Annotated in this window: 46 protein-coding genes and 4 pseudogenes (2 of these 50 only partly in view); 15 read left to right on the forward strand and 35 right to left on the reverse strand. The window is 62.3% G+C overall.

The window, feature by feature from the left end:
* The 4 genes from LDZ24_RS24275 to LDZ24_RS24290 all read right to left on the reverse strand — a co-directional run.
* Positions 1–742, reverse strand: the start of a protein-coding gene (locus LDZ24_RS24275) for a CpsD/CapB family tyrosine-protein kinase (protein ID WP_248323737.1). It extends 1,049 nt beyond the left edge of the window; only the first 742 of its 1,791 coding nucleotides appear in the window; the start codon lies at positions 740–742; its stop codon lies off the left edge, out of view.
* 435 nt (positions 743–1,177) lie between these two features.
* A complete protein-coding gene (locus LDZ24_RS24280) occupies positions 1,178–1,633 on the reverse strand; it encodes a carboxymuconolactone decarboxylase family protein (RefSeq protein WP_248323738.1) in 456 nt (151 codons plus the stop codon).
* A 24-nt stretch (positions 1,634–1,657) separates the two neighbouring features.
* Positions 1,658–2,074 carry a cupin domain-containing protein gene (locus tag LDZ24_RS24285; protein WP_248323739.1) on the reverse strand — a complete coding sequence of 139 codons (417 nt, stop codon included), beginning with the start codon at positions 2,072–2,074 and terminating at the stop codon, positions 1,658–1,660.
* A 118-nt stretch (positions 2,075–2,192) separates the two neighbouring features.
* Entirely contained in the window at positions 2,193–3,605 is a 1,413-nt protein-coding gene (locus LDZ24_RS24290; protein ID WP_248323740.1) for a PLP-dependent aminotransferase family protein, read from the reverse strand.
* Positions 3,606–3,769: 164 nt separating this feature from the next.
* On the opposite strand from LDZ24_RS24290, the gene LDZ24_RS24295 reads away from it, so the two are divergent.
* Positions 3,770–4,429: an HD domain-containing protein gene (locus tag LDZ24_RS24295; protein WP_248323741.1), complete on the forward strand. Its 660-nt coding sequence runs from the start codon at positions 3,770–3,772 to the stop codon at positions 4,427–4,429.
* A gap of 33 nt (positions 4,430–4,462) precedes the next feature.
* On the opposite strand, the gene LDZ24_RS24300 is transcribed toward LDZ24_RS24295, so the two are convergent.
* Entirely contained in the window at positions 4,463–4,918 is a 456-nt protein-coding gene (locus tag LDZ24_RS24300) for a histidine kinase (RefSeq protein WP_248323742.1), read from the reverse strand.
* Positions 4,919–5,350: 432 nt separating this feature from the next.
* Here LDZ24_RS24300 and LDZ24_RS24305 point away from each other — a divergent pair, with 432 nt between their 5' ends.
* Together LDZ24_RS24305 and LDZ24_RS24310 are read left to right on the forward strand one after the other, a co-directional pair.
* On the forward strand, positions 5,351–9,517 hold the full coding sequence (locus LDZ24_RS24305; protein ID WP_248323743.1) for a CheR family methyltransferase: 4,167 nt from the start codon (positions 5,351–5,353) through the stop codon (positions 9,515–9,517).
* 342 nt (positions 9,518–9,859) lie between these two features.
* Complete coding sequence (locus LDZ24_RS24310) at positions 9,860–10,852, forward strand: chemotaxis protein CheB (protein ID WP_248324223.1); 993 nt, start codon at positions 9,860–9,862, stop codon at positions 10,850–10,852.
* Between the two features lie 365 nt (positions 10,853–11,217).
* Here the strand turns inward: LDZ24_RS24310 and LDZ24_RS24315 are convergent.
* Both LDZ24_RS24315 and LDZ24_RS24320 read right to left on the reverse strand, forming a co-directional pair.
* A pseudogene (locus LDZ24_RS24315) lies at positions 11,218–12,153 on the reverse strand (IS110 family transposase); the annotation flags it as partial.
* Between the two features lie 6 nt (positions 12,154–12,159).
* A pseudogene (locus LDZ24_RS24320) lies at positions 12,160–13,035 on the reverse strand (IS110 family transposase); the annotation flags it as partial.
* Between the two features lie 242 nt (positions 13,036–13,277).
* Between LDZ24_RS24320 and LDZ24_RS24325 the strand changes: the two are divergent.
* Positions 13,278–14,834, forward strand: a complete 1,557-nt coding sequence (locus LDZ24_RS24325) for a phospholipase D family protein (RefSeq protein ID WP_248323744.1) — start codon at positions 13,278–13,280, stop codon at positions 14,832–14,834.
* A 208-nt stretch (positions 14,835–15,042) separates the two neighbouring features.
* A complete protein-coding gene (locus tag LDZ24_RS24330; RefSeq protein ID WP_248323745.1) occupies positions 15,043–16,065 on the forward strand; it encodes a hypothetical protein in 1,023 nt (340 codons plus the stop codon).
* Positions 16,066–16,100: 35 nt separating this feature from the next.
* Here the strand turns inward: LDZ24_RS24330 and LDZ24_RS24335 are convergent, their stop codons facing one another.
* Both LDZ24_RS24335 and LDZ24_RS24340 read right to left on the reverse strand, forming a co-directional pair.
* On the reverse strand, positions 16,101–18,497 hold the full coding sequence (locus LDZ24_RS24335; protein ID WP_248323746.1) for a phosphoketolase: 2,397 nt from the start codon (positions 18,495–18,497) through the stop codon (positions 16,101–16,103).
* Between the two features lie 210 nt (positions 18,498–18,707).
* Complete coding sequence (locus tag LDZ24_RS24340) at positions 18,708–18,923, reverse strand: hypothetical protein (RefSeq protein WP_248324224.1); 216 nt, start codon at positions 18,921–18,923, stop codon at positions 18,708–18,710.
* A 227-nt stretch (positions 18,924–19,150) separates the two neighbouring features.
* Here LDZ24_RS24340 and LDZ24_RS24345 point away from each other — a divergent pair, with 227 nt between their 5' ends.
* Positions 19,151–19,954, forward strand: a complete 804-nt coding sequence (locus tag LDZ24_RS24345) for a MipA/OmpV family protein (RefSeq protein WP_248323747.1) — start codon at positions 19,151–19,153, stop codon at positions 19,952–19,954.
* Positions 19,955–20,037: 83 nt separating this feature from the next.
* Here the strand turns inward: LDZ24_RS24345 and ptsG are convergent, their stop codons facing one another.
* The 4 genes from ptsG to LDZ24_RS24365 form a co-directional block, all read right to left on the reverse strand.
* Positions 20,038–21,822 (reverse strand): PTS glucose transporter subunit IIBC, encoded by a 1,785-nt coding sequence (gene ptsG / locus LDZ24_RS24350; RefSeq protein ID WP_248323748.1) that lies wholly within the window; start codon positions 21,820–21,822, stop codon positions 20,038–20,040.
* A 36-nt stretch (positions 21,823–21,858) separates the two neighbouring features.
* Positions 21,859–24,396, reverse strand: coding sequence for a phosphoenolpyruvate--protein phosphotransferase (ptsP, locus tag LDZ24_RS24355; protein WP_248323749.1), 2,538 nt, complete (start codon positions 24,394–24,396; stop codon positions 21,859–21,861).
* Between the two features lie 316 nt (positions 24,397–24,712).
* The gene (locus LDZ24_RS24360; protein WP_248323750.1) at positions 24,713–24,976 is read right to left on the reverse strand and encodes a hypothetical protein; all 264 of its coding nucleotides are present in this window, start codon (positions 24,974–24,976) and stop codon (positions 24,713–24,715) included.
* A 214-nt stretch (positions 24,977–25,190) separates the two neighbouring features.
* A complete protein-coding gene (locus LDZ24_RS24365; protein ID WP_248323751.1) occupies positions 25,191–25,958 on the reverse strand; it encodes an SDR family oxidoreductase in 768 nt (255 codons plus the stop codon).
* 104 nt (positions 25,959–26,062) lie between these two features.
* Here LDZ24_RS24365 and LDZ24_RS24370 point away from each other — a divergent pair, with 104 nt between their 5' ends.
* Positions 26,063–27,007, forward strand: a complete 945-nt coding sequence (locus LDZ24_RS24370) for a LysR family transcriptional regulator (RefSeq protein ID WP_248323752.1) — start codon at positions 26,063–26,065, stop codon at positions 27,005–27,007.
* A 142-nt stretch (positions 27,008–27,149) separates the two neighbouring features.
* On the opposite strand, the gene LDZ24_RS24375 is transcribed toward LDZ24_RS24370, so the two are convergent.
* Positions 27,150–27,728 carry a TetR/AcrR family transcriptional regulator gene (locus tag LDZ24_RS24375; RefSeq protein ID WP_248323753.1) on the reverse strand — a complete coding sequence of 193 codons (579 nt, stop codon included), beginning with the start codon at positions 27,726–27,728 and terminating at the stop codon, positions 27,150–27,152.
* 151 nt (positions 27,729–27,879) lie between these two features.
* Between LDZ24_RS24375 and LDZ24_RS24380 the strand changes: the two genes are divergently transcribed.
* Positions 27,880–28,779 (forward strand): NmrA family NAD(P)-binding protein, encoded by a 900-nt coding sequence (locus LDZ24_RS24380; protein WP_248323754.1) that lies wholly within the window; start codon positions 27,880–27,882, stop codon positions 28,777–28,779.
* An 85-nt stretch (positions 28,780–28,864) separates the two neighbouring features.
* Positions 28,865–29,777, forward strand: a pseudogene (locus tag LDZ24_RS24385) (GNAT family N-acetyltransferase); the annotation flags it as partial.
* Between the two features lie 65 nt (positions 29,778–29,842).
* Here the strand turns inward: LDZ24_RS24385 and LDZ24_RS24390 are convergent.
* The 9 genes from LDZ24_RS24390 to LDZ24_RS24430 all read right to left on the reverse strand — a co-directional run bounded on the left by LDZ24_RS24390 (position 29,843) and on the right by LDZ24_RS24430 (position 36,866).
* Positions 29,843–30,982: a hypothetical protein gene (locus LDZ24_RS24390; RefSeq protein ID WP_248323755.1), complete on the reverse strand. Its 1,140-nt coding sequence runs from the start codon at positions 30,980–30,982 to the stop codon at positions 29,843–29,845.
* A gap of 201 nt (positions 30,983–31,183) precedes the next feature.
* Entirely contained in the window at positions 31,184–31,735 is a 552-nt protein-coding gene (gene hpaC, locus LDZ24_RS24395) for a 4-hydroxyphenylacetate 3-monooxygenase, reductase component (protein WP_248323756.1), read from the reverse strand.
* 112 nt (positions 31,736–31,847) lie between these two features.
* On the reverse strand, positions 31,848–32,591 hold the full coding sequence (locus LDZ24_RS24400; protein ID WP_248323757.1) for an SDR family NAD(P)-dependent oxidoreductase: 744 nt from the start codon (positions 32,589–32,591) through the stop codon (positions 31,848–31,850).
* 12 nt (positions 32,592–32,603) lie between these two features.
* Positions 32,604–33,746, reverse strand: coding sequence for an amidase (locus LDZ24_RS24405; RefSeq protein ID WP_248323758.1), 1,143 nt, complete (start codon positions 33,744–33,746; stop codon positions 32,604–32,606).
* Positions 33,743–34,246, reverse strand: coding sequence for a nuclear transport factor 2 family protein (locus LDZ24_RS24410; protein ID WP_248323759.1), 504 nt, complete (start codon positions 34,244–34,246; stop codon positions 33,743–33,745). Before LDZ24_RS24410 ends, LDZ24_RS24405 begins: the two co-directional genes overlap by 4 nt.
* Positions 34,247–34,250: 4 nt before the next feature.
* Positions 34,251–34,628: a hypothetical protein gene (locus LDZ24_RS24415; protein ID WP_248323760.1), complete on the reverse strand. Its 378-nt coding sequence runs from the start codon at positions 34,626–34,628 to the stop codon at positions 34,251–34,253.
* A 63-nt stretch (positions 34,629–34,691) separates the two neighbouring features.
* Complete coding sequence (locus LDZ24_RS24420; RefSeq protein ID WP_248323761.1) at positions 34,692–35,066, reverse strand: tautomerase family protein; 375 nt, start codon at positions 35,064–35,066, stop codon at positions 34,692–34,694.
* Positions 35,067–35,085: 19 nt separating this feature from the next.
* Positions 35,086–35,586 (reverse strand): aromatic-ring-hydroxylating dioxygenase subunit beta, encoded by a 501-nt coding sequence (locus LDZ24_RS24425; RefSeq protein WP_248323762.1) that lies wholly within the window; start codon positions 35,584–35,586, stop codon positions 35,086–35,088.
* A complete protein-coding gene (locus LDZ24_RS24430) occupies positions 35,583–36,866 on the reverse strand; it encodes a Rieske 2Fe-2S domain-containing protein (RefSeq protein ID WP_248323763.1) in 1,284 nt (427 codons plus the stop codon). Before LDZ24_RS24430 ends, LDZ24_RS24425 begins: the two co-directional genes overlap by 4 nt.
* Positions 36,867–37,022: 156 nt before the next feature.
* On the opposite strand from LDZ24_RS24430, the gene LDZ24_RS24435 reads away from it, so the two are divergent.
* Positions 37,023–37,943 carry a LysR family transcriptional regulator gene (locus tag LDZ24_RS24435; protein ID WP_248323764.1) on the forward strand — a complete coding sequence of 307 codons (921 nt, stop codon included), beginning with the start codon at positions 37,023–37,025 and terminating at the stop codon, positions 37,941–37,943.
* On the opposite strand, the gene LDZ24_RS24440 is transcribed toward LDZ24_RS24435, so the two are convergent.
* The 6 genes from LDZ24_RS24440 to LDZ24_RS24465 form a co-directional block, all read right to left on the reverse strand.
* Entirely contained in the window at positions 37,940–38,902 is a 963-nt protein-coding gene (locus tag LDZ24_RS24440; protein WP_248323765.1) for a PDR/VanB family oxidoreductase, read from the reverse strand. The two genes, LDZ24_RS24435 and LDZ24_RS24440, sit on opposite strands and share 4 nt — an antisense overlap.
* 177 nt (positions 38,903–39,079) lie before the next feature.
* A complete protein-coding gene (locus LDZ24_RS24445) occupies positions 39,080–40,387 on the reverse strand; it encodes an MFS transporter (protein ID WP_248323766.1) in 1,308 nt (435 codons plus the stop codon).
* A 143-nt stretch (positions 40,388–40,530) separates the two neighbouring features.
* A complete protein-coding gene (locus tag LDZ24_RS24450) occupies positions 40,531–41,451 on the reverse strand; it encodes a LysR family transcriptional regulator (RefSeq protein WP_248323767.1) in 921 nt (306 codons plus the stop codon).
* A gap of 55 nt (positions 41,452–41,506) precedes the next feature.
* Complete coding sequence (locus tag LDZ24_RS24455; RefSeq protein WP_248323768.1) at positions 41,507–42,163, reverse strand: EthD family reductase; 657 nt, start codon at positions 42,161–42,163, stop codon at positions 41,507–41,509.
* Between the two features lie 7 nt (positions 42,164–42,170).
* Positions 42,171–43,361 carry an acyl-CoA dehydrogenase family protein gene (locus LDZ24_RS24460; protein ID WP_248323769.1) on the reverse strand — a complete coding sequence of 397 codons (1,191 nt, stop codon included), beginning with the start codon at positions 43,359–43,361 and terminating at the stop codon, positions 42,171–42,173.
* A 32-nt stretch (positions 43,362–43,393) separates the two neighbouring features.
* Positions 43,394–44,752, reverse strand: coding sequence for an MFS transporter (locus tag LDZ24_RS24465; protein WP_371747479.1), 1,359 nt, complete (start codon positions 44,750–44,752; stop codon positions 43,394–43,396).
* Positions 44,753–45,054: 302 nt separating this feature from the next.
* On the opposite strand from LDZ24_RS24465, the gene LDZ24_RS24470 reads away from it, so the two are divergent.
* The 5 genes and pseudogenes from LDZ24_RS24470 to LDZ24_RS24490 all read left to right on the forward strand — a co-directional run bounded on the left by LDZ24_RS24470 (position 45,055) and on the right by LDZ24_RS24490 (position 49,076).
* Positions 45,055–46,260 (forward strand): porin, encoded by a 1,206-nt coding sequence (locus tag LDZ24_RS24470; protein WP_248323770.1) that lies wholly within the window; start codon positions 45,055–45,057, stop codon positions 46,258–46,260.
* Between the two features lie 117 nt (positions 46,261–46,377).
* Positions 46,378–47,143 (forward strand): annotated as a pseudogene (locus tag LDZ24_RS24475) (enolase C-terminal domain-like protein).
* Positions 47,144–47,158: 15 nt separating this feature from the next.
* The gene (catC, locus tag LDZ24_RS24480; protein WP_248323771.1) at positions 47,159–47,449 is read left to right on the forward strand and encodes a muconolactone Delta-isomerase; all 291 of its coding nucleotides are present in this window, start codon (positions 47,159–47,161) and stop codon (positions 47,447–47,449) included.
* Between the two features lie 44 nt (positions 47,450–47,493).
* On the forward strand, positions 47,494–48,429 hold the full coding sequence (gene catA, locus LDZ24_RS24485) for a catechol 1,2-dioxygenase (protein ID WP_248323772.1): 936 nt from the start codon (positions 47,494–47,496) through the stop codon (positions 48,427–48,429).
* Between the two features lie 224 nt (positions 48,430–48,653).
* Positions 48,654–49,076 carry an MAPEG family protein gene (locus LDZ24_RS24490; protein WP_248323773.1) on the forward strand — a complete coding sequence of 141 codons (423 nt, stop codon included), beginning with the start codon at positions 48,654–48,656 and terminating at the stop codon, positions 49,074–49,076.
* 61 nt (positions 49,077–49,137) lie between these two features.
* Here LDZ24_RS24490 and LDZ24_RS24495 read toward each other — a convergent pair whose 3' ends face one another.
* The 6 genes from LDZ24_RS24495 to LDZ24_RS24520 form a co-directional block, all read right to left on the reverse strand.
* The gene (locus LDZ24_RS24495; protein ID WP_248323774.1) at positions 49,138–50,001 is read right to left on the reverse strand and encodes a 4Fe-4S dicluster domain-containing protein; all 864 of its coding nucleotides are present in this window, start codon (positions 49,999–50,001) and stop codon (positions 49,138–49,140) included.
* Positions 50,002–50,011: 10 nt separating this feature from the next.
* On the reverse strand, positions 50,012–52,990 hold the full coding sequence (locus LDZ24_RS24500; protein WP_248323775.1) for a molybdopterin-dependent oxidoreductase: 2,979 nt from the start codon (positions 52,988–52,990) through the stop codon (positions 50,012–50,014).
* Positions 52,991–53,088: 98 nt separating this feature from the next.
* Entirely contained in the window at positions 53,089–53,814 is a 726-nt protein-coding gene (locus LDZ24_RS24505; protein ID WP_248323776.1) for an OmpW family protein, read from the reverse strand.
* Positions 53,815–53,954: 140 nt separating this feature from the next.
* Positions 53,955–55,889 (reverse strand): acyl-CoA synthetase, encoded by a 1,935-nt coding sequence (locus LDZ24_RS24510; RefSeq protein ID WP_248323777.1) that lies wholly within the window; start codon positions 55,887–55,889, stop codon positions 53,955–53,957.
* Positions 55,886–56,842: a fumarylacetoacetate hydrolase family protein gene (locus LDZ24_RS24515; RefSeq protein WP_248323778.1), complete on the reverse strand. Its 957-nt coding sequence runs from the start codon at positions 56,840–56,842 to the stop codon at positions 55,886–55,888. Before LDZ24_RS24515 ends, LDZ24_RS24510 begins: the two co-directional genes overlap by 4 nt.
* A 33-nt stretch (positions 56,843–56,875) precedes the next feature.
* Positions 56,876–57,671, reverse strand: partial view of a VOC family protein gene (locus tag LDZ24_RS24520; RefSeq protein ID WP_248323779.1) — the 3' portion only. Its footprint extends 275 nt past the window's final position; only the last 796 of its 1,071 coding nucleotides appear in the window; its start codon lies off the right edge, out of view; its stop codon occupies positions 56,876–56,878.

A 57,671-nucleotide genomic window follows, 5' to 3' on the forward strand; every position in this document is an offset into this window, starting at 1 on the left:
TCGAGCCATAGAACGTATGACTTCCGAGGTAGATGCCCACGAGGCCGACGACACAAATGAATCCGGCAAGCATGACAAGCGGATGGACCATCCGGAGTCGATGACGCAACGGATAAAGCCCGAGAAATATGAACAGAATGAACGATGACTTCGAGAAGCACAAAAAGAGTCCGAGGCAGTACATTGCGACAATCTTCTTGTTGACCTTCTCGATCAAAAGATGAGCAATGAGCGACGCGACAAGTAAGGACGAGAAGAAGCCCGCTTCTCTCGAGAATCCCGAGGCTCTGGCAAAGAACAGGAACTCATAGAAGTTGGAGTAGGCGCGCGTCGCGTACTCTCCCCAGATCATCCGCGAAAGGGCGGCCGGTCCCAGCGTCTCGGCGAGCCCCCGGTCAACGTAATAAGCCGAGAATTGCACGACTGCGAACGCTATGTTGATCGCCATCCAATGGTGCAGGTAGCAGATGCGCGCGCCGATCGTGTACATCATGTAGCCGATGCACAGCCCAATGGAGACGACCCGAAGCGCTACGCTCGGCGATCCTATCGCGCTGACAGCCACACCGATCGCCAGCGGACCGCTCCAGCTACGGGCAGTGGCGGAGAGGAAGCGGAGAAACTTGAGGTCGAGAAAAGGAATGAAGAGATAAAAATAAATCGTGAAGCCATTGACCCGCGGGTTGAAGATAATGCAGGTGAAAAACATGTAAAAGAGGATGGATACGATCTTCGAATACATGAGGTCCTCTTTGTTCCAGCGTCCGAGTCGGCGCCGGAGAACCGAGTCACGAACAGAATTTTTATGCCACCGGGTCGTCAGGCGAAAGTACGGCAGAGTCTGCGCAGCGGACTCGCACACGTGCTCGTGCGCTGGGACTTCGCGCCAGCTGCCAAAGTATCGAACTGTATACCGCCGATTTTCTTTTGGCTCGAAATTGAACGCGAATGCGTACGGAAACAGACACGGCTTTTCGTACTATTAAAATAGGAATTCGCGTGGGTGAGTATGTATACGAAACAGCTGCGCGAACGGCCGTGCGATCTCGGAACTGGCGAATGTCATCACGCCATTGCCAGCGATATGTCCACACATACCCGTGCAAATGCGTGCAAACAATCATCCCGCCGCGCCGATGCAACGCGGTCGCGCAACGGCGCAGAACCGGCAGGGCGCTTACTGTTCCAACACGGCCTGCGGCGTATTGCGGAAACTGATCGCCATGCGGTTATACATATTCATCAAGCTAATGGCGATCGTCAGGTCGACGAGTTCTCGCTCACTGAACACGGCGCGGGCGCCTTCATACGACGCGTCGGGCACGCCAGTTTGCGCCACCAGCGTGACGGATTCCGCCCACGCGAGCGCTGCGCGCTCGCGGTCGTCGAAGAGATGGCCCGCTTCTCTCCATGCCTGCACGAGCGCGAGCTTGTCGATCTTCACGCCTTTATTCAGCAAGTCGCGTGTGTGCATGTCGAGGCAATAGGCGCAGTTATTGATCTGCGAGACGCGCAGGTAGACCAGATCGACGAGAAGCGGCGACAGGTCGCTCTGCATCACATAGCCATAGACGCCGCCAATGGCCTTGACGCCCGCGGGCGCAATTTGAACGTAGTCGAGACGCTTGCTCATGAGATGACTCCTGAAGGGAATGAATTACTTGATGGGGGTGGTCAGCGCTTTGTCGCTGCTATCCGCGACGAAGACGGCAAGCAGCTTGGCGGGCTCCGTTTTGCTGGTATTGCGGCTTATGCGGTGAACTGAGCCGGGCTCCTCGAAGAAGCTCTCGCCGGCATGGTAGACGCGCGTCGGACCGTCATCGACTTGTGACTCGATTTCGCCCGATACGACGTACGCATAGATGAAAGCCGAGGCCGCATGTCTGTGCGCTGAGGACGCCGCGCCGGGCGCGTAATCGACGACGACCGCGGTCAACGACTTGCCCGGAACGTTGCGAATGGCGTGCTGGAAGTTCGGCGTAACGGTCTCAGCTGCGCCGTGTGCCGAGGCCGATAAGGCGATGCCCAACGCCACGGCAGCGCAGGCGGCTCGCTTGATGGATCGTATGTTCATGGTGTCTGGCTCCTTTGTGCTTCTGCATTGTCGTGTCACGTGTGGACACGCAAAAGCACCAGGAATGAACATTTTCGATGCACCAAGAGCGCAGAGCGCGGCAGGTGACGCTGGTTCGTCAGTGCCGCCCGCGAATGACTTCCAGCAGGCGCGAACAGTTACCCGCGAGGGTTCTTTCATCCAGATTGGTCACGCCGAGCAGCAGCCCCTGTTGCCTCGGCTCCGTCGTGTACCAGGGTGAAAGCGGGACCGGGGCCAGTCCGAATACTCGCGCGCGAGAAGCGATGTCGATATCCGATACGGCGGGTTGCGAAAGCGCGGCCACGACGGTCATGCCGGCAGAACCGCGCACGTCGATTGACCCCGAGCCCAGTTCCTTCAGACAACGAACCAGCGCTTCCTGCCGGCCCGCGTAGAGACGCTTCATCCGCCGCAGATGGCGAAGGAAGTGTCCCTCGTGCATGAACTCGCTGACGGCGTGCTGCACCGATGCAGCCGGGGCGGGCGAAAGGCACGCCGCGACATCGCCGAAGCCGCGCGCCAAGGCCGGCGGCACAACGAGAAAACCGAGGCGAAGCGCGGGGCTGATGGTCTTGCTGAAGGTCCCGATGTGGAGCACGCGGCCGTCACGATCGAGCGAGGCCAGAGCCGGCGCGGCCCGTCCCCTCAACTGCAACTCGCCGAGATAATCGTCTTCCACGATCCACCCATCGTGGTGTCTGGCCCACTCGAGCAGCGCGAGCCGTCGAGCGAGCGACATCGTCATTCCGAGCGGCGCCTGCTGGCCCGGCGTCACCACCGCCAGCGCGGCCGCAGGCGCGATCCGGATGCCTGCGTCGACATCGAGCCCATCGGCGTCCACGGGCACGCCAGCCACCGTCATGCCGGCCAGGCCGAGCGCCGTGCGCGTGAGCGGAAAGCCGGGCTCTTCCATCCACGCTTGTTTGCCTTCGATGCGCAGGCCGCGAATCGCGAGGTTCAGCGCGCCGGCGAAACCCGCGGTGACGAACACCTGCGAGGGACTGCATAGAAGCCCGCGAGACACCGCGAGATACGACGCGATCTCTTGCCGTAGTTCAGGATCGCCGCGAGGGTCGGGATAGCCGACAGGAGCCGCTGCGGCGCGGCGGGCGGCGCGTGCCTGAATCCGTGACCAGAGCTTGAACGGAAACGCGTCCTGCGAAGGCACGCCCATTTGAAACGCCAGCGGCGCCGTGCTGAAGTCGTTGAACAACTCCGGAAGCGGCGGCGACTCGGGCGACCATCCGGCCGTCGGCGGCGAGGGCCGCGCAACGACTCGCGTGCCGGCCGCGCCCAAGCCGACCGCAAACTGCTCGTCGATCAGCCGTTCATAGGCCGTGCGAACCGTGCCTCGCGATACGCCCAGCTGAGCAGCCAGATCCGACCACGACGGCAGCCGCGCGCCGGCCGCAAGCTGGCCCGATTCGATCGCATGGCGGATCGAGCCATAGATTTGCGCCGACAGCGGGAGGCCTCCGGCACGATCGAGTCCAATGGAAAGTATTGCCATAGACGCGATAGTACAGTGGCTCTTACCGATCTTGGGCCTGTTCGCGGAGCCATGCGCGGCGTAACTTTCGGGCTGTAGCGCCGCCAGTCAGTCGGCGCTCGATGACCGCCCATTCACAAGACGCGTGCAATAGGAAAGCACGCTCCAACCAGTTCGAGTAAGCGATGAAGCAAGATACAGCCGCGCCGACGAATGCCATGCTCGATGTCGTCATTCCCGACAGCCCGCTCGCGCGCGAGGCGGCCGAACTCATCCGCGACACCGAGAGCGAATTGTTGTTCAACCACTCGACGAGGGTCTACCTTTGGGGCGCGCTGTTGGGCAAACGAAACGGTATCGCGTACGACCGGGAGTTGCTCTACTTTGCCGCCATGTTCCACGATATCGGTCTGACGTCGGCGTATGGAAAAAGCCAATTGCGCTTCGAAGTGGACGGCGCCAACGCCGCGCGCGATTTCCTGCGCAGTCACCATGTCGACGAGGCGGACGTGGCGAAAGTGTGGACTGCCGTGGCGCTGCATACGACGCCGGGCATTCCCGAGCACATGCACGGCGAGATCGCGCTGGTGCAGGCCGGCGCGGGCATGGACGTAGCAGGACGCGGCTTCGATGCGTTTTCAGAAGCGCAGCGCGCGGCGGTGGTCGCGGCTTATCCGCGCGGCGCCGACTTCGCAGCCAGAATGATCGATGCCTTCTACGACGGCATGAAGCATCGCCCGGGCACCACGTTCGGCACCTTCAACGACGATTTCCTCGCGCACAAGGACCCGGGCTTCGAGCGCGTGAACCTGTGCAGCATCATTCTCAATTCGAAGTGGGGCTGACGTCGTAGCCGCAATCGGCACGCATGACGTTCGTCACGAATCGCCGCCGCAGAAGTGACTGTCGAGGAGATCAGTCACGCGCCATACCGAGCAAGGTCTTCGCACGTGCCCGTCGAAGCCGGCTTGCTTCAACGTCGAGACGGAATCCAATGGGCAGATGTTGCTCATCGCGAGGACCAGCAGTCTCGCGGTGCGCTCGTCTGCGCGCAAGCTGCGAACGAATGCATAGTGCGAATCGGCATCCAGCCGGGTATCGAGTAACAGCGCATGGGGACGCCAGCACGCCATCTGGCGCCGAAGCGTGGCGAGGTTCGTGGCGTAAAGCACCTGATAGTGCTTGAGCGTCAACAGCAACGCGAGCGATGCGCCGACCGCTTCATCCCGATGACCGATCAGAATACGGCAATTCGCCGTTGTCCCTGTGGCATTCGCGCTCGTGGTCCAGAACGCGCACTCCTGTTCGTCGTCCAACGGTACCCGACGTGTCATAGCGCCTCCTAGCTGCTCCGCTTGCAGGAACCGCATCTGCGATTCGTGCCCCAGATGATCTGGCTGGCACAACGTTAGAAAGCTCTCTGAAGCAACAGTTGTATGCCGCGTTTCGCATCAATACAAGGAATTTCGAGGCGACTGCGGCGCGAGCGCCACGCAACCGGAGTCATTCGCACGAAGCCGGGAACAGTGAAGAGGCGGCGCGAATGCATAGTGAGCCCTCGTCGTGCTCCGCTATGTCGTGCTATCGAATTTCGTGCGACCGATCGTTCGGCAGATTCCGTTCAGTCACCGTTCCGACAAGTTCGGGCCAACCTGCTGCCCTACAATAGCTGTGTGCCGCATCGCTGGTCTTACAATAAGTGGTCAGTGCAGAATTCGGCATTGGTCGTCAATAACACAGCCGCGCATTAGACGAGGAGAGGCGCAGTGTCCAAGCCGAAGTCGACGCTCCAGCGAGCGACGGGTTCGCCCATTGCGGTCAAGAGCGACTTGCGGTTTCCAGTAGTGGGTATCGGCGCGTCGGCCGGCGGCGTCGAAGCCTTGCAGACGTTTTTCGAGAATGCGCCGAACAGCATGGAAATGGCGTTCGTCGTCGTGGTGCATCTGGCCGCAGAACACGCGAGTCACGTCGACGACATCCTGCAACGCGCCACCGGCATGCCAGTGCGTCAGGTGACTTCCACTCTGCCGCTCGAAAAGAACCATGTGTATGTGATCGCGCCGGGCAAGCAGCTCGAGATGTCGGATGGCTGCGTCAGAGCCGTCGATCGCGATGCATCGGAAAGCCCGCCTTTCACGATCGACCATTTTTTCCGCACGCTCGCCGAGGCTCATGAACAACATGCGATCGGCATCGTGCTTTCCGGCGCGGGATCGGATGGCGCGGCGGGCCTCATTCGCATCAAGGAAGCGGGCGGGATCACGCTCGCGCAGACGCCCAGCGACGCCGAGCACGCGGAGATGCCGCAGCACGCCATTGCGACGAGCCAGGTCGACATCGTGCTGCCCGCGTCCGAGATGCCGCAGCGATTGATCGAACTGCTGGCGAACGCGCAGCGCATCCAGCTGGAGAGTCTCGAAGTCGCAGAGCCGGCGAACGACCGCACGCGTCGGATTGCCAACGACCCGGAGCGCGCGCTGTCCGACATCCTGATGCACCTGCGCGTGCGCACGGGACACGACTTCCGGCTGTACAAACGCGCCACGGTGCTGCGGCGTATCGAACGGCGCATGCAGGTGAACGGACAGCGCGATCTGATGGGCTATCGCGACTTCCTGCGCGCGACGCCCGACGAAGCGAACGCGTTGCTCGGCGACATGCTGATCGGCGTGACGCAGTTTTTCCGCGACCGCGGCGCATTCGATTATCTCGAGCGCGAGGTCATCTCCACCCTTTTCGCGGAGGACCCGGGCGAGGGCCAGGTGCGCGTCTGGGTGGCCGGTTGCGCCTCCGGAGAGGAAGCCTATTCCATCTCGCTGCAACTGGCGCAGGCGCGCGACGCGGCGGCCTCGGCCCGCTCCATTCAGGTATTCGCCACCGACATCGACGAAGCGGCGATTTCGCGCGCGCGCGCCGGCTCCTATCCGCTCGCGATCGCGAACGACGTGCCGCCCGCGCTGCTGCAGCGCTATTTCGTGCGTCAAGCGGCGCACTACGTCATTGCCAAGTCGGTGCGCGAGCGCATCCTGTTCGCGTCGCATAGCCTGCTGCGCGATCCGCCGTTCTCGCATCTGGATCTGATCTCGTGCCGCAACGTGCTGATCTACCTCGAACGCGCGGTGCAGCGGCAGATTCTCGAACTGTTCCACTTCGCGTTGCGGCCGAACGGCTACCTGTTCCTCGGCACCGCCGAATCGGCCGATGCCGCCGACGACCTGTTCGTCGTCGTGGACAAGAAATGGCGCATCTACCGCGCGCGCATGGTCGCGCATCGTACGAAGCCTCCGGTGGGTTTTCCGCCGCTGTCGCAACATGAACCGGGCACCGCCGACGAACGCGCGGCAACTACCGCGCCGCGGCGCGCGCCGGCCAGTCCCGCGCAGCGCAGCTTCTCGTTTACGGAGCTGCATCAGCGCGCGCTCGAAACGTATGCGCCTCCGAGCGTCATCATCGACCGCGACTCGAACGTCGTGCACCTCTCGGACAATGCGGGCCGCTTCCTGCGCCATCCGGGCGGCGAGCTGTCGAGCAACATCATGTCGCTGGTGCTGCCTGACTTGCGTCTGGAACTTCGCACGGCCATTTTTCGCGCGCTGCAAACCGGCACGAGCGTCGAGGCGCGCCGCGTGAAGTGGGTGCACGAGCCGCGCGCCTCGTGGATAAACATGACGGTGCGGCCGTTCCACGACAAGGTCGCGAATGCCGGGTTCCTGCTGATCGTGTTCGATGAAGTGTCGGCTCGCATGACCGACGAAGAACACGCCGAAGCAGCGGGTCAGGACCCCGTGCTCGCGCAGCTCGAACAGGAGTTGCAGCAGAGCCGCGAGCAACTGGCGACGATCATCGAGCAGTATGAAACGTCGGTGGAGGAACTGAGGGCGTCGAACGAAGAGTTGCAGGCGATCAACGAGGAATTGCGCTCGACCAGCGAAGAACTCGAAAGCAGCAAGGAAGAGCTTCAGTCGGTCAACGAGGAACTCACCACCGCGAACGCCGAATTGCAGGCACGCATCGAAGACACCGCGAAGGCCAACGACGACTTGCACAACATCATCGAATCGAGCGAGATCGCGACGGTGTTCGTCGACAAGGAGATTCGCATCAAGCGATTCACGCCGAACGCGACGGCGATCTTCAATCTCATCGATACCGACATCGGCCGGTCGCTCTTTCACATTACGCATTCGCTGCGCTACCCGACACTCGCCGACGACGTGCGGCAGTCGTTCCAGTCACTGCGGCTGACAGAGCGCGAGATTCAGAGCGAGACAGGCCGCTGGTATCTGATGCGGCTGTTGCCGTATCGCACGGCCGACGATCATATCGACGGCGCGGTGATCACGCTCATCGACATCACCGACAGGCACCACGCCGAAGAGGCGGCGCGCGCGAACGAGCAGAGGCTGCGTCTCGTCGCGCAGTCCACCAAGGACTACGCGATCATCATTCACGACCGCGACGGCCTGATCGTGAGCTGGAACGCGGGCGCGGAGAGAATCTTCGGGTACGCGGAAGACGAAGTGGTCGGGCGCGACATCGAGCTGATCTATGAGACGAACGACCGGCTGGCGTTCGTGCCCGCGCACGAGCGCGAAACCGCGCTGAGGGAAGGCCGCGCCGACGACGAACGCTGGCATCGCACGAAGGACGGCCGGCGCATCTATTGCAGCGGCGTGGTGACGCCGATCTCGGACGCCTCGTTCAGCGGCTTCGGGAAGATCGTCCGCGATCTGACCGAGCGCAAGCAGCGCGAGGACGCGAGCCGCGAGGCGCTGGAGCAGGAACAGCGCGCGCGCGAGCAGGCGCTGAGCGCCAATCAGGTGAAGGACGAGTTCATCGCGGTGCTGTCGCATGAACTGAAGCATCCGCTCAATCTGATAGGCGTGAAGTCGGAGATGCTGCCACGCTTGCCGGAGGTCCGGCACATCGACGCCGTGCGCGAAGCGGCCGTTTCCATCAAGCAGGCGGTGCGCAGCCAGGCGCAGATCATCGACGATCTGCTCGACTGGTCGCGCATTCAAACGGGCAAGCTCACGCTCGAAGTGCAGCGGGTGGACGTGTCCGCTATCCTGCGCAGCATCGCGGATGCTTGCGAGGAAGACGCCGGCGCACGCGGCATCTCACTCGAAACGCATCTGCTGGAAGGACCGGCGATCGCGCTCGCCGATCCCGTCCGGTGCGAGCAGATCATCTGGAACCTCGTGTCGAACGCGCTGAAGTTCACCCATGCGGGCGGCCATGTGAAGCTCAATCTGTCGCATGAAGGCCGCATGTTGCGCATCGACGTCGCCGACGATGGGCAAGGGATCGACGCGGCGATGGTCGACTATGTATTCGACATGTTTCGTCAGGGACCGCGCGACCGCATTCGCGGCGGCCTGGGCATCGGCCTCGCGCTCGTCAAGCAACTGGTCGAGAAGCATGGCGGCAGGGTCGCGGCAGCATCGGAGGGCCACGGCATGGGCACGACGATGTCGGTATGGCTGCCGGCGGCCGACGCCCCGCCGCCTGTCAGCGCAATCAGCCGGGACGACGCGAGCATCGTCGGGCTGCACATCCTGCTGGTGGAGGACGACGAGGACACCAGCGCTTCGCTGACCACGCTGCTTGAACTGGAAGGCGCCGTGGTCGAAGCCGCTGCGGACGCGGACACCGCGTTGAAGATCCTCGCGGAACGGCCGATCGACGCGGTCGTGTCGGACATCGACCTGCCCGGCATGAACGGTTACGAGCTAGCGCGCAGGATTCGCGCAAATCCGGCATGGGCGGCGGTGCGCTGCGTCGCGCTGAGTGGACACGACCGCCACGAAGACGTGCAGGCCGCGCATGAGGCCGGCTACGACGTGCATCTGGCAAAGCCGCTGGACTTTTCGCTGTTGATGGATGCGCTAGGCGTGCTTACTCGCGATCAGGGAAGCCAGGCTACCGGCTAGCTTCACATTAGCGAGCCGGGCGCGATGCAGGTCTGAGCGGGCCGAGCGGCGCAGTGCCCGCGACGCTTGCATCAAGAGGCTACGGAGGTCGCCCGGAACGTCGGCGCGTGCATGTCGCTGGACGCATGGCAGCATTGAATCAACTACTTCGCGCATAGGCGCGCAGCACCGGACGATAGTCGCGGCATCTCTTCGGATCAGGCCGGACAAATCGGGCAAATCGGTCAAGTGGGCAATGCACGCCGTCACGCGCACTGTCGCCAGATATCGGACCCCGCAACTGTTCCCTGGCCGACACCAGAGCGGGCGCAAATAATGCGGGCCAAGTTCGACGGAGGCGCTATGGAACATCGAGATATTGTTGTCATTGCGGCATCTCGCGGCGGGCTTCCCGTCATCAAGATGCTGGTGACACAGTTGCCCGCGGACCTGGACGCCACGCTGTGCATCGTCGTGCATATCGGCCGGCATCGAAGCATCCTGCCCGAACTGCTGTCGCAATGGGGCTCTCACGCGGCGACTCATCCCAGGCACAAAGAAGTGCTCCAGCGTGGCAGAATTTACGTGGCGCCGCCGGATCGCCACATGGTCCTGCGCGACGGCATGCTCTATCTTCTCGATACCGCGACGGAGAACTTCGCACGGCCTGCCGCCGATCCGCTGTTCAGATCGGCCGCCGTCGAATACGGAAACCGCGTGGTGGGCGTGGTGCTCAGTGGCGACCTGGACGACGGCGCCGCGGGCCTCGCGTCGGTTCACGCCCGAGGCGGTTACGGCGTGGTTCAGCATCCGGACGACTGCGAGGCTCCATCCATGCCGCGTAGCGCGATCGCTGCCGGGGGCGTGGATGTCATCGCGAAGCTGGACGAGCTTCCGGCGGTCCTTGTTGCAGCCGTCAAGGGGGCGAAGCGGCGCAAGGAGCATTCCATGACGACTGATCGGCCAGACCTCGATCGCGAGGCACAGATTGCAGACACTGGGCTCGTCGAACCGCAAGTGCTCGATGAGATAGGGCAGCGTTCGGCGCTCACCTGTCCGAGTTGCAACGGCGCGCTTTGGCGGCTCAACGACGACCGGCCTTTGCGCTACCGATGCCATACCGGGCACGCGTTCTCCATGTTGTCGCTGGAAGAAGCCACCGCGCAAACCGCGGACAACGCGATCTGGAGCGCGTTGCGGGCGGTGCACGAGCGCATCATATTCGCGCGCGAGCGGCAGCAGTGGGCGCAGCGCGTGGGCAGCGACGCGGACGTGGCTGTGGAGCAGGCGCGCATCGACGAGAACGAGAAGCTGGCGGAACTTCTTCGGGCCGCAGCCAGCACGCATGAGCCTTGATCGGTCATAGCGAGCCGCGAACACGACTGCCATTTCATCGTTGAGCTTGCGCCTGGCGCAAACCCGCGCACAAATTCACTGATGGCGCGGGACAATGGCCGTACATGGACGCCCCCGGTTTTGCCAGGCTTTCAGTACGCGATGACTGGAAGGTAGATTGCAACCGTACATTCGGACTTTCGCTGCGGCTGCGCCGCTGTCCCTGATGGGTTTCGCTGGTCGGTTCCCCGTCGCTTTGACGCACTCGAAGGTGCTCGGCCATTGTCGGGCTTTGCCAACCACGGTCTAACCTGTACTGCCATCACTTCATGATCGCCTAAGCAATCGGAGGAATCTCCTGCTTGCCCTTTGCGTGTTGCGTGCGGCTAACAGCCGGGCTGACTAGGCGCGGCCGCGCCAGCGGGTGTGTAGTCAGCCTCAAATTCCCTATCGTGGGCCCACAGCGCCCAGACAGTTCGGGCAATCTTGTTGGCCAGCGCAACGGCCGCTACGTTGTGGTTGCGTCGCTGTATCAGCTCATGTATCCAACCTTGCTGCGTCCCTTTGCGTTGCGAGGAGAAGATCACTGAACGGGCGCAGTGAATCAGCAACGTCCGGAGATAACAATCGCCGCGCTTGCTGATGCCGAGCAGGTTCTGCTTCCCTCCACTCGAGTGTTGTCTGGGTACCAGACCAAGCCAGGCTGCCAGCTGCCGACCATTTTGGAAGTTCTTCGCGTCGCCGATCGTTGCCACCAGCGCTGTTGCGGTAATCGGGCCGATGCCCGGTACCTTCTCGAGCTTGCAGCACATATCGCTTTGTCGGTGCCATGCTCTGATCGCAGCATCCGTGTCGAGGACCTGCTGGTGAAGCACCCTGAGGTGGTCCATTAGGCGCCGAATCAGTTGCCGGAACAGTCCGGGTAATTCGTTGGATGCGTCTTCGATTATCTCTGGCACGCATCCGGCGATATGCGCAATCCCTTGAGGGATGACGATGCCATACTCGCTGAGCAGGCCGCGGATCTGATTGGCCTGTGCCGTGCGTGCGCTGACGAAGCCTTGGCGCGCCCGATGCAAAGCCAGCACCGCCTGCTGTTCGATGTTCTTGATTGGCACAAAGCGCATGTTCGGTCGGGCGACGGCTTCGCAGATCGCCTCGGCGTCGGCCACGTCGTTCTTGTTCGTTTTTACGTAGGGTTTGACGAATTGCGCCGCCATCAGCCTTACGGTGTGACCCATGCCTTGCAGCTTGCGGGCCCAGTAATGGGCACCACTGCAGGCCTCCATGCCAACGAGCGCCGGCGCCAGGTTCGCAAAGAACGTCGCTTTGCGTTGCGAGGAGAAGATCACTGAACGGGCGCAGTGAATCAGCAACGTCCGGAGATAACAATCGCCGCGCTTGCTGATGCCGAGCAGGTTCTGCTTCCCTCCACTCGAGTGTTGTCTGGGTACCAGACCAAGCCAGGCTGCCAGCTGCCGACCATTTTGGAAGTTCTTCGCGTCGCCGATCGTTGCCACCAGCGCTGTTGCGGTAATCGGGCCGATGCCCGGTACCTTCTCGAGCTTGCAGCACATATCGCTTTGTCGGTGCCATGCTCTGATCGCAGCATCCGTGTCGAGGACCTGCTGGTGAAGCACCCTGAGGTGGTCCATTAGGCGCCGAATCAGTTGCCGGAACAGTCCGGGTAATTCGTTGGATGCGTCTTCGATTATCTCTGGCACGCATCCGGCGATATGCGCAATCCCTTGAGGGATGACGATGCCATACTCGCTGAGCAGGCCGCGGATCTGATTGGCCTGTGCCGTGCGTGCGCTGACGAAGCCTTGGCGCGCCCGATGCAAAGCCAGCACCGCCTGCTGTTCGATGTTCTTGATTGGCACAAAGCGCATGTTCGGTCGGGCGACGGCTTCGCAGATCGCCTCGGCGTCGGCCACGTCGTTCTTGTTCGTTTTTACGTAGGGTTTGACGAATTGCGCCGCCATCAGCCTTACGGTGTGACCCATGCCTTGCAGCTTGCGGGCCCAGTAATGGGCACCACTGCAGGCCTCCATGCCAACGAGCGCCGGCGCCAGGTTCGCAAAGAACGTCGCCATCTGTTCGCGCTTCATCTGCTTCTTCAAGACTACCTTGCCGTGCCCGTCGACACCGTGAAGCTGGAACACGTTTTTTGCCAGATCGATACCAATGGTTGTAGCCTTCATGATGGGCGCTCCCGTCCGTGAAGTGGTTGATACGCAACTCCACTTTGGCACGCAGATGTCGTTTCGGGTGGGGGCGTCCATCCCATTGCTTTGCGTCGCGTTAGACATCGAACCGCTACGGCGCACTGACAGCGTGCCGTGAAGTACGCGCTTCACTGATCGTACGCTGCGATGTAGCTTGCGGCTGTCTCCGTCGCGCAGGCGCGACTACACGATTCGCCACGCCATGCAGAGAGTGCGCCATGAAACTCGCCAAGTGGATCGCGGTTGCGCTAACGCTGTTGATGACGGCATGTGCAAGCCTTCCGCCGCAAGCCGGACGCGAGGAAACCCACGCGCTGACCGACACCGCGAGCACGCGCCTCGGCAGGTCTTTCGCGGCGAGCGAGGCCGCTCATCCCGGCGATAACGCGTTCCACCTGCTACCGGACGGCATGGATGCGCTCATCGCCCGCGTGATCCTGAGCGAGACCGCCGATCGCACGCTGGATCTCCAGTACTACATCTGGCATTCGGATCTCACGGGTCGCGAGATGGCCGCGTCCATCATGCGCGCGGCCGATCGCGGCGTGCGCGTGCGTCTTCTGCTCGACGATCTCGGCACGAACGCCGACGATCAGTTCCTGCTCGCGCTGGCCTCGCATCCGAACGTGCAGGTGCGTCTCTTCAATCCTGTGGCGAATCGCACGTTCAAGAGACTTGGCTCCGCAGCGGAGTTCTTTCGCGTGAATCGTCGCATGCATAACAAGGCGCTCATCGCCGACAATCAGGCAGCGATTCTCGGCGGCCGCAATATCGGCGACGAGTACTTCGGCGCATCCAGCACGGTCGCGTTCGGCGATCTCGACGTGCTCGTGCATGGACCTGTCGTGCGCGAAGTGTCGAGTGCGTTCGATCTGTACTGGAACTCGGATGCGGCGTATCCGATCGAAAATCTCATGCGACGTCATGCCGACGCCGACTCGTTAGCCGAGTATCGCGAGAAGCTCGATGCTTATCTTTTGTCGGAAGAACATTCGCCGTACGTGGCGAACGTGCGCGAGCGTCTCGCGATCGTGATTCAGCAGCGCGGCACCGAATTCTCATGGGGCAAGGCAACGCTTCTCTACGACGATCCCGCGAAGATCACCCGCGCGCCCGGCGATGCCGAAGGTCATCTGATCTCGCAGTTCAAGGCGCTGAAGCTCGATCCCGAGAAGGACATGCTGATCGTGTCGCCTTATTTCGTGCCGCGGGAAGAAGGCGTGCGCTGGCTTCGGTCGATGACATCGCGCGGCGTGCGCGTGACGGTGCTGACGAATTCGCTGGCGGCGACGGATGTCGCGGCGGTGCACGCCGGCTATCAACGCTATCGCAAGGACATGCTCGAAGCGGGCGTGCGCTTGTATGAATTGAAGCCGGTCGCGTCGGCGGATCAGAACGAGAGCACGAAGAAATCGACATTCGGATCGTCGAAGGCGTCGCTGCATGCGAAGACTTATGTGTTCGACCGCAAGCGCATCTTCATCGGTTCCATGAACCTCGATCCGCGTTCCATCGAGCTGAACACGGAGATCGGTGTCTATTGCGAAAGCGCGGCGGCGGCCGAACAGGTGGCGGACGGCATCGGCACGAATATCGATCGAATTGCGTGGCGAGTCGAGTTGCAGGACAACGGCAACGGCGGCACGCGCATGGTGTGGATCGATACGGACGCCAACGGCAAGACGACGCTGCTCGAAAGCGAGCCGGGCGTGTCGGCGCTCAAGCGAGCCGGCATCTGGATGCTCGGCATTCTGCCGATAGAATCGCAGCTGTGATTCCCGCGAACGACGTGCCGCCGATGCAGCGTTGCGCGCATGACAGGTCGATGGTATCTATGCGATGTGGCATGTTCGCGAGGGGTATCGACATGGCATTGCACTTTCCCCGGCTTCCGTCGCGGCGCGCAAGGACGCTCGTGACGAGCGAAACGCTTCATATGGGCGGCAGCGTCCACGTCATGCGATGAGTCCGTTCGGCTGGCTAATGAAGCGTTTCGAGCGCCTCGGTCGCTCGCGCAGCGATGCCAATTCCACCGACGACATTCGCGAGGCGCTCGATCGCATCCTGCGCATTGCGCCGCAAGTGCGGCTCGCGAATCGCTATGAGTCGCGGATCGGGCCGCTCGTTCGCTCGGCGCTTCGTTATGCGCGCGAGCTCGTCGACGCGCTTCCTCCGCCGCGCGATGCGACGCCTTCCGCATGGGCCGACGATGCCTATCTGCGCGCCATGTTCGCGACTTCGGAAGACATCACGCATGTCATCGGCCAGTCCAACGATCTGCGCAACTGGTTCGACGCGCATTACGCAGCGGAACACGCCCATGCCGTGCTGAGTAGCCGCCTCGTCGAGCGGCGCGTGCTCGGCGTGGCCGACGAGGCCGGCGTGGTGCGCTCGGACGTGCCGCGCATCGCCGTGAGCTTCGACGACAAGCGCATTCGCATTTGCGACGAAACCGACGCAGCGCTAAGGGATGACATCGTGCTGCGGGTCATCGAGCAACTGGCGCTGGAAGCCACGTCGCGCATCTCGGCGCAGGAGGCCCAACGCGAGGCGTTGAAGGAGACGCGCGCACTGCTCGCCGCGCGAAGGCAGATGCTCGGGCGGCGTGGCGCGGGCATGTCGGGCATGAGCGGCGCGTCGCCTGCATACGGCGATGCTTCGACGGACTTCGCCCGACTGGAGCGCGAGATGGCCGAGAACGAGGCCGCGCTTGCGTCGCTCGGCTCGCGCGCGGAAGCCGTGGAACAGCAGCTTGGCGCGCTCGCCGACGTGCTGGGCGATCCTGCCGCGCTCATACGCGTGGATCGCAAGGCGCTGCGGCTGGATCGCATGAACCTCGTCGTCGAAGCGCCCGGCGATGAACGGGCCGCCGAACTGACGCTCCATCTCGCGCATTTGCCGATGCAGCCTCCCGAGGTCCGCGCAGTGCAATTGGTGCGCGTCGCGCGGCGAGACATGCCGGCTGCGGGCGGCGCGATCGACGATGCGGCGCGGTGGCTGATCTGAGCGCGTCTCAAAACGCGCCGCGACTCGACCTGCGATCAATATGGCCACGTCCATTCGGCGATCTCGTCGGGATCGGTGCCATGCGTATGCGCGTAATCGAGGTGGCGAATCACCGCGTTCTTCATGTCCTCTCTCAAATGCGCAGTGCTTCCGCGCAGGCGAGGCACGCGGTCGATCACGTCGATCACGAGATTGAAGCGGTCCACCTGATTGAGTATCGCGAGTTCCAGCGGAGTATTGATGTTGCCCTTCTCCTTGTAGCCGCGCACATGCAAGTTCTCGTGATTGCGGAACTTGTACGCCAGCTTGTGGATGAGCCACGGGTAGCCGTGAAAGTTGAAGATCACGGGCTTGTCCAGCGTGAACAGACTTTCGAAGTTCCGCACGCTCGATCCGTGCGGATGCTCGGTATTCGGCTGCATCTTGAACAGATCGACCACATTCACGAAGCGCAGCTTCAGTTCCGGCAGATGTTCGCGCAGGATGGCCGTGGCCGCGAGCGCTTCCTGAGTCGCGACGTCGCCGCACGACGCCATGACGACATCGGGCTCTTCGTTTTCGTCGTTGCTCGCGCGCCGCCAGACGCCCATGCCCTTCGCGCAATGCACGATGGCTTCGTCGATCGTCATGAACTGCAAGTGCTTCTGTTTGTCCGCGACGATCACATTGATGCAATCGGTCGATCGCAGGCACTGATCGGCCACGACGAGAAGCGTGTTCGCGTCGGGCGGCAGATAGACTCGCGTCACGGACGGACTCTTGTTCGTCACGAGATCGATGAACCCCGGGTCCTGATGCGAGAAGCCGTTGTGATCCTGACGCCAGACCGTGGAAGACAGCAGAATGGTCTCCGACGAAACGGACGCACGCCAGGGCACATGGTTCTTGCAGATGTCGAGCCATTTCGCGTGCTGATTGAACATCGAATCCACGACATGCGCGAATGCCTCATACGTATGGAAGAAGCCGTGACGTCCGGTCAGCAGGTAGCCTTCGAGCCAGCCGAGCAAGGTGTGCTCCGAGAGCATCTCCATGACGCGGCCGTCGCGCGAGAGTTCGCCGCCGTCCTCGTCCTCGGGAAGCATGTCGGCCATCCAGACCTTCTTGCTTGCCTGATAAACCGCCTGTAGCCGGTTGGAGGCCGTTTCATCGGGACCGAACACGCGGAACGTGTCCATGTTGGCGCGCATGATGTCGCGCAGGAATTCGCCCAGCGGACGGGTGTTCTCATGCTGGACGGTCCCCGCCTGGCCGACATCGACCGCATAGTCGCGGAAGTCGGGAAGCTTGAGTTCCTTGCGCAGCACGCCGCCGTTCGCATGAGGATTCGCGCTCATCCGCCGCGTTCCGGTCGGCGCAAGCGCCCGGATTTCTTCGCGCAGCCGGCCGTTTGCGTCGAAGAGTGTTTCCGGCTCGTAGCTCTGCATCCAGCGTTCGAGCACCGCGAGATTCGCGGGGTTCGTATGCACATCCGAGAACGGTACCTGATGCGAACGCCACGAGCCTTCGACCTTATGCCCGTTGATCTCCTTCGGTCCGGTCCAGCCCTTCGGCGTGCGCAGCACGATCATCGGCCAACGCGGGCGTTCCAGACCCTTGCCGGCGCGACTGTTCTCCCAGATCGCGCGGATATCGGCGGTGACCCGATCGAGTGTCTCGGCCATCTTCCGGTGCATCTGCGCGTGGTCCGATCCTTCGACGAAATACGGGGTGTAGCCGTAGCCGACGAAAAGCGCCTCCAACTCTTGATGGCTGATGCGCGCGAGGATCGTCGGGTTCGCGATCTTGTAGCCGTTGAGATTGAGAATGGGCAGCACTGCGCCGTCGCGCGCGGGATTGATGAACTTGTTCGAATGCCATGCAGTTGCGAGCGGTCCGGTCTCCGCTTCGCCATCGCCCACGACGCACGCGACGATGAGTCCGGGATTGTCCAGCACCGCGCCGTACGCATGCGACAGGCTGTAACCCAGTTCGCCGCCTTCATGGATAGATCCCGGCGTTTCCGGCGTCACGTGCGAGCCGATATGGCCGGGAAACGAGAACTGCTTGAAGAACTTCTGCAAGCCCTCGGTATCCTCGCTTTTGTCGGGATAGACCTCCGAATAGGTGCCTTCGAGATAAGCGGGGCCGAGCACGCCGGGCGCGCCGTGTCCGGGACCGGCCATGAAAACGACATCGAGGTCGTCGCGCTTGATGACGCGGTTCATATGCGCCCAGACGAACGAAAGAGCAGGGCTCGCGCCCCAGTGCCCGAGCAGGCGGTGCTTGACGTGCTCCGCTTTGAGCGGCTCGCGCAGCAGCGGGTTATCCGCGAGAAAGATCATGCCCGCCGATAAGTAATTGCACGCGCGCCACCATGCATCGACGAGCCGTAGTTCGTCGTCTTCGATGGTAGTTGCGTCAGACGGATTGGTGCTGGAACGATCGTTCATCGACGTCTCCGTTCAATAGCGGCGCATCGGAACGCACGTCGTGCTTTTTCACGAGGCGTCGCGCTGCGCGAGGTTCGCAGTTCGGTAGGTGCGCTCTTTCGTGCTTATTTTTATGCGTCTTATTGAGTCGATATCACGCGATGCCGCGATGTTCAAGATTCGAGGCGCGCGATTTCCACAAGGTTTGATCTGACTGCGCATAGAGCGCATTCAGTACTTGATGTCTCTTGCAGCCTGACGCCCGTGTTGCTTCGTCTCGCGCTTGTCCTGCCGGCATTGCGCATTCGATTGCTGGTTCGCCGCGCGGCAGTCCTGTTTGGTATGCCGCGCGGTCTGGCGCGTCTCTTGGCGCACATCGCGCCCGGCGCGGCGTTGCTGCGCCTGCTGCGTTGGCAAGGCGCTGTCAGGCCACGACAAGGCGAGCATGGCAGTGGCGATCGCGATGAACCTGAGTGTGCATGCGGGCATGATGTGGGCTCCGAAAGGATGGGAAGATTCCCCGGCTCTTCTCCTTCAAGATAGCGACCTCGCCCGACCTTGTGAATCGGCATTTGCGAAGAGATAGCTTGACTGTCGGCGGCGCATGGATTTAATTGATTAAAGAAGCCGACATGCTGTCGACGGCGTGGTGCTTATCGACCGGAGCTAAACCCGTGAGACTTCTTTCCGTAGCCACCGGTGCGTGCTTCTCGCTGGTTCTGCATGACGCGTGCGCGAGCCCGGTGGACTTTTCGAACGCACTGCCGAATTTTTTCGGCGCGGGCATCGGATCGACGACCGAGTACGCCGGCGGCAAGGACCGCATCGTAGGCGTGCTTCCCGGCATGCGCTACGCGACGAGCGGCGGCCATCTGTTCGAGTGGTACGGGACCTATGCGCAATACAACTTCGGTACGCTAACCGGCTTCCAGTGGGGCCCGGCACTGGCGCTTCGTCTCGGCCGACGCAATGTCGATGACGCCGTGGTATCGCAGGTCCATGAGGTATCCACGACAGTCGAAGGCGGCGGCTTCGTCGGTTACGAATACAGCCACGCTGGCGACGTACCGTATCGTCTTCGAGGCGAAGTCACCGTCGTCACCAATGCAGGAGCCGTCTATACGGGCGCGCGGGTTTCACTGAACACGAGCGCGTGGTTTCCGCTGCACTCGCGCGTGTTCGTCGGCGGCGGAGCCGGCGCGACTTGGGTGAGCGGCGGCTTCAACGAGACCTACTACGGCGTCACGCAGGAAGACGCGCAAAGGAGCGGGCTGCCTGTCTTCCGTCCGGGCGGCGGACTGAATCAACTGACCGGCTGGATCGCCGGAATCTACAAGATCACGCCGAAGTGGTACGCAGGCGCGATGGTCTACTATCAGCGTTTGATGGGCGACTCGGCGGCGAGCCCGATCGTGACCCAGCGCGGCACGCGCAATCAGCTGACCTACGGCGTTGGCGTTGCCTATGCATTTCAATAAGCACGCCGGCTTTCGATGCCAGCGTTCTAGCGGCAAGCGAAACGACGGTGCACGTCAACGATATCCATTCACGCGATGCCGCGCTAGTGCATCGCGCCCGCGAGCGCTTCCGCGTCGAGGCCGACGATGAGATCGACTTCGCCGTTAGAGAGCGTTTGCGTCGCCGGCACGCCAGCGGTCGTCAGCGCCTTGTTGTCCATGCGCGATGCGTCGTTCAGCAGAACGCGCAGGCGTGTCGCCGCGAGCGGTTGCAGCGTGACGATGTTCGCGCCCCCGCCCAACGCTTCGCGAATCTTTTCGGCGCGCGCCGCATAAGCCGAACCGTCGGAAGCAGGTGCAAAAGCCGGTGCAGGCGCCGCATCTGCGGCCTGTGCAGCACCGGCCGCGCCCGCCGCCGGCAGATCGGCTTCCGCGCCCGCGCGCTTCAGATAGTCCTGCATGTCCGTCTTCATGTTCTCCGAGAGCGGCCCGAAGATGGCCTGCACGCCGTTACCCACGCGCACGACGCCTGCCGCGCCCAACGCCTTGAGCCTGGCATCGTCGACGAGCGCGGGATCGTTCACGGAGATGCGCAGCCGCGTGATGCACGCATCGAGACTCTTGATGTTGGAACGCCCGCCGAACGCGAGCACGAGATCGCGAGAGCGTCCGCCCATCTCGGCCGTGCTGCCCGCGGCTGCTTCGACGGTATCGTCCTCGCGGCCCGGCGTCTTGAGATCGAAGCGCGTGATGACGACGCGGAACACGGCGTAATAGATCACCGCATAGATCGGTCCGACGATAAAGACGTACCACGCGTTGGTCGCCTTGTTGCCGATCAGATTGAACATCACGAAGTCGATCGCGCCCTGAGAGAACGTGAAGCCCATGTGCATGTTCAACGTGTTGGCAACGAACTGCGCCGATGCCGCGAGACACGCGTGGATGAAGTACAGCACCGGCGCGACGAACAGGAACGCGAACTCGATCGGCTCCGTGATGCCCGTGAGAAACGAGGTCAGCGCGGCGGACACCATCATGCCGCCGACCGCCACTTTCTTTTCCGGCTTCGCGCAATGCCAGATTGCGATGGCGGCCGCGGGCAGGCCGAACATCTTGAAGAAATACGCGCCGGCGAGAATCCCGGCCGTGCGGTCGCCCGCGAAGAAGCGCGTGATGTCGCCGTGCACGACCTTGCCGGTGGTGGGATCGAGATAGCTGCCCGCTTCGAAGAAGAACGGCACGTTCCAGATGTGATGCAGGCCGAAGGGAATCAACAGCCGTTCGACGAAACCATAGATGGTCGCCGCCGTGCGCGGATCGGACACCGCCGCCCAGTGCGAGAACGCCTTGATCGCGCTGCCGATAGGCGGCCAGATGACCGAGAGAATCGCGCCGAGCACGATCGAACCGATTGCCGTGACGATCGGCACGAAGCGCTTGCCCGCGAAGAAGCCGAGATACGGCGGCAGCGTGATGCGGTAGTAGCGATTGAACATCCACGCCGCGAGACCGCCCGCGAGAATGCCGCCGAACACGCCGGTCTGGATCGACGGAATGCCCATGATGGTGTCGGGCTTCACGCCTTCGAACGTTGCGATGACGCCCAGCGTCGCTGTCATCACGAGAAAGCCGATGGTCGCGGCAATGCCCGACACGCCGTCGTTCTCCGTGAAGCCGAGCGCGACGCCGATGGCGAAGATCAACGGCAGGTTGCTGAAGATCACGTCGCCCGCGTTCTTCATGAGCGCGAGCACGATGCCGGGGATATAACCGTGGAAGTCGGTGGAGCCGAGGCCGAGCAGCAACCCCGCGACCGGCAGCACCGCGACGGGCAGCATCAGCGATTTGCCGACCTTCTGCACCACGCCGAAAGCGTTCTTGAACATGCTGTCTCTCCGCTTGTTCCGGTGATCGCCTCTTACCTATTCCGCATAGCGAGCGAGCAGCGCGCGCACTTCCGCCGTGGTGCCGAGGGTCAGTACCTTGGCTGCGAGCGCGCGGCATTCGTCCATCGTGAGGCGCGCGAGCTGCGCCTTGATCGAGCCGATGGCCGGCACGCTGACCGACAACTCGTCGATGCCGAGTCCGGCCAGCACGGGCACGGCCATCGCATCCGACGCAATCCCGCCGCATACGCCCACCCATTTGCCGTGCCGGTGCGCGCCGTCGATGGTCATGCCGATGAGACGCAGCACGGCCGGATGCAGCGCGTCGGCCTGCTTCGCGAGCTTCGGATGCCCGCGATCCATCGCGAGGGTGTATTGCGTCAAATCGTTGGTGCCGATGGAAAAGAAATCGGCTTCCTGCGCGAGCGGCTCCGCAATCAGCGCAGCCGATGGCACTTCGATCATCACGCCTACCTTGATGCGGCTCATCTGCTCGCCTGCTTCCTCTTGCAGAATGCGCTTGGCCGCGCGCAGTTCGTCGAGAGTCGCGATCATCGGGAACATCACATGCAGATTGCCGATGGGCGCCGCCCGCAGGATCGCGCGCAACTGCGTCCGAAAGAAGTCGGGCAGTTCGAGACTCACGCGCACGCCGCGCAGGCCGAGAAACGGGTTGTCTTCCTTCGGCAGCGGCATATACGAAAGCGGTTTGTCGCCGCCGACATCGAGCGTGCGAACGACGAGCGGACGCTCGCGGCCGAGCGCTTCGGCGACGGCGCAGTACTCGGCCGCCTGTTCTTCTTCGGAAGGCGCGGTGTCGCGATTGTCGAATAGGAACTCGGAGCGCAACAGACCCACGCCTTCGGCGCCCGCCGCGACGGCATCGCGCGCTTCCTGCGCGTTGCGGATGTTGGCGACCACTTCGATGCGATGACCATCGGCGGTCACCGCGAGCTTGCTCGCGGCGGTTTGTTCTTGTGCCCGCTTCAATGTCTGCCGCTCGATGCGCTCGCGCGCCTTTTGCAGGTCGTCAGCGCCTGGGTTGCGTCGCAGGCTGCCACGCGAGCCATCGAGCACGACGAGCGTGCCGTCGGACAACTGCAACGCGCTTTCGTCGATGCCGCAGATAGCCGGAATGCCGAGCGAGCGCGCCAGTATCGCGACGTGGCTCGTCGCGCCGCCTGTCGTCGTGCAGAAGCCGAGCACTTTGCTTCTGTCAAGCGACGCGGTGTCCGAAGGAGAGAGTTCCTCGGCGATGAGAATGGATTCGTCCGGCACGTCGATGCGCGCCTGCTTCGCGCCCGCGAGCAACGCGAGCACGCGGCGGCCGACATCGCGGATATCGCCCGCCCGTTCGCGCAGAAGCGCGTTGTCGAGCTTCTCGAGATGGCTTGCCTGCGCCTCGAAAGCGGCGCGCCACGCGAAGCCCGCGCTCTTGCCGTCGCTGATGCCGGCGATCGCCGCGTCGTTGAGATCCGGATCGCCCAGCAGTTCGAGATGAGCATTGAGGATCTCTGCCTTCGACGGATCGGTCAGCTTCGCCTTCAGCGCCTCGATCTGCTGACGCGCTTCATGATGCGCCGCGTCGAGCCGCGCGCGCTCGCGTTGCGGCGATTCGCCCGTCTCGGCCACGTCGATGACTTCGCGGCGAAACTGCACGATCTTGCCGACCGCGAGCCCCGGCGACGCCGAGACGCCGGTGAACTCGTTCGCGTCGGCAGGCGTGGCGCGTGGCGGCGCGGCGGCTTCGCTCGTCATGGCAGGAGCGGCAGGCGCGGGCGCTTCGCCGGGCTTCTCGCCCGAACCCGACGCCAGCAGGCGCGCGAGCGCGGTCGCGGCTTCATTCGCATCGGGCCCGGCGGCTTCGATGCGCAGCTTGTCGCCGAAGCTCGTCGATAGCGCCATCAGCGCGACCACGGACTTCGCGTTCGCGCTGTCGCTGCCGCGCACGACGCGAATCTCGGAGGTGTACTTCTTGGCTTCGGCGGCGAACACGGCGGCGGGTCGCGCGTGCAGACCTTGCGGATTCGGCAGCGTGACTTCGTCGGATACGGCCTGTCCGCCTGCGTCGCGGCTCGCGTTGTCTTTGGTCGGCGCGACGAACTCGACCCGAAGCGCGACGTCCTGGCCCGCCGTGACGAGGCCCGTGGCCGGTTCATAGCGGGTGACGAGCTCGCCGTTCGCGATGACCATTTCCGTGAGCAGACTCACGGCCTTTGCGCCGACGACGAGCGGGTCGAAGCGAATGAGCGGCTGGCCGGTCACGACGGTATCGCCTTCCTTCACGAGCGGCGTGAAGCCTTCGCCGCGCAGCATCACCGTATCGAGACCGATGTGAATCAGCACTTCGAGACCGCAGTCGCCCGTCACGGTCGCTGCATGACAGGCGCGATGCAGTTGCGTGACCTTGCCGGCGAGCGGCGAGAGCAATTCGTCGGAAGTCGGATCGATCGACACGCCATCACCGACCATCTTCTGAGCGAACACCGGATCGGGCACGGTATCGAGTTGGACCATGACGCCTGAAATGGGCGCCATCAGCTCGATTCGCTCTAAACGTCGCGGAGCTTTCATGTGAACGACTCCTTGTCCCTCGACTGCGCGAGGTCAATACATAAGACGTCTGCGCAAGGTTGTTCAATGGACCATTTGCCTACGATGAATCATAGGCAAACGAAGAACGAATCGCCGGAATATGTGGGCAGGGTTTGATCTGATGCAGAGCGCTTTGCGTTGAAACCAATTGACGGGAACGATGCGGGAAGTGAAACGTTATTAGCAAGACTAACTGATTGGTCGGTTCCTCGTTTTTGCCGTATCGGATCGCTCGTACGAGAAGAGATTTCGGAATTACGTGATTAGAGAATAGCGCTGCGAGCGCGGAGTGTAGTCAACTGGGTATCTTGGCGTCGATGATGCGTTGCGCTGCGCTGAGCCCGCTCGACAGAGCCTCGTCCTCCGTGCGGAAGACAGTATGCGTTTCGGAGACCAGCCGAACCGGTACGCCGACAGGCCGCTTCGGTTCAGCGGTGCAAACACTCACTACAGCAATGAATCCGACGGGGTCGCTGAATTTCGCTTCGTGCGACACGGCTTTGACTGGCTCGAGGTGAATCGTGATCTCGAACCCTCGATAAGGATAGCTTCGCTCCATCGATTCGCCCTCGAAAGGTTCATCAATTGCAGATGCGGATACTGCATGACTGCGAGCGGTGACGACCGCAACTGCCGATGCTAAGGCATTCTACTTCTCCGGAATGTCGATTCGCAGCGGCGTAGGGTTTGTGCTTAGCGGAGTCATCGGCGACTGCCGTATGTTTTGCCGATCTAAGCGTGGATGCCGCGCCGCGTGCGAATACGCTCTCGCATTACACGAGGCGCGCGCCGCCATCGACGTTCAGTGTCGCGCCGTTCATGAAGCCATTGGTCATCAGGAATACCACGCCTGCGCCGGCTTCGCTCGCGGTGCCGAGACGATGCAGCGGCAAGGTCTTCTCCATATTGGCCACGACTGCATCTCGCGCGTCGCCGAGTGCTTTGCGCAGGATCGGCGTATCGATCGGACCGGGCGACAGCGTGTTGACGCGCACCGGCGCCAGTTCGAGTGCCAGCCCGCGAGCGAGCGCTTCCATCGCGGCGGACGCGGCGGCGAGCACTGCGGTGCCGTAGGCGTTCGGACGGTCGGCGAGACTGCCCGAGATGAAAGTGATCGAGCCATCGGTGCGCAACCGGTCGCCCAGGGCGCGAATGACGTGCACGGCCGCCCAGATGCGTTCCTCGAACGCATTGCGAAGATGCGCGACCTCGGCCTCGCGCACCGTCCCTGCGACGAAAGTGCCCGCCAGCAAGACGAGATGATCGACCTTCGCAATGTCTCGCACGGCCTGCTGCAGAGCGTGCGCGTCGGTCACGTCGGCCGCGCGCCAACCGGCGAAGCCATGTTGCGCCGCGACGCGTTGAGCGGTGTCGGCAGAGCGTCCGACGACGATGACCTCCGCGCCCGCCCGCTTCGCCTGAACGGCCGCGTCGAGCCCGATGCCCGACGTCCCACCGAAGATCAATGCCGTCTTGCCGGCCAGCGGGCGGTGAGCGACTGCTTCGGCCTGTGCGTCTTGCGCGTTCGTATTCGCGTTCATGTCCTTCTCCTGTTTGACTTCGCCGGTTCGGCGTCGATGGAAGAAGGTTAATTCGAGAGACTGCGCTTGATAATCGGGCTACGGTTCGCTTTAATGATGCCATCATGGAACAAATCGCCATCGAAAGGCTCACTGGGCTCATTGCTTTTGCGCGTGCGGCGTCGCTGGGCAGCTATACGGCTGCGGCGCGTTCGCTGTCGGTTTCACCATCGGCGATCAGCAAGAGCATCCAGCGGCTGGAGCAGCATTTCGGCCTCGTGCTGTTCACCCGGACCACGCGCTCGCTGACGCTGACGCCCGAGGGCCGAGATCTTCTGGAGCGCACGCAACGCTTATTGCGCGAAGCGGAAGGGATCGAGCAAGGCGTCGCCGCAGCGCGCGCCGAGCCGGCGGGAACGCTGAAGGTGACGGCGCCGCTGCCCGTCGGCGTGAACATCCTCGCGCCGGCCTTGCCCGCGTTTCGCCGACAGCATCCGAAAGTGACCGTCGATGTGCGCCTGAGCGACCGCTACGTCGATCTGGTCGAGGAGGGCGTGGATGTCGCCATTCGAGTCGGCGAACCCGGCGACACGCGGTTGATCGCGCGTCGTCTGGCACCGCATCGGATTTGCGCATTCGCGTCCCCCGAATACTTGCGGGAGCGAGGCGTGCCGCAGCATCCGAACGATCTCTTGCAGCATGACTGCGTGAACTTCAGATATCAGTCGACGGGGCAGGAAGCCGCGTGGCCCTTCAACGTGGGCGGCAAGCTCCTTGAGTTCACGCCTGCGTCGGCTTTGATGATCGATGTCAGCGACGCGGTTGCCGCGGCGTTGGCCGCCGGCGCCGGCATCGGGATTTCGACGACGTATATCGCGGCCTCTTACGTTCGGCGGCGCGAACTCGTACCGGTGCTGCACGAGTTCGCTTACGACCGCTTCCATCTGCATGCCGTGTGGCCCGAGAGCCGCCGCAGCAATCCGGCGGTAAAAGCGTTTGTCCGCTTTTTGCAGGACATCTTTCCGTCGCCCGCGCCCTGGGACGTGCTGGTGCGGGATCATGCTTCTTAGCGGCTGTGAGTTGTCGGGGAACGTCGCTGACGTGAGTGGGCGTGAGTCGACGCGCTCGCTGATCATGGCCTATCGATCATGCTCGCATTGCGCGCGGATTCTTAGCTCACGGGAGCGCCAAACGCATCGACGAAGCGCTCCATCAAGCGTGCTTCCCGGCGGCTTCGACTCCGAGCGCCGCGCGCGTCTCACGAAGAAGCTCGTCGGATAGCTCGGGATCATCAACGGCACGTGCCAGAATAAGAGCGCCGACGATGCTCGAGAGCGTGTGGATCGCATCGCGTCGAACACTTTTCTTGTTGGCTTTCGCACGAGGCTCGGAGAAGCCCTCGATCATGCTTTCCACGTGATGGGTGAACGCGGTTTGGGCCGTAGGTTCATGTGCGATCTCTCCCGCCAGCCCGGCCATCAGACAGCCATTGCCTCTATCGTCGCGGTGCTGCGCGCTCAGATAACCGTTGACGTAATCGATTCTCGACGCGCCCCGAGCCATGCCTTCCTTCATGGATTCGAGCGCTTTGACCGATGCATCTTCGATGCTCTTTCCGATCAGATCTTCTTTGGACTCGAAGTGATGATAGAACGCGCCGTGGGTCAGGCCCGTCGCCTTCATGATTTCGCTCAGGCTCACGCCGGAGAACCCGCGCTCGCGAAATAGAATCGATGCCTGTTCCAGGATACGGGCGTGCTTCTCTGCCGTCTCCTCTGGCGGGTAACGCATACATCCTCCCATTAAACCAGTAAGAAACAAGTTGACTTTAAACAGTATAGCGATCATGCTTCGCGAATGGAAGCATGATGACCATCATGTTTGACCTGTCGCAGGTCCGTGTGGTCGATGCTTCCATGCGTGCTCAAACATGATGGTCATAATGCTTAACGGCGTTGTCCTTTTTACCGAGGTTCGTATGAAGAAGTTTCTTGTGACAGGTTCCACCGGTACCACGGGTGCCCCGACGGTTCGCCTCTTGCTCGAAAACGGCCACCGCGTGGCGGCATTCGTGCGCCGCGAAGATGCCCGTTCCGCGGCGCTCGAGAAACTGGGCGCAGAGATCGTGACCGGTGACCTGCTCAATATCGAAGATGTGCGCCGCGCGACGACGGGCGTCGACGGCGTCTACTTCTGTTATGCGTTGACGCACGGAGCGGTGGAAGCGACGGCGATACTCGCTCAAGCGGCAATCGAGCAAGGCGTCAGGCAGATCGTCTATATGTCGCAACGACAGTCGCGCCCGCACGCACGCAGTCCCGCGACCATGAGCCACTGGCTGTCCGAGAGAATTCTCGATCGCTCGAGCGTGCCCACGGCGCATCTTCGAGTCAACTTCTTCGCGGAATGGATGTTGTACACAGCCAATGAGATTCGCGCGGGTCGCTATCTGACGCCGTTCGATGCAGAGAGCCGCTTCGTTCCGATCGCCGCAGTGGATATCGCACGTCTGGCCGTACGAATCCTCGAGAATCCGGAAGCATTCGGCAGCACGATCATTCCGGTCACTGGCTCGGTCGAAGTATGCCATATCGAACTCACGCGCATCCTTGCAGAGACGCTAGGAAAGGAGGTGCTGTTCAAGCAGGTGTCGCCAGAAGAGTTCGTGAGAACGATCGGACTGGATAAGGATCCTTCCTTCGTCCGGCATTTCAGGGCAGTCAAGATCGATCAGCAGGAGGGATTGCTTGCCGGCGTCGACAAGAGCGCGGCGGAAATCATCGGTCAGCCGCTGGTGACGCCCGAACAGTTCATCAAAGAGCATCGGCATCTCTTGGCTTGATCTTGATAGACGGACAAGTTCGGTCATAACCTACTGGTCCGTCGTTTCGCGGTCCCCCGTTCGGCCGTGGCGATGCCTCAGTTGGATGGTCCGCGAGTTAGGGTTCATGAGCGCAACGCTTGCGCGAGGAATCGTTGGCAGACACCGACCTGTCGCCCTCTGCCGTGCACGCAGTGCTCGAAATCGGCGCGAGTCCCGGGATCAACGGCAAGGAACTGGCCGAGCTCCTGAGACTGGATAAGTCCAATAGCAGCAGGCAGATCGCGCGCCTGGAGGCGGCGGGGATCGTCGAACGGCGCGCGTCCGACGGCGATGCGCGTTCATCGGAACTCTATTTGACGCATGGAGGAAAGCAACTCAGGCAGAAGATCGACCGGTTCGCGTCGTCTCAGGTCTCGAAGGCCCTTGCGCGCTTGAGCCCTTCCGACCAATTGGCCATGGTGCGCGCAGTCGGACTGTATGCCGATGCATTGGGGCAAGACAACGGTACCGATACACCGGTTAGCAGAACCGTATCTGCCTCCATAGTGGAGGGATACCGACCCGGCTGCATCGGTGATGTGGCCAGCCTGCACGGGCGCTTCTATGCACAGCACTGGGGTTTTGGCGCCTTCTTCGAAAAGAGAGTCGCGACCGAACTGGCCGCGTTCGCCGAAGCCTTGCCGCAGGATGGCAAAGCGCTCTGGCTCGGCGAGCGCGACGGCCGCACGCTCGCATCGCTTGCCATCGATGGGAACTTAAAGAGCGGAGTGGCGCATCTGCGTTGGTTCATTGTGGACGACGCATTGCGCGGCACTGGAATAGGAAGGCAGCTCATGACGCGCGCCATGAACTTCGTCGACCAGCATTTCGCCGAGACGTACCTCTCCACGTTCAAGGGTCTGGAGGCAGCGAGGCACCTGTATGAATCATTCGGCTTCGAACTGTGCGAGGAAGCTCAGGGCACGCAATCGGGAACGAGCGTCACGGAACAGCGGTTCGTGCGTCGGACGGCCTGACCCGCGCGGCTGGATCATCGTTGGAGCGGTGACGCGGGAGGTGCTGCTGACCTAGCGCCCCAGTCTCACCACCACGGACGCAACCAGTCGCCGTCTCTTGAATCGGGCCGATGACCGCGCCCCTCGCCATCCCGATGGTGTCGTTCTTCGCAACGGTGCGCTTTCGGCAGGCCGCTCACCTTACGAATGTACCCGGTGCTTCCCGCAGCTTCAGCAAAGAACAGATCGCCTTCCGGCCCGAACGCGAGTTCTCTGGGACCGCTCAAAATGCCGGCCTGAGTGGCAGGGCCGCCGTCGCCGCTATGACCGTCCATCCCACTACCGGCAATGGTCGTGATGATGCCGGTGTGCCTGTTCACCTGGCGCACGCGGAAGTTGAAGGTATCGCTGATCGTCAGGTTGCCCGCGCAATCGAACGTGATGTGCGTAGGGAAGTTCAGGAGCGCGTCGGTCGCGAGAACGCCGTCGCCGTTGTAGCATGCGGAGCCGCCAATTTGCTGGCACGTGGTCCCCGCGCCGGCTACTTTGGTGACCGTCCCGGTCGATGCGTCGACCCGGACGACATTCGGCGGAACGGGGTCCACTACATAAAGGACGCCGCGCGGATCGAACGCCATGGTGACGATGTACGTGGCACCGAGCTCGACAACGGTCGAGATAATCCCTGTGCGATGGTCCACTCGCCGGATGAGGCCGGCTGCCGAATCGGCAATGTAGAGATCGCCTTCGCGATTCACCGCGACATCGTTGGCGAATACCGTTGCCTCCGTGGCCGGACCGCCGTCGCCGCGGTTGGGCACGTTGGGCGTGCCCGGGCCAGCAACCGTGGCAATGATGCCGGTCTCGCGATCGACCCTTCGAACGACTCTCGCATTCCCCGAATCGCCGATGAAGACGTTACCTGCGCGGTCGAGCGCCACGCCTGTCGGATAGCCGAGTTGCGCCTGCGTGGCCGGGCCGCCGTCGCCGCGATAGCCCGCCTGCCCGGTGCCGGCAATGATCGTCACCGTGCCGTTCCTGTGGTCGATTCGCCTAACCACGTGATGCGTCGGTTCGGCGGTATAGATGTTGCCCCATCGGTCCGCCGCGATGGCTTCGGCCTGTATGGCCTGCGCGCCGTCGCCGCCCGCAAAGGTCGTGATGGTCTGCGCCTGAGCGGCATGCGCGAACGCGACGAGCAGCAGTGCATAGAAGGCTCGCAACATGACAGCGAGGCTCCGGCCTATGCGGGCTATGCGGGGTATGCGCGGCATACATCCTCCTTTCGGCATCATCGAACTGCACGGTCATTCAATAGTCGATGTCGCGGAATGCAGGATGTTGTGGCCAAGGGGAAGCGAGCCCGAAAGCGTCCAAACCGCCCGACACTTCATTTTAGTAAGAAGTATCGAAAAGCAAATGACTTTTCATCCTTCCGATGGGGTCGTTGCCTTCCATGCTCGCGGCACGCGATGAAAGTTGCGGTCGAAATAGATCAGACTGTCGCCATCGCTTCGCACCTTGATGTGCGTCGTTTGCACGAACATCACGGCATGCGAGCCGACATCTTTTGCTTCGACAATCGTGCCTTGCAAGCTCGCTAGGGCGCCACGCAAAACGGGGACGCCGTTCTCGCCTTCGTCCCAAACCGGCAATTGAAAGCGCTCTTCCATCGATAACCCCGTCATGCCCGCGAAGTGTCGCGCGATGCTCTCCAGACTCGCCGGCAGGACGTTGATGCAAACCTGTCGATTGCCGTCGAAGACCGAATGCATCGCGCTCGACCGGTTCAGGCACACGAGCAGCGTCGGCGGCGCGTCGGTGACGGAGCAGACCGCGCTCGCCGTGATGCCGCATCGTCCGTGCGCGCCGGCCGTGGTGATGACATTGACCGCTGCGCCAAGATGGGCCATCGCTTGTCGGAACTGCTGGCGCTGCGGATCGAGTTCGGTGTGAACGGATGCGGCTTGTACGGACATGATGTTGAGTCTCCGGCTTGATCTGCCATAAATGCAGACACATGGATACGATGACACTGCGAAATTCGGATTCGTGCGCTGTCACTGCTGCTCGTGCGCCACGCATGATCAGTCAACGCATGAAAAGTCCACCGTTGATATCCCAGCACGCACCGTTGGCGAAGTAGGCATCGGCGGAAGCGAGCGTGACGGCGACATCGGCAATGTAAGACGCGGAGCCGAGGCGTCCCACCGGAATGCCGGCGATCACCTTCTCCAGCTTGTCGGCGGGCACGCTCTCATGCACGATCGCCAGATCGAGCGGTCCCGGCGAGATCGCGTTGACTGTCACGCCATGCGCCGCGAGATCGCGTGCGAAGACCTTGGTGAGCGTGATGGCGCCGCCCTTGGCCGCCGCGTAATGCGCGCCGGTCGCCGAGCCGCCATTCTGTCCCGCGAGCGATGCGATATTCACGATCCGCCCCGCGCCGTGCGTGGCGAAGTACTGCCCGAACACCTGACAGCCGAACAGCACGCTGCGCAAGTTCACGTCGATGACCTGATCGAACTCTTCCGCCGTGATCTCCATGACGGGCACCACCTTCGACGCGCCCGCGTTGTTGACGAGCGCATCGATCGCGCCCCAGCGGTCGATCAGCGCATCGCGCGCGGCCTCGAAATCGGCCTTCGATGTCACATCGAGCCTGAGCGCGAATGCGCTCGACCCGTCGCCGCTCAACCCACGCGCGAGCCTCTGCGCTGCATCGGACGCGATATCGCCGAGCGCCACTTTGTAGCCCGCGTCATGAAAGCGGCGCGCGAGCGCTTCGCCCAGTCCGCGCGCGGCCCCTGTGATGAGCACGACTCTCTTCGACATCACATGTCCTCGTCATTCGTTGGATGCGAGCGCCGCTTCGATACGCGCCGCGACCGCGCACACCGTCTCGTCCTCGCCCTTGCGGCCGACGATCTGCAATCCGGCCTTCATGCGCGTTCCGTTTATCGGCACCGGCAACGTGATGGCAGGATGCCCGCTGAGATTGAATGGCCGTATGAGCGACGACATCGCGATGACCGACGTTCCCGCGCGCGCCGCCTCGATGGTGATCGGGAGCGACGGCAGTGTCGGCAGGGTGAGCACGTCCGCGTCATCGAGCGTGCGGTCGACTTCATCCGTGATCGCGCGGCGGATGCGTTCCGCGTTGTCGAGATCGGCGGCGCTCGTATTCGCCGCCGCGCGCAGGCGGGCTTCGATATCGGCGCCGAGCTTGCCGGTATCGACGAGATGGCCGAACGCACGCCACGTCTCCGCGTTGATGACAGCCAGCCCCGCTGCGAAGGCATCGCGCATCGACGCGAGGGCCACGGGACGCGTGGACAAGCCGCTGCGTGTCGCCGCAGAGGCAACCGCGTGCCTGATGTCGTCGTCCGCATCGACATGGAGCATCGCCACCCGCGCATGCGCGACATCGCGGCGCGCGCGACCCGCCTGAAACGACGGATCGATCGCGAGCATGACGTCGATGATCGTATTCATGTCACGCGCGAACGGACCGACGCAATCCAGCGTGGTCTCGCGCGGCGCGACGCCATCGCGCGATACGCGTCCGAACGTGGGCTTGAGGCCGATCACGCCGCAACACGCCGCCGGGCCGCGCACCGAGCCGCCGGTGTCGGTGCCGAGCGCGGCATCGACGAGATGCAGGCCGACCGCGGACGCCGAACCGCTCGACGATCCGCCCGGAATGCGCGCCGCATCCTGCGGATTGCGCGGCGTGCCGCAGAAGTCGTTGATGCCGGTCATGCCGAACGCCAGCTCGTGCATGTTGGTCTTGCCGGTGATGCGCCAGCCCGCGTCGAGCAGACGCTGCACCACTTCGGCGTGGCGCGGGGCGGGCAGCGCGTCGGCGAGCGCGCGGCTCGCGGCGGTCGTCGCGTAGCCCGCGATATCGATGCTGTCCTTGATCGCAATCGTCGGCGCGTCCGGACGTGCATGCGCGATGAGATCGAACTCGTGCAAGAAGGCGCTCATGCGATGAACCCTCGGGCGGGATTGACGGACCACGGCGCGTCGAAGAGACGCTCGGTGCGGAAGTGGCGGATCAGCCAGATGGCTTCGTCGTGCGGTGAGGGCATGAAGTCCACTTCGAGCCGCGCCGCAATGAGTTCGGCCCGTCCATCAACATAACCGGAAGCCTGCAACATGATCCAGCGGCCCTTCGCCGACTCGCCGCGCACTTCGATATGCTCGCTCGTCAGAAAGTGCGTGTTCGTCGTGAAATGCGGCGTGGGCGGCAGATAGCGCTGCAACATCGCGACGATATTCGCCGGGCCGATTAAGCGACCGAACTTGTTTGCATACTGCGGGCCTATGCCTTCCCACACAGCATCGTCGGAAAAGAGCGCCGCGAGCGATTCGCCTTCCAGCGCGCGCGCGGGCACGTCGCACAGCGCCATGTACCGCGCGATGCTTCTGCGGACCGCGTTGTGCGCCTCCAGCGCGCGCAAGCGCTTGACGATGGTCTCGTTCATCGCATCACCCATGATTGGCGACAGCGGGCGGCACCGTCAGCGCGCGGCCCACGCGTGCTTCGATCTTGCCGTAGCGCCACAAGTTGTACTCGCCGACCGGCGTCGTGCGATACAGATTGCAGACGGCGACGGCGGTGTCGAAATCGGCGACATCGGCCATGATGTAGAAGGTCCACGGCGCGCCGTCCGCATTGCCGACGACGAGGCGGTCGTCATCCATCACGCCGAGCACGCGCACGTTGTCCATCGCTTCGATGGCGTTGAGCATCTTGCCGTAGGCTTGCCACACCTCGCCGATCTGCTCGCGCGGCAGATCGAAGAAACTCTGCGAGACGCCGCAGCAGAACAGCACGCGCAGGGGCAGGTTTCGCGTATCGGGCATCGTCAGGTTCCTGTTCAACGTTTTTGCATGGGGCGATCACAGATAGCCGCATTGCACTGCACGCTATCGACCGAGCGCGCGAGCGGTCTTTCCGCCCAGACCGAAATCCGTATTCGGTATGTCCTTGATCATCACGCGCGTGGACTGCAACGGCACGTCGAGTTCGGCGGCGCTCGTTTGACACAGCCGCGCGATCAGCGCTTCTTTCTGCGCTTCCGTGCGGCCCGCAATCAGAATCGCGATGATGACCGGCAACGCATCAGGCGTGAGTTTTCCGCCCAGGCCGATGTTCGATGCCGGCAACTCCGACAACAGAATGCGCACCGATTCGGCCGGCGCGCCGATAGCATCGACGGTCGCCTGTGTCAGACCGTGAATGAGCGAGGCTTTGCGTTCATCGGCATGGCCTTGCGGCAGATAGACTTCGAGTGTCGGCATGGCAGTTCATCCACGAACATCAAAGCAGAAAGCCGATGGCACTCAGTGCTTCGGTCGAGTTAATCAGCCGAATCACCTTCTCGACGAGGCGCGGCTCGCCGTCGGTCATGCTGATCTTGTGCGTGAGGTCGGCCGCGAAGATGGTCGACACGCCGCGCTTGTACGCGATGATGATCTGCGACGACCTCACTTCGACGAGATCGGCGCTCTCCGACGAACGCGTGAAGCGCGACACCGTGCGCACCGTGCGCGCCGCATCGGATGCGGACGCCGAGTAGCCCGAGGTCATGCGTTGCACGCGCAGCTCGCGCATGTGCTGATCGTCGAATGCATAGTTCAAGGTCGCGGCGTAGTCAGTCGTATCGGGATCGATCGGCACGACGTAGATGCCTTTCGGGTCCCACAACTCCAGCCACGCCTGATAGTCGCGGCGGTCCAGAAGCTCGGCTTCGCGCCAGATGAACTCGATCGCGCGTGCGAACGTCTGGTCGGATAAGAGTGCGTTGCGGTCGTCCATCATGCTTGCTCCATCATTGCGCGCCATTGCCTGTAGGCTTCGCGCATGCCGGTTTCGTCGGTCGCGTGCGCGGTCTTTTCGCCGTTCGGCGCGGTGGTTTCGCGGTTCAGCCCGCGATTCACGAGAATGGGTACATCGGGGCCGGCGTAGGAGCCGCGCTGCACGCGCTCCCATGCTTCGGCGTCGTCGGGACTGCCGAAGCCGAACGGACCCTGAAAGTGTTCGTGCATGCGCAGACGCATGCGGTTCGCTTCCTCGGGACCGCCGTCCATCCCGAGCGCGACGTGGCGAATCTCCGTTTCTTCCGCGGAAATGGGGCGCAGCACGCGGAAGAAGGCCATCGACAGCGCAAGGTTCGGAAAGAGATTCAGATTGAAGCCCACGCCCATCAGCGAACGCACGATGCGGCGCACTTCCTCGGGCGTGTGCTTTTGCGCGAGTTGCGCGGCGAGTTCATTGAAGCGCTCGGGCAAGGGCGCGCCGTCGTCCTTGTCCAGATCGACGAGCTCCGGCATCAACACCGCGAGGCTATGGCCATTGCCGAGCGAGCGGCAGAACGCTTCGTCGCTTGTCATGAAGCTCGTGATGGCGGTCGCGGTTTCATCGTCGATAGACTTCATCCATGACTTGTGGACGACCGGGAAGTGATACAAGTCCGTCGTGTTTTCGAGCTGGATCTTCCAGTTGCCCTTGAACTTGAACTTGTGCTCGCCGTTGGACTTGATCGGATAGCCCGCGCCTTGCTTCATGAAGAGATCGATCCAGGGCTTCGCGCCGCCGAGAAAGTCTTCGAGCGATTCGATGCTTTCGTTGAAGGTCGCGAAGATCAAACCCTGGTACACGCCGACGCGCAGCTTCTTGAGCGGCAGATCGCCTTTCTCGCACACGCCTTCATAACCGTCGCCATAGGGCAGCGCGCGCAGCGTGCCGTCGAGCGCATAGGACCAGCTGTGATACGGGCACGTGAAGCCCTTCGCGTTGCCTTTGTGTTCTTCGCACACGGTCGCGCCGCGATGACGGCAACGGTTCTGCAGCACGTTGACGGCGCCCGTCTTGTCGCGCACGACGATGACCGGCTGCCGGCCGATGGTGGTGGTCACGAAGTCGCCCGGTTTCGGCAACTCGCTTTCATGCGCGACCCAGACCCACGTTTTATAGAAGATGCGTTCGAGTTCTTCTTCGAACAGCTGCGGATCGTAGTAGAGGGAAGGCGCGATGCGATCGGCCTCGGCGCGCTTCGCGAGCGCGCTCGTGTCGATAGTTTGATAGGTCGGCGTACTCATCGTGATCGTGGGAAGTAGTTGAGTGGCTCACATGAGAAAAAGGCATCGACATCAGCGCATCCTCTCGTTGACATCAGTCTCGCTTTGCGAAGATCATGCGTCAAATCGATTAAAAACAGGTCGCCGGATAAGCGCGGCCGATATTACCGAGCCGCCATGACTTCCATTGACCACATCGATCTCAATCTGCTGCGCGTGTTTCAGGCCATCGTGGAAGAGCGCAGTCTGACGAAAGCAGGCGAGCGGCTTGCGCTGTCGCAGCCCGCAGTGAGTTACTCGCTCGGACGGCTGCGCACGCTCTTCGACGACACGCTTTTCATTCGCACGAAAGCGGGCATGCAGCCGACGCCCGTGGCGCTGGAGCTCGCGGAGATCGTCGGACGCGCGCTCGATACGGTGCGTCAGGCGCTGCGTTATGCGGAGCGATTCGAGCCGGCGACGAGCACGCGCAGCTTCCGTCTCTCGCTGTCCGACGCGGGAGAAATGGCGTACTTGCCGGCGCTGTGCGCGGCATTGCAGGACGCCGCGCCGCGCGTGAAGCTCGTTGTCGAGCCTTTGCCCGTGGAGGACATAGAAGAAGCATTGCGGTCGAGCCGGCTCGACTTCGCCATCGGCAATCTGCCTGCGTTGCTGCCGCGCACGCGTCATCAACTGTTGTTCGAGGAGTCGTATGTGTGCATGACGCGCAAGCGCAGCGATCTGCCCGCGGGCAGTACGCTCAAGCTGGAGCAGTTTCTTGCCGCATCGCATGTGCAGGTGCGATCGCTCGAACACAGCCATCACGCACTGGACGATGCGTTGCGCGCGCAAGGCGTGGGGCGAAATATCGCGTTGGCGCTGCCGCATTTCGTCGCCGTTCCGGGCGTGCTCTCAGCGACGAACCTGCTCGCGACGCTGCCCGAGCGGCTCGCGCATATCCTCAATCGCAATGATGCTTTCCGCATCTATGCGTTGCCGGTGCCCTTGCCGAAAGCCGCTGTCACGATGCACTGGCACGAGCACTTCCACGAGGACGAAGGCATAGCGTGGATGCGCGGGCTCATCTCCGACATCCTCGCGAACTTCACGAAGTCCTAGAGATCCAGCACCAGCACCGGAGAACGCGAACGCGACACGCAACAGCAGATGACCGTGTTGCTCGCGCGTTCCGCTTTGCTCAGGCAATGGTCGCGATGCTCCGGCTCTCCGCTCACGACATCCACCATGCAGGTGCCGCACACGCCTTCGCCGCACGACGTATCCACTTCGATGCCGATTGACGCCAGCGCATCGACGATGGACGTCTTCGCATCGACGTGCACCGTCTGGCCCGTGCTCGCAAGTTGCACGTCGAAGCTGTCGAGCGATGTTTCTAGCGTGGGCGCAGGCTCGGCCTTGAAGCGTTCGAGATGAATCGATTCGGCCGGCAAACGCGCTTGCGCTCTGTCGACGACGAGATCCATGAACGGGGCCGGGCCGCAGGTGTACACATGCGCATCGGGGCCTGCGTCGCGCAGACACACATCGAGCGCCGCGGGAAGCGCATCGCGCTGCACGCCGAAATGCAGCTTCACGTGCCTGTCGAAAGGCGCGCGCGTGAGCAGCGTCATGAAGGCCGCGTGACGTTCGCTGCGCGCGAAGTAGTGCAGCGTGAAGCGTGCGTGGCGCGCGGCGAGGCGATAGGCCATCGAAAGAAGCGGTGTGATGCCGATACCCGCGCCGATCAGGATATGTTCACTCGCGCCTTCTTCGAGCTTGAAGAGGTTGCGCGGCGCGCCGACCGACAGCTCGGTACCGATGCTCACCTCCTCATGCAGCGAGCGCGATCCGCCGCGCGACTGCTCTTCCTTCTTCACGGCAAAGACTTGCGATTCGACGCATTCCGGATCGCCACACAGCGAGTATTGACGCGTGATGCCGGACGGACTGGTGACGTCGATATGCGCGCCGGGCTCATACTGCTCGAAGGGCAGGCCGTCGACGCGGGAGATGCTGAACGAGCGCACGCCATGCGCTTCCTCGCGCACGGCGTCGACGCGGACTTTGAAGAGTTCCATGATGCGTTCCGATGACTCTTTACAGGGGACGATGAACCGAGATTAGCGCCGTGAATCGAATAAGAGAAATAGATTAAAAACTTGAGGTCACATCAAGCGGACTGATTCGATTGCTGAATGGACAAGCGCATTCGCACGGCCAAAAGCCGTGCGAATGCGCAGAGAAAAGCGTGAGATTTACTGCTGACGCGTTTCGTGCGTGAACTTCAAGGTCACGACGGTAATGAGTCCGAGCACGATGAGAAAGAGGGCGACCGGCCAGTAAGCGTGATAGCGCGAAAGCAGCGCCGTGGCGATGAGCGGCGACATCCCGCCCGCGAAGATGGAAGCGACTTCATGCCCCAGCGCGACGCCCGAGTAGCGCACTTCCGTGCTGAACAGTTCGCCGACCAGCGCGGGCAGCGTGCCGATCATCGCGCCGTGACAGACAGCCGTGCCGAGCACGAGCGCAAGCCAGATGAGCGGCGTCGAATGCGTATTGAGCAGCCAGAAGAAGGGGAACGCCATCACCGCGAGCGAGACGGCGCCGATCATATATACGGGCTTGCGGCCGATGCGGTCGGAGAGCTTGCCCCAGAGAAGCATGGCGACCATTTCGATGACCATCGCGAGCATGACGCCCGTCAGCATGACTGAGTTGGAGATGCCGGCGAACTTGCCGTACACGAGCGAGAACGCGAGAAAGATATACGCGCCGCCGTTTTCCGCCACGCGCAAGCCCATCGCCATGAGAATCTCTTTCGGGTGCCGCTTGATGACTTCCACCACCGGCATGTGCGATGTCTTACCCGCCTTGTCCGCGTTTTCGAAGTCGCGGCTCTCGGGAAGGTTGTGGCGAATATAGACGCCGAGCGCGAAGATCAGGATGCTCGCGAGAAACGGCAGGCGCCAGCCCCACGAGATGAACTGATCGTGCGGCAACGCTTGCGCGCCGAGAAAAGCTGCTGACGACAGCACGAAGCCGCCGCCCACGCCGAGCTGGCTCCATGCCGCGTAATAGCCGCGCTTTTCCGGCGGCGCGCTTTCGCTGATCATCAGCACGCCGCCGCCCCATTCGCCGCCGGACGCGACGCCCTGCAACAGCCGCAGGCCGACGAGCGCGGCCGGCGCCCACAGGCCGACGTGGTCGTATGTGGGCAAAAGGCCGATGCCGAAGGTCGCGAAGCCCATGATGAGCAGCGTCCATACGAGCGATGCGCGACGTCCGTACCGATCGCCGATATGCCCGAACACGATGCCGCCGAGCGGCCGCGCGACGAAGCCCATTGCGAAGGCGGCGAACGCGCCGAGCGTGCCGATCAGCGGGTCCGCGTTGGCGGGAAAGAACAACTGTCCGAAGACGAGCGCGGCGGCGGTGCCGTAGACGAAGAAGTCGTACCACTCCATCGCATTGCCGGCGACCGATGCCACGACGATGCGTCTCAGTGCGCGGTCCTGCATGGCCGTGCTGCGTTCCGCTGTGGAAGTTGATTGAACCGTGGACATGTCTTCTCGCCTGATTGATCGTGGGGCGCGCCTCGAGCAGGCTTCGCATGTAGAGCAGTGTCGAGTCGCCAGGTAGCCACGTCAAATAGGCTGAAAAGCGTGCCGGGTATCAGTGGGGCAAATGTGCGCCGCATGCGATGGAGTCAGGGTTCGGACTGATGGAACATCGCGACGAGCGTTTCCCGCAGCCACGCGATGCCGGGATCTGATGCGAACTGCGTATGCGAATGCACCTCGATTTCGATGGGCGGCAGCGAGAACGGCAGTGGCAGCACGCGAAACGCCTTGCCGCGATTGAAGCGCCGCGCGATGCTCTTCGGAAAGATGACGGCGAGATCGGTGTTCATCACGATCTCGGGCGCGACGATGAAATGAGGCAGGCGCAGCACGACATCGCGCTTGAGATTGAGTTCGTCGAGCCACTGCTCGACCATGCGATGTCCCGTGGCGTTCGTGCTCGCGTACACATAACGCAAGGCGGCAAGGTCTTCGCGCGTCGGCTTCGCGCGGCGTAACGGATGACCCGCGCGCACCACGCACACATGTTCGTCCACGAAGAGCGTCTGGCTCACGCAGCCTTCGTCCAGCCCCGGCACATAGCCGAGCGCAAGATCGATCTCGCCCGCGCGCATGGCGGCACTCACCGATTCCACCGGAAGATTCGCCACTTCGATGCGGATGCCGCGCGCCTCGCGGTCGAGCATCGCGACGAGCGGCGGCAGGAAATAGAACTCCGACATGTCGGACATCGACACGCGGAATACGCGCTGCGCGGTCGCGGGATCGAACTTGCCGAGCTGCTGCACGGCGTCGTTGATCATCGCGAAGGCCTGCGCGAGCGGCGGATACAGCCGATACGCGGCATCGGTCGGCACCATGCCGCCGGGCGTGCGCAAGAAAAGCGGATCGTCGAACAGCGTGCGCAGACGGCGCAGCGCATGACTCACCGCGGGCTGCGTGAGGCCGAGCCTGTCGCCCGCGGCGGTCAGACTGCGCAAGTCCCAGATGGCGAGGAACACGCGCAGCAGATTCAGATCGGCAATGCCGAGATGCGGCTTGTTCATGCTTCGCCTCGCGAACGAGGGCGAAGCGCGCGTTGAGCTCAGCGCGACCGCCCGGTCAGTGTTGCGCGAGATTACCGTACAAGCTGCGCATTGCAAAATGCGGCGTTGCACCGGTGTAGGGCGGCAACGCATCGAAATCGCGGCGCATGGCGTCACGAATCGGCGACGCAAGGGCAGCGATGAGCGCGGCGGCATCGTCGAAGACCACCTTGTTGCGCTGCATCGCGTTCGCATGTTCGAACGGCAAACCGCTCGCGCAGTCGATGCGCGTATAGACTTCCAGTTCCCGCAACGCGGGCAATTGCAGCATCAGCGGCGGGTGATGTTTTAAGTAATGCGTGAGCCACGCGTTGAAGTCGTCTGCAGCGCCTTCGTATGCGACGAGGTAGGTGCATCGCTGCAATGGGCTATGCGTTGATGCCTGCTTGAGCGAGCGCACCGCCATGATCTGCTGCGTGAACGAATGACCCCGCACGATGCGATGAATCGCGCCGTCGCGTTCACATGCCGCTTCGAGCGGTGCGAGGTCGTCGAAATACCATTGCAGCACGCACGACGGCGTGTCCGGCGCAGGCGCGATGCGCGGATCGACCTGGCCGTCGATCGCTTCATGCACGATCAGCCGACGCAGGCCCTCGACGTCTTGCGCCGCATGATGCAGCGCGGACGCATCGCACGATGTGTCGCCGATGAGAAAGAGACAGGCTTGCATCGTCATATCAGGGATAAGGCGTGACCGGCGGGATGCCGACGAAGATGGCGCCCGATGCGTCATAGGTGCCTTCGCCGAGAAACGCGTGCTGCGTCACGACGATGGAATCGCGCACGAGCCGTTGCATGCGGTTCTCGCGATAGATCGCGCCGATGCCCGCCATCTTGTACGCCTGCATCACGATGTCGGCACACGTATGGGCCGCGTGCGTGGCCGAGAGGCGCAACAGATTCGCTTCGGCAGGCTGTACCGGGTCTCCTGCGAGCACTGTCTGCCACGACGCTTCCGCCGACTCGAAGAAGAACGCGCGTGCGCTGCGCAGCTGCGCTTCCGCTTGCGCGAGACCGGAGCGATAGTACGCACGGTCGGCAAGACGCGGCGCGCCCGTCGTCGTCTTCGTCACGCCGGACATGCTGGCGAGCAGGTCGAGCGCGGCGCGTGCCAGGCCGATGTTCACGGCCGCATGAACCTGCGCCTGATACGCGACCGCCGGATAGCGATAGAGCGGCTCGTCGATCAACGCCGCGCCGCCGCGTACGAAGGTCCATCGCTCATCGACGTACTTGTCCTTCAGGCGCAAGTCATGGCTGCCGGTGCCCTGCATGCCGACCACGTTCCAGTTATCGACGATCTCCACTTCGCTCGCCGGGAACACCGCGGTGAACGGCTTGCCGGCGTTCTTGTCGTCGGCGCCCGCGGGCGCTCCGCCGATGCCCACGCCGATCCAGTCCGCGCCCTTGCAGCCGCTCGCGAAGCGCCATTGCCCCGACACTTTGAAGCCGCCCGGCGCGCGCTCCGCCTTTTGCAGCGGATACAAGCCGCCCGCGAACACCTGATCCGGACCGGTCGCATAGATGCGCGCCTGCATTTCCACGGGCAGCGCGGCGAGATAGGTGTTCGCCGAGCCGAACGCGGCGACCCATGCCGTCGAACCGTCCGCGACCGCGATGCGTTCCAGCATCTCCAGGAAGCGCGGCGGCGGCAGCGCATCGCCGCCGAAACGCTTCGGCGTGCTGGCGCGGAAGATGCCCGCGCGCTTCATCTTGCCGACCATGTCGCGCGGCACGTGAGACATCGCGTCGAACTCGTCGCGACGGCGCTCGACTTCCTCGATCAGCGCATCCAGCGACAGCGGTCCGGCGTATTCAGGGTAATCGTCCTGCGAGTCGATGATCGAATCGCTTTGAAGGGCTTGCATGCGTGATACCTCTCGATCGTTGTGGGCCGATGTCATTCGGCGTGCTGACGCGCGGCCATGCGCATCGCTTTGGGGAACGTCTCGCGCGCCAGCACGGTCGCGATGACGGTGATGAGTCCGAGCGCGCCGAGATAGATCGCGACCGGCACGGCGCTGCGATAGTGCGCGAGCAGCGCGGTGGCGATCATCGGCGAGAGACCGCCGCCGAGCACCGACGACACCTCGCGGCCGATGCCGAGACCGGAGAAGCGCAAGTGCACCGGCAACATCTCGCTGATGAACGCGGGCTGTGCGCCTTCGAGAATGCCGAGGGTGATGCTATTGGCGAGAATCAGCGCGGCCATGATCTTCCAGTACTCGCCCGAGCCGAGCAGCGCGAAGTAGGGCCATGCGACGAGCAGCATCGCGATGGCTCCGGCGAGATACACCGGCTTGCGGCCGACCTTGTCGGTGACGTGGCCGAAGAAAAGCGAGACCGGAATCATCAGCAGCATGGACACGGTCAGGCCGCTGAGAATCCAGCTCGACTTGATGCCGAGATACTGCCCGTATGCGATGGAGAACGCGAAGAAGATGTACGACGCGCCGCCTTCGCCGAAGCGCAGCCCGAACACGGTGAGCACTTCACGCGGGCATTGCTTCAGCACGTCGATCACGGGCATGCGGCTCTCGTGACGCGTCGCCTTCACTTCCGCGAAGGCCGCGCTTTCGCCGACTGAGCGGCGCATCCACAGACCGAGCGCGACGAGCGCGGCGCTGCCGAGGAACGGTATGCGCCAACCCCAGCTCTGGAAGTCGCTGGACGGCAAGTTTTGCACGAGCAGGAACGCGCCAGTCGACAGCACGAAGCCGAGCGCAGCGCCGCACGGACTCCACGCCGCAAGCGCGCCGCGCTTCGACTGCGGCGCGTTTTCGTGGATCAGCAAGATGCTGCCGCTCCATTCGCCGCCTGCCGCGAGCCCTTGCATGATTCGCAACAGCACCAGCAGCACCGGCGCCGCGATGCCGATCTGCTGATACGTCGGCAGCACGCCCATCAGCACCGTCGCGGTGCCCATGGTGAGAAGCGTGAGCATCATCACGACCTTGCGGCCGTAGCGATCGCCGATATGACCGCATAGCACGCCGCCAATGGGCCGCGCGATGAAGCCGACGGTAAAGCCGCCGAACGCCGCGATGGTGCCCGTCAGCGGGTCGCTGCCCACGGGAAAGAATAGCTTGCCGAAGACGAGCGCGGCGGCGGTGCCGTAGAGAAAGAAGTCATACCACTCGAGGATCTGACCGAGCACGGCGGTGGTGACCGCGCGACGCACGCCGCTTCGCGTGCGGGGAACGTGCCGCGCGGGAATGGGCGGCGCACTCATATCGGGATTCACGGCATCAGGGTTCATGGGCTTTGGAGAGGCACGAGAGATTGGTTCCCGCATCGTTGGAACACACGCAGCGGGGCGCTTTGAATCGACACCGTCATGACATGGTTCGAACGATATGAGCCGAGAAAACAGCGGTCAAATCAAAGCCAAAAATGCGCGATATGAATCTCGTGCATGAACATGCAGTGAAAACCCTCGTATCAGCGGCGCTTATCGAACCTCCTTCTTTTGACTGATGTGCGACGCCATATCGGTCAACGCAGACTTGCGGCGGGTCATTGCTTGCCCCATCGGACAACCTCGATAGAAGGATCAATAGAATGAAACTCAAGGTGAGCGCAACGGCCGTGCTGTTGCTGGCGGTGGCAGGAAGCGCGCAGGCGCAGAGCACGGTCACGCTGTACGGCATCGTCGATGACGGTCTCAACTGGACGTCGAATTCAGGCGGCCACAATCTGTACAACGTGTCGAGCGGCGTGATGCAGGCAAGCCGTTGGGGCCTGCGCGGCAAGGAAGATCTCGGCGGCGGACTGGCTGCGCTCTTCGTGCTGGAGAACGGCTTCGATCTGAACAACGGGTCGCTGGCGCAGAAAAACCGCGGCAGCACGCAAGGGCTGATGTTCGGGCGACAGGCCTATGTCGGCCTCGCGAGTCCGTATGGGACATTGACGCTCGGACGTCAGTATGACTCCGTGGTCGATTACGTGGGTCCGTTCGAATCCGGTACCCAGTGGGCCGGATATATCGGCGCGCATCCCGGCGATCTGGACAACCTGAACAACGCCTATCGCGTGAACAACGCGCTCAAGTTCGCGAGCAAGACGTACTACGGCATCTCATTCGGCGGCGTGTATAGCCTGGGCGGCGTGGCGGGCGCGGCGTCGCGCAATCAGTTGTGGTCGCTCGGCGCGGGCTATGCGAACGGTCCCATAACGCTCGGCGTCGCGTACCTGAACGCGCGCAATCCGAACGTCGGCTTCTTCGGCGATAACGGCGCGAGCACGGCGCCGAGCGCGACCGCCAACTTCATCTCGTCGCCCGTTTACAGCGGCTATGCATCGGCGCGGACGTATCAGGTCGTAGCGGCGGGCGCGGCCTATGCAATCGGCGCGGCGACCATCGGCGCGACCTATTCGAATGTGCAATTCAAGAGTCTCGGCGATACGGTGAACTCAGGACCGAATCCGCGTGGCTATAGCGGCAACGCCAGTTTTAATAATGCGGAGATCAACTTCAAGTATCAGTTGACGCCCGCGCTCCTGGTCGGCGCTGCGTTCGACTATACGAAGGGCGGCGATGTCGATACATCCACGGGCGTCAATCCCGGCGCGAAGTACTACCAGGGCGCCATCGGCGCGGACTATTTCCTTTCGAAGCGCACGGACGTCTATCTGATCGGCGTTTATCAGAAGGCGTCCGGGACTGATTCGACGGGTACGGCGGCGGTGGCCGCCATCAACAACCTGACGCCTTCGACGAGCGACCGTCAAAGCACCGTGCGCGTTGGAATACGTCATAAGTTCTGAACGTGCGGTTCGACACACGCACTATCAGTCAAACCGATGCAGTCCGCCACATTTGATCTATTTGACCAATCTTGCGCGCATCACTACCTTGTAGTCGAAATCACTCAAGCTACTCTCATGACCACAGCGACGATCGAACGCATCGAAACATGTCTCGTCGATTTACCGACGATTCGCCCGCATAAGCTATCGGTCGCGACGATGCACGGGCAGACCTTGATGCTCGTGAAAGTGTTCTGCAGCGATGGCGTGATCGGCATCGGTGAAGGCACGACCTTCGCGGGCATGGCGTACGGTCCCGAGAGTCCCGAGTCGATGAAGCTGGCGATCGACGCGTATGTCGCGCCGGCCGCGATCGGCAAGGATGCGACGCGTATTCAGAATTGCATTGGCCGATGCCGGTTGCGAACTGGTGGAGCAGCCGGTCGCATCCGCTGCGGCGCTCGCACGTCTCATGCGCCGCTTTCCGGTCGCGCTCATGGCCGATGAAATTCTGCAAGGCCCCGAAAGCGCTTTCGAGATCGCGAAGCATGGCGGCGCGGATGTCTTCGCCATCAAGATCGAACAGAGCGGCGGTCTCTTTGCAGCACAGCGCGTTGCAGCGATTGCGGATGCCGCGGGCATCGAGCTATACGGCGGCACCATGCTGGAAGGCGCATTCAGCACGGTGGCATCGGCGCATTTGTTTGCGAGCTTCGCTAACCTGCAATGGGGCACTGAGTTGTTCGGCCCCTTGCTGATTACCGAAGAAATTCTGACGCGGCCGCTCGACTACAGCGACTTCGAACTGACCGTGCCGAACGGCCCGGGCCTCGGTATCGAACTGGACGAAGCCAAGGTAAAGCGCTTCACGCGCGACGGCCTGACAAAGATCATCAAGTAAAGAAGGAGACCGCTGATGCTTTTCCACGTACGCATGGACGTCAATCTTCCACCGGACCTGCCGGCCGATGTGGCCAACGCAATCAAGTCGCGCGAGAAAGCGTATTCGCAAGAGCTTCAGCGAAGCGGCAAATGGCGTCATATATGGCGCATCGCGGGCGAGTATGCGAACTACAGCATCTTCGACGTCGAAAGCAATGCGGAACTCCATGACATATTGACCGCCTTGCCGCTTTTTCCGTACATGAAGATTTCGGTGACGCCACTGTGCCGTCACCCGTCGTCCATTCGCGACGACGATGCATGAGCGTAAGCCATAAAACATCCCCCGATAACGATGGAGACAGAATCATGAGCGTTAAAGTGTTCGCCAATCAGGAAGTGCAGGACTTGCTCACGGCAGCGGCCAACCTCGACAGCGATGACGGCAATGCGCGCGCCAAGCAGATCACGCACCGCATGCTGAGTGATCTGTTCAAGGCCATCGACGATCTCGACATGACGCCCGATGAAATCTGGGCAGGCGTGAATTACTTCAACAAGCTCGGGCAGGACGGCGAGGCGGCGTTGCTTGCTGCGGGGCTCGGACTGGAGAAGTACCTCGACATGCGGATGGATGCCGCCGACAAGCAAGCCGAAATGGATGGCGGCACGCCGCGCACGATCGAAGGTCCGTTGTATGTCGAAGGCGCGCCGGTGCGCGATGGCGTATCGAGGATCGATATCGACGAAGACGCGGACGCTGGCCCGTTGATCATTCGCGGAACGGTAAAGGGACTGGACGGCAGGCCCGTTGCGGGCGCGGTGGTCGAATGCTGGCATGCCAATTCGAAGGGCTTCTATTCGCACTTCGACCCGACCGGCGCGCAGAGTCCGTTCAACTTGCGCGGGGCGGTGCGCACGGGCGAGGACGGCAAGTACGAGTTTCGCACGCTCATGCCGGTCGGTTACGGATGCCCGCCCCAAGGCTCGACGCAACGCTTGCTGAACGCGTTGGGGCGGCACGGCAACCGTCCCGCGCATGTGCACTTCTTCGTGACGGGCGATGGTCTGCGCAAGCTCACGACGCAGATCAACATCGAAGGTGATCCGCTCATTTGGGACGACTTCGCTTATGCCACGCGTGAGGACCTGATTCCTCCGGTTGTCGAAAAGACGGGCGGCGCGGCATTGGGGTTGAAAGAGGACGCGTACAAGGAGATCGAGTTCAACTTCGTGCTGACGCCGGTGATCGGAGGGAAGGACGATCAACTCGTTAATCGGCTGAGAGCGACCGCTGTGGCGTGAGGGAAGGTGGGGGAGTGGTGCCGCTTGCTTTCGGTTGTGGGCGGGTCGTTGCGTTCGCTGGGCGTGGCCGATGAAGCGCACGGAGGTGCAGCAGCATCTCGACGCGATGATCGAGCTCTTGCAGTGTGACTTATGCTGCAATTAGCGATAGGCACGGCGTAGCCAGTAAGCCGTTACGTCGCCCGTGGTCGTCTATGATATAGCGTTGACGATGGCGGTAGCCCGTGCCGGACAAGCTGACGTTGAAGGAGCAAGCCATGGTGTGGCCGTTCTACTCCGCGCTGTTAGCGATCTTCTTCGTGGGCTTGAGCATTCGCACTCTGCGCTTACGACAGCGGCTGCGCATTGCTATCGGCGATGGCGGCAACAAGACCATGCTGCGGGCAATCCGCGCACACGGCAACTTCGCCGAGTACGTTCCTCTCGGCCTGTTTCTTATCTTTACCTGTGAAGCGGCCGGCGCGCCTCGCATGTTTCTTCACACCCTTGGAGTCATGCTCGTGACGGGTCGCGTCGTCCACGCGTTCGGGCTGTCGCGATCCCGAGAGGTTCCGGGTTCTCGCGTGGCAGGCATGGCGCTCACATTCGCGTGTTATCTGTTGGCTGCTGCATTCCTTCTGTGGCGGACCGTCATGCCGGCCGGTTGAGCGCGGCATCGAATGCTTCGTGGTGCGTCCCGGTATGCCCGGGCGCACGTTCGCCACCGACTCACACCACACCGACCGCACTCACGGACTCGACGAGGCTGATCTCGCCCAGATAGACGCTCTCGCCCAACTCACATTCGCGCCACGCGCTGCCGGACGCGTGACAGATCTCGACCCGGTATTTGCCGCTTCCTTTGGCCAGACCGTCGAATCGAAAATCGCCAAAGGCGTCGGAGATCGTTTCCGACATCTTCTCCTTGCCGACGTAGAGGCTCACCACGGCATTCGCGACACACTCGGTTACGCCGCCTACGCTCGCGCTCACGCTTCCGCCGATGAAGCACGTTTCCCAACGCTCGAGCGCGCTGTACCAAACGCGCGGCTTCGTGCCCAGATTCGGCCGCAATACCCTCAGCCCTTCGCGTCGGGCCTTGTCGGCCATCGCTGCATCGTCCAGCTTAACGGTCTCGAAGACGTTCGTGGGACATGACTGCTGGCAGCGCGGCTCGGGCCAGCCTTGGTCGAGCAGATGAGCATCGAATATCCATGTCTGCGGTAACTGGAGTTCCGCGTTCCAGACAATCGCCTTGTATGGGCACGATTTCACGATATCTTTTCTGCCTCGCGCCTTCTCGGGATCGATAATGACGATACCGTCCGCGCGCTTGCGAACGGCGTCGCCGCCCACCCGCATGCACGGTGCTTCGTCGCAATGGTTGCACATCACCGGAAGATAAGTGGTCTGCACCATGTGCGAGTCGCCCTGCACACGGCGCAAGATGCGAATGGTGCTTTCGGCTTCGGGCGAGGCGGGCGCGGAATACCCGGGAAAGTCGTTGCCGACGTGCTCATCCCGCGCGGCTATCACGCAGTTGTGGCAGTTCTCACAGCGCCCGACATTGATAACGAGGTTCCACTTTTTCATTTGGTAGTCCTTACGCTGCGCGAGCGAGTATGAATGCATCTGCGTTTCGCCACTTCTCGACCTGAACGAGGCACGAGTTCGGGCTCATGCTGCTCGTGCCGGCGGTCTGTGGCCGATCAGGTGTCAGCATATTCATGCAGCCGCCGATCTCGACGCGTTCCCCACCCACGTCGACGAGCTGAAATTCCGCGCTGGCCTCGTACGACTTGACCACGCCTGCGCTGACCAGAGACGAAACGTCTGCTGCGCAGATGACGGCGCCCCGATCGTTGTACACCTTGACCAGATCGCGATGAGCGATGCCGCGCGCGGCCGCGTCGCCCGGGCTCAGTCTCAGCAGCCAGAAACGGTGCCCCGCAATCAGCGCGCGATGCTCGTGCACACTGTTGACGGACGAGCTCTTGCCATCCGCATGGGTATGAAAGCTGTAACGGCTGTGAGTGGCGATCAACTGCAACGGGTAGCGTTGCGCCAGGCTCGTCCGCATTCCCTCCCACGAAGGGATATAACGGTTCAGCGGTGGGCGCTCGGGATTGTCTGCAGTGTTTCGCTTGAGCACCTCGGGCACGAATTCCAGCTTGCCACTCGGCGTCTGCAGGCCCATGCCGAACTTCTCCGCGAACTGCGAGGGCAGAGGATGCGGCTCCTGCAAGTCCTTGCGCCGGCCTTCGGCGAACCAGCGCATGTCCACCGGATGACGCAACTCGGGCTTCTCGGGCGGCACGACGAAATAGCCCTTGCGACAGAACGACCGCCACGATATATGGTCGGGCAAGTCCGACGACGCAAAGACCCGCTTGACCCAATCGAGTTCGCTGCATCCCTCGGTGAACACGCCGCCCAGGCCCAGCCGCGTCACAATAGCGGTGAAGATGTCGTAGTCGGAGCGCGACTCGCCCAACGGCTCGATGCACTTGTGCTGCAACGTGACGATGCGATGATTGACCGTGCCATGCCCGTGGTGAGCATATCCGCCCGCATTCGCCCATTCGCCGATGTCCCAACGCTCCAGCGCAGTGCAAGCCGGAAGAATGATGTCGGCGAATCGCGCTTCGCCTTCCATCCAGATCGACTGATTGACGACGAACTCGATGCTGCCATGCCGGTAAGCATCGGCCCAGCGTCCGGACTTCGTCACCGTGCTGAAGGCGGACCCACCGTATCGATAGATCATGTGGATCGGCGAATACCCCGGCATCGGATAGGTGAAGGGCGCGAATTGCGCCTCTTGTGACATGCCGTCCCACAGATAGCCCGTGGCATGGCCGTCGATGATGGCATCGGGCAGTTGCTGCCGCGGGACCATTTGCTTGACGGGATTCATGCTGAGGATATGCGGCATGCGCTGATAGTTGTTCACCGCGTTCGCGGTCCAGGCCAGATCGCCGGAAATGCCGCCATCCGCGTAGCCGGGGAAGTAGAAATGGAAATCGTGCGGGACGCCGACTTCGAGACAGCCGAAGTTGACGCCCGGCTTGCCCCAGCCCTGCATCGCCATCATCATGATCATGCAGCGCGCCCATTGCGCGCCGGTCGCGCCACGGCCTGCGCCACCGAAGCCGGCGCCCGTCATCCCGACTGCAAGATGGACCTTCTTATTTCCCCAGCGGCGCGCCAGCGCACGGACGTCCTTGGCGGGCACACCGGTCTCGCTCTCCTGCCACTCGGGCGTCTTGGGGATGCCATCGGTCTCGCCTAGCAAGTAGGCCTTCCACTCGTCGAAGCCGGTCGTGCGCGTGGCGACGTAGTCCTTGTCGTACAGTTCTTCCACGGTCCATACGTACATGATCGCCGTGGCGAGCGCAGCATCCGTTTGCGGTCGAATAGGGATCCAGCGGCCGCCCAGCAATTGCGCAGTGGGATTGCAGTGCGGATCGATATGAACGAACTCGATGCCGAGTTCCTTGGCCCACAGCCGGCGCGGCGTTCCTTCGAATCCCGCATAGGCTCCGTTGGTGCTCTCGGGGTCGCACGACCAGAAGACGATCATGTCGGCTTCCTTCAGGCAATCCTCGACGCCACCGTAGCCCGATGGCACGCCGATGCGCATCGAGTTGCCGAAGTGATGCATCGCGCCCCAGTACCAGCCTTCCCAACTGTCGGGGTTCGCTGCCACGCGAGTGAAGCCGATCAGGTTCGCAAAGCGCGTGAGCGCACTCAGGTAGTAGCCCACATTGCCCCATTGATGATGTGACGACATCGGGAACGTGATGGAACCGGGACCGTGCACGCGCTTCTGCCGATTGATCTCTTTCGCAACAATGTCGAGCGCTTCGTCCCAGCCGATGCGGACGTATCCGGACTTGCCCCGGTTCTGAGGATTGCGTTCGCCATCAGGATCGAAGTCGATCCGCTTCATCGGATAGAGAATCCGCTTGTCGGAATAGACGAGCGATTTGAGTGACAGCGCATGAGGCGCGACGAGGCCGCGCCGTGGCGGAGTAAAGCGGCGTCCGCGCGCCTCGATAGTCCAGCTAGGCGCATCGGTGCTGTCCAGGTCGATAGGCGTCACCCGAACGATCTTCTTATCCTTGACATAGACGAAGAGCGGACCGCCGTTCGTGCAGGTCGTATAGCGTCGGGTGCCATCGCGCATCGGCACGCCCATCGACAGGCCGACAGTCTGCATCATGCTCAGGGTTTGCAATAGCCAGACGACGTGTTCATCTTCGCCCTCGGTGACGACCTTGAAGTTCTTCGCAGCGTGAATGATCTCGCCGTGGTCCGGCTTCGGCGAAAGAAACTTCAGAGCAGTAGGCACGTCCTTGAAAGCCATGCGGACGTCGGCCTCTAGATGCCTGCCCGCGAACGACCGGACCTGTCCGTTCTTTATCTCGACGACGCGGCCAATGCTCTTATCCGCGAGTCCGATCCATGCCACGACATTGCGCTCCTTCAAGCGATCACGATAAGCCGGATACCGGCGTGCCGTCAGGTCGAGGACTTTGGGCAGAGCAAAAAGAATGGTCTTGAGAACCTGTCGTTTCATGATTCGTTCGAATAGGAAGTTCGCGGCAGATGCAGGGCATGGTGGAATCCACCGTCAGACTAACGAGCTATGTAATCAGGACATTGAAGTAAGAGCCGCTAAAACGTATAGCCGACGTTCACGAAGACGTTGAGCGGATTGAGCCGTAGCGTCGATGTCGATACCATCTGCATTCCGTCAGCGGTCTGACCGTGCACCGTCAGATGCGTCGTGACCGGAATGTAGCCGACCGAAGCGCCGACCGACCAGTGCTTCGTCAACGTGTAGTTCGCCCCGATCTCGAAGACGGGATTCCAAGACGAACTCAACTCCGCGTGTGCTGAACCGCCCGGCCCGAGGTTATCGGTGACGAACTGGCTGCTCGTAATCCGGACCTGAGTGAACCATGTGTAGTTCACGCCAACTCCGATGAACGGACGGAATTTCGACTCGGCAGAGAACAAGTGATATCGAAGCTCGATGGCGGGCGGCATCGGTTTCGTCGAGCCGAGGTTGCCGTACTTCTGGTAGGTCCCATTGCCGACCAGATCGACCTTGAGCGGGAGACCCAACAACATGGCGACACCGATGTTGTCGGTAACGTAGTACTCTGCGGTCATCCCCACGGTGTCGGTCGAACTCGGATGCGCTCCGCTTCCCGCTACCTGCTTGTTCACGGGCGCGCCGCCCATGCTTTGTACGATGAGCGGCGTTGCATCGCCCTGCGGCGCAACGTGAAGCCAGCCTGTCGACAGGGTGATGCTCCCCGCAGACTGCGCAATCGCGCTGCCGGAAAGCAGCGCCGAGCAGAGGCAGGCCGTCAGCTTCCTCCCGAGCATTTCCATTGTCTCCTCCTGTGTACCTGGTCTCTTTTCTGAATCGGTGGTGCGTCGCGCCGAATGGAGAATAGGCACGTGTTTGTAGTAGTACTAAGTCAATGAAACGGACCTTCGCTTGATGCGTTGCTAGCCGAATCAAATGCCCTTCAATCGACTCGGGAGGTGCCCGCGGCGATGGACACTGAAAATGCAAAAGGAAAGCGCCCGAGCACAGACGCGGCCAATGCTTCGAGCGCGGGATCAGCAAGCTCGATGTCGAGCGACATGCCGTGCAAGTTGTCGTCGCGGACTCTAACGGTTGCCCCTTCGATGCCGGCCTCTGCCAGCGCCGACCGTAACGCATCCGCGGTCTCTTGCCTTTTCAACGCCGGCTTGAATATCTTACCGACGCCGGTGAGTGGCATTGCATCGACAATGCGGATGGCCTTCGGAACCGCCGCGCGCTCGCCAATCTCGTCACGCAGAAAATCGGCCAAGTCGGTTTCGGTTATCGTCTCGCCCGGTCGCAACTGCACATAGACGACAGGCAACTCGCCAGCGTGCATATCGGGGCGTCCAATTGCAGCGGCAATCTGGACGGCAGGGTGGCGATGCAGTGGTTCCTCGATGGCTGCCGGGTCGATATTGTGTCCGCCACGGATAATGAGTTCTTTTTTGCGCCCGGTAAGCCAGAAGTAGCCGTCGGAATCGCAGCGCCCGAGATCGCCGGTATTGAGCCATCGCCTGCCGTCGCGCAGGTCCATCCAGATGCCGCTGTTCTGTTCATCTCGCGTATAGCCGGCGAACACGTTGGGACCCGAGACGATGAGTTGGCCGACTTCGTTCTCGGCGCAGTCTCTGACATACCGGCCAGCGCCATCGACCAGGACCGCTTTCATCGCCTGACCGGGCAAGCGAAGCCCGATCGAACCGACTCTGCGTTCGCCGCACGGCGGGTTGACGCTGCTTACGCACGTGCCTTCCGTGAGGCCATAGCCTTCGAGAATCCGTACGCCCGTGCGCTGCTCGAATGTGCGAAGCAATTCAACCGGCATGGGCGCCGCGCCGCACAGGCCATATTCCAGAGAACTGATGTCATGTGCGCCTACCGGCACGCCCAACAGCGCACCATAAAGCGTCGGAACGCCGCTGAAAAAGTTGACGCGGTAATGCTCGACAATCTCCCAGAAATGCGCGACAACGCCTTCGTTCCGATAGCCTTGTGGCGTGCCGAGCACGACATGCGCGCCGCGTGAGAACGCCATCAGTCCCGTCACCATCACCGCATTGACGTGAAAGAGCGGCAAACCGCAGAAGAGCGTTTTGCCCGGGCCGATGCTTTCGCCGAGGAACTGGCCCGCGCTCCACGCATTGGCCACTTCGTTGCGGTGACTGCGCATTGCAATCTTCGGCAGCCCTGTGGTGCCGCCCGTGCAGAAACACGAAGAGACGTCATCGCTCTCAATTTCACGCGCGCCGATGAGTGCGGCACCTGACTCCCGCGCCATGGCCGTGCTGAAATCGTGGATTCGGATGTGCGAGGGAATGGCACTGCGCACAGCCACGTCGTCGCATATGAAGCGCTTCTCATCTGACGTCCGCTCGGCCAGATCGACGAGCACGAGGTCTCGTAGAGCGGTCACCTTGTCCAGGACGCGTTGGATTTTTTCCCAGAGGTCAACGCCTGGAAAGGGCGCGAGCGTGACCAGCACGCTGGCTCCCGAAGCAATCAGGAGTTCGCCGATCGCCTCGCTTTCGAGCAATGGATTGATCGCGCACACGATGCCCGCCGTTTCCGCTCCCCAGATCACGAAGTGCGTCTCGGGAAGGTTCGGCAAGAGATAGGCCACGACTGAGTCGCGCTGCACGCCCATTCGCGCGAACATGTTCGCCGTGCGCGTGATGTCGCGCATCAGGTCGCCATATGTCCAGCAATCAGCGGCTCGATAGCTTTCGACCGTCGCGAAGAACGAAAGCGCCGGCGCGGAAGGATCGATGGCAGCGCCTCGGCAGATCATCTCGTACGTGCTTGACGGCAGATGCGCCGGCGATTCGAGCTTCTCGATGGCGAGAACGTCGTGAATATTCGCTACGCCTTTCATGCTGCCGCTTCCACGATCACATTACGCTGGACACCCAGATTGATCGAGCCGTCGCGGCTGGCGATACGGGCCTCGACGACGTCGCCCACTCGGAGATACTGCGGACGCTCTTGCTGCATCTTCAGGAAGAGCCGCCATTTCTCGGCATCGGGCAATTGTGCTGCGGCGCGTTGCTTCTCCGGCGACGGGATGCTCAGAGCACAGCCGGAAGGCGTGCCTGTCGCAATCAGGTCGCCCGCGCGAAGATCATGTATTGCGCATAGCTCCGTCAAGGTCTCTGCGGGTCCATAGACAAGACCCGCCGTAGAATCGCTCTGGCGGACGGTGCCGTTGACTGTCAGCGTCAGCAGGAGTTGCTTTAGCTTCGGAAAGTCTTCTCTTTCCAGCAGGCAAAGATAAGGACCGACCGGGCCGAACGTGCGATAGCTCTTGCCCTTGTAGAACTGCATCTGCGGGATCTGGATATCACGCGCGGAGTAGTCGTTGACGATCACTGCGCCCGCAATGTATTCGTGAAGATTGTCGTCCGTGACAGTCTCGCGCGAGGTGATGTCGCGTCTGAGGACAAGGCCGAGCTCGATCTCATAGTCGAGAAAGCGTACTTCCTTCGGCTTCACGACGGCCGAGTTGGCCGCGACAATGCAGCTCGATGCCTTCGTGAAGATCATGTTGAACTTCTTCACGTCCGGATCGAGGCCGGACTCGATCATATGCTGGCGATAATTCGCGCCCTGGCAAATGAACTGCTGGTTCGCGGTCACGGGCGACAGCCATTGCACCTCGGATTCGGGAATCGTCGGCCCGCTCACATCCCGCAGCGGTTCCACTGCGTTGGCCCTGACGAAATCGGCGGTCGAGGCGAACTCGCCGGGAATCGGGGTAATGACGCCGTCCACCACAACGCCCCACTGATCGCGCTCATGATGCCTGTAATGCAGAATATGAAGTGCCATGGAAGGATCTCCCGAGTCGATGGTTGAATGAGTTCAGGCAAAGAGCTTCGCCAGCGTGCGCAGCTTGTCGAGCGTCAAGTCGGGGCTGCGCCGCAAGTTTCTGACTAACGCCGCGATGCTGGCTGCCGTGAATCTGGGCTTCGTGAAACTGCGAGGCATCGTCGGCCCCCATTGCGCCATCGCCTCGCGGCTGACTGCGTGGATGCCTGTCGGTACATCGGCCGTGAACAGGTCGCCGTCGCAGTAGTGCTCGTGCTTGTCGCCCCACGGGTCCTGCCAGTAATCGAAGATCTGGCTGCCCAGAATGTGGCGGCCGATTCCCCAGGCGTGCGTCCAGCCGCGATCGCGCAGGACGCGCTGGCCCATGCCGACCGCATCCGCATCGACCACCTCGAAGGCGCTATGGCTATACGCCGCCGCAAAGCCCTGCGCGATTGCGAGCGTGTGATGGTCCGCCGGTGTGTCGCCGAGATCGAGCCGCATGAAGGTCACGGCGGGTGAGCCGTCGGGAAGCACCTGAACGTCGCTCGGAATGAAGCCGAAGTGCTGCGCGTACCATGCGCAGGTTTCCTGATAGTCGGCGACTTCGAGCACGACATGTCCGAGCCGGATGATTTCTGGCGCGCGCTCGGGCGGGCGCTGCGTTTCGTTGATCCGGACCCACGCATCCGCGGAATTGAACGATAGCGCCGGCCGGTGCGACAACGCCGCAGCCCTCGCCTGACCCCATATCGCATCGACGCGAAAGCCCGACGGGTCGGTCAATCGCACGACATAGCCCCGGCCGGGCAGAGGCGACGGCTGGATCGTCGAGGCGCCCGGCAGTCGG

It is taken from the genome of Caballeronia sp. Sq4a (assembly GCF_023170545.1).
Taxonomy (GTDB): domain Bacteria; phylum Pseudomonadota; class Gammaproteobacteria; order Burkholderiales; family Burkholderiaceae; genus Caballeronia.

What these genes read in the sequence shown, in the direction of transcription:
- LDZ24_RS24515 (WP_248323778.1), bottom strand. Translation starts at nt 56,842, where the DNA reads ATGGCACTTCATATTCTGCATTACAGGCATCATGAGCGCGATCAGTGG.
- ptsP (WP_248323749.1), bottom strand. Translation starts at nt 24,396, where the DNA reads ATGAAAGCTCCGCGACGTTTAGAGCGAATCGAGCTGATGGCGCCCATT.
- LDZ24_RS24375 (WP_248323753.1), bottom strand. Translation starts at nt 27,728, where the DNA reads ATGCGTTACCCGCCAGAGGAGACGGCAGAGAAGCACGCCCGTATCCTG.
- LDZ24_RS24360 (WP_248323750.1), bottom strand. Translation starts at nt 24,976, where the DNA reads ATGGAGCGAAGCTATCCTTATCGAGGGTTCGAGATCACGATTCACCTC.
- LDZ24_RS24365 (WP_248323751.1), bottom strand. Translation starts at nt 25,958, where the DNA reads ATGAACGCGAATACGAACGCGCAAGACGCACAGGCCGAAGCAGTCGCT.
- ptsG (WP_248323748.1), bottom strand. Translation starts at nt 21,822, where the DNA reads ATGTTCAAGAACGCTTTCGGCGTGGTGCAGAAGGTCGGCAAATCGCTG.
- LDZ24_RS24285 (WP_248323739.1), bottom strand. Translation starts at nt 2,074, where the DNA reads ATGAACATACGATCCATCAAGCGAGCCGCCTGCGCTGCCGTGGCGTTG.
- LDZ24_RS24370 (WP_248323752.1), top strand. Translation starts at nt 26,063, where the DNA reads ATGGAACAAATCGCCATCGAAAGGCTCACTGGGCTCATTGCTTTTGCG.
- LDZ24_RS24390 (WP_248323755.1), bottom strand. Translation starts at nt 30,982, where the DNA reads ATGTTGCGAGCCTTCTATGCACTGCTGCTCGTCGCGTTCGCGCATGCC.
- LDZ24_RS24420 (WP_248323761.1), bottom strand. Translation starts at nt 35,066, where the DNA reads ATGCCGACACTCGAAGTCTATCTGCCGCAAGGCCATGCCGATGAACGC.
- LDZ24_RS24290 (WP_248323740.1), bottom strand. Translation starts at nt 3,605, where the DNA reads ATGGCAATACTTTCCATTGGACTCGATCGTGCCGGAGGCCTCCCGCTG.
- LDZ24_RS24430 (WP_248323763.1), bottom strand. Translation starts at nt 36,866, where the DNA reads ATGAGTACGCCGACCTATCAAACTATCGACACGAGCGCGCTCGCGAAG.
- LDZ24_RS24380 (WP_248323754.1), top strand. Translation starts at nt 27,880, where the DNA reads ATGCTTAACGGCGTTGTCCTTTTTACCGAGGTTCGTATGAAGAAGTTT.
- LDZ24_RS24500 (WP_248323775.1), bottom strand. Translation starts at nt 52,990, where the DNA reads ATGAAACGACAGGTTCTCAAGACCATTCTTTTTGCTCTGCCCAAAGTC.
- LDZ24_RS24505 (WP_248323776.1), bottom strand. Translation starts at nt 53,814, where the DNA reads ATGGAAATGCTCGGGAGGAAGCTGACGGCCTGCCTCTGCTCGGCGCTG.
- LDZ24_RS24510 (WP_248323777.1), bottom strand. Translation starts at nt 55,889, where the DNA reads ATGAAAGGCGTAGCGAATATTCACGACGTTCTCGCCATCGAGAAGCTC.
- catC (WP_248323771.1), top strand. Translation starts at nt 47,159, where the DNA reads ATGCTTTTCCACGTACGCATGGACGTCAATCTTCCACCGGACCTGCCG.
- catA (WP_248323772.1), top strand. Translation starts at nt 47,494, where the DNA reads ATGAGCGTTAAAGTGTTCGCCAATCAGGAAGTGCAGGACTTGCTCACG.
- LDZ24_RS24460 (WP_248323769.1), bottom strand. Translation starts at nt 43,361, where the DNA reads ATGCAAGCCCTTCAAAGCGATTCGATCATCGACTCGCAGGACGATTAC.
- LDZ24_RS24435 (WP_248323764.1), top strand. Translation starts at nt 37,023, where the DNA reads ATGACTTCCATTGACCACATCGATCTCAATCTGCTGCGCGTGTTTCAG.
- LDZ24_RS24425 (WP_248323762.1), bottom strand. Translation starts at nt 35,586, where the DNA reads ATGATGGACGACCGCAACGCACTCTTATCCGACCAGACGTTCGCACGC.
- LDZ24_RS24330 (WP_248323745.1), top strand. Translation starts at nt 15,043, where the DNA reads ATGAAGCGTTTCGAGCGCCTCGGTCGCTCGCGCAGCGATGCCAATTCC.
- LDZ24_RS24405 (WP_248323758.1), bottom strand. Translation starts at nt 33,746, where the DNA reads ATGAGCGCCTTCTTGCACGAGTTCGATCTCATCGCGCATGCACGTCCG.
- LDZ24_RS24335 (WP_248323746.1), bottom strand. Translation starts at nt 18,497, where the DNA reads ATGAACGATCGTTCCAGCACCAATCCGTCTGACGCAACTACCATCGAA.
- LDZ24_RS24470 (WP_248323770.1), top strand. Translation starts at nt 45,055, where the DNA reads ATGAAACTCAAGGTGAGCGCAACGGCCGTGCTGTTGCTGGCGGTGGCA.
- LDZ24_RS24445 (WP_248323766.1), bottom strand. Translation starts at nt 40,387, where the DNA reads ATGTCCACGGTTCAATCAACTTCCACAGCGGAACGCAGCACGGCCATG.
- LDZ24_RS24325 (WP_248323744.1), top strand. Translation starts at nt 13,278, where the DNA reads ATGAAACTCGCCAAGTGGATCGCGGTTGCGCTAACGCTGTTGATGACG.
- LDZ24_RS24340 (WP_248324224.1), bottom strand. Translation starts at nt 18,923, where the DNA reads ATGCTCGCCTTGTCGTGGCCTGACAGCGCCTTGCCAACGCAGCAGGCG.
- LDZ24_RS24300 (WP_248323742.1), bottom strand. Translation starts at nt 4,918, where the DNA reads ATGACACGTCGGGTACCGTTGGACGACGAACAGGAGTGCGCGTTCTGG.
- LDZ24_RS24495 (WP_248323774.1), bottom strand. Translation starts at nt 50,001, where the DNA reads ATGAAAAAGTGGAACCTCGTTATCAATGTCGGGCGCTGTGAGAACTGC.
- LDZ24_RS24465 (WP_371747479.1), bottom strand. Translation starts at nt 44,752, where the DNA reads ATGAACCCTGATGCCGTGAATCCCGATATGAGTGCGCCGCCCATTCCC.
- LDZ24_RS24450 (WP_248323767.1), bottom strand. Translation starts at nt 41,451, where the DNA reads ATGAACAAGCCGCATCTCGGCATTGCCGATCTGAATCTGCTGCGCGTG.
- LDZ24_RS24455 (WP_248323768.1), bottom strand. Translation starts at nt 42,163, where the DNA reads ATGCAAGCCTGTCTCTTTCTCATCGGCGACACATCGTGCGATGCGTCC.
- LDZ24_RS24310 (WP_248324223.1), top strand. Translation starts at nt 9,860, where the DNA reads ATGGAACATCGAGATATTGTTGTCATTGCGGCATCTCGCGGCGGGCTT.
- LDZ24_RS24280 (WP_248323738.1), bottom strand. Translation starts at nt 1,633, where the DNA reads ATGAGCAAGCGTCTCGACTACGTTCAAATTGCGCCCGCGGGCGTCAAG.
- LDZ24_RS24400 (WP_248323757.1), bottom strand. Translation starts at nt 32,591, where the DNA reads ATGTCGAAGAGAGTCGTGCTCATCACAGGGGCCGCGCGCGGACTGGGC.
- LDZ24_RS24415 (WP_248323760.1), bottom strand. Translation starts at nt 34,628, where the DNA reads ATGCCCGATACGCGAAACCTGCCCCTGCGCGTGCTGTTCTGCTGCGGC.
- LDZ24_RS24410 (WP_248323759.1), bottom strand. Translation starts at nt 34,246, where the DNA reads ATGAACGAGACCATCGTCAAGCGCTTGCGCGCGCTGGAGGCGCACAAC.
- hpaC (WP_248323756.1), bottom strand. Translation starts at nt 31,735, where the DNA reads ATGTCCGTACAAGCCGCATCCGTTCACACCGAACTCGATCCGCAGCGC.
- LDZ24_RS24440 (WP_248323765.1), bottom strand. Translation starts at nt 38,902, where the DNA reads ATGGAACTCTTCAAAGTCCGCGTCGACGCCGTGCGCGAGGAAGCGCAT.
- LDZ24_RS24295 (WP_248323741.1), top strand. Translation starts at nt 3,770, where the DNA reads ATGAAGCAAGATACAGCCGCGCCGACGAATGCCATGCTCGATGTCGTC.